The following is a 55,888-nucleotide window of genomic DNA, read 5'->3' as shown; positions in this document are numbered from 1 at the left end:
CACCTGGGCGGCAACGACCGCATCGCGAATGTCCTTCACCCCGCCCAGCACCGCCGAAATGGCCAGGAACTGCGCGTCGAACCCATCGGCCATCAGGCGCGCCAGCGTGGTCTTTCCCACGCCCGGCGGCCCCCAGAAGATCATGGAATGCGGGCGGCCCGAATCGAAAGCCACGCGCAAAGGCTTGCCCGGCCCCAGCAAATGGGCCTGGCCGACCACCTCGTCCAGGGTTCTGGGCCGCAGGCGTTCCGCCAGCGGGGTATGGGCCAGCGTGGCGGCGGAATTGGCGAAGAGATCCTGGGACTTCTGCACAATGGCCTATTTCATCTTGACGACATCCACCCCCTTGGGCGGCACGAACTTGAATTCGCCGGCCGGCAAAGACGGATTGGCCTTGATGCCGTCCAGGTCGATGCGGGTGGTCTGTCCGAAGGAATCGAGCAGCACGAGGCGGGCGGGCAGGTCGTTGCGAAAGCCGATGTCGACATAGGAAAAACCGGCATCGGCGCTGCGCGGCTTGGCGCGCAGCCATTGCAAGCCGTCGTTGTCGGGCAAGGCGCTGACATTGAAGGAGTCTTCCAGCGCCCCCGAGCCGAACAGGACCGCGGCGGGCGAAGAGCCTATGGACTTGTCGACGGGACGCTCCGTGACCTGGGCCAGGTCGGGATCGTATTGATATACCGTAGTGCCGTCCGACACCACGAGCTGCTCGTAGGGCTTCTTGACTGCCCACTTGAACTTGCCCGGACGCTGGAACGAAAACTGCCCCGACTGCGCCGGCTTGCCCCGGCCGTCGCGAACCAGGGTCTGCTGGGTAAAGCTGCCGGTGGCCGATGCGACCTTGGCGATGAACTGGTGCAGTTGCGCCGGCGCATCGGCCGACCACGCAACGACGGGGCTGACCGCCAGCAAGGCGGCGGCCGCATAATGCTTAATCCGCACTGGATGATTCTCCGGCTGGAACGAGGATTTCACGATTGCCGTTGGACTGCATGGCCGACACCAGGCCGGCCTGCTCCATTTGCTCGAGCAGCCGCGCCGCGCGGTTGTAGCCGATGCGCAAATGGCGCTGCACCGACGAAATGGAGGCGCGGCGGTTTTTCAGGATGACTTCGACGGCCTGGTCGTACAAGGGGTCGGACTCGGCATCGGCGAAGCCGGTCACGCTGCCCACGCCATCGCCGGTTTCGCCTTCCAGCGCGCCCTCGAGCAGCCCTTCCACGTAATTGGGTTCACCCTGCTCTTTCAGGCATTCGACCACGCGATGGACTTCGTCGTCGCTGACGAAGGCGCCATGCACCCGCACCGGCAGGCCGGTGCCCGGAGGCATGTACAGCATGTCGCCCTGGCCCAGCAGGGTTTCAGCCCCCATCTGGTCCAGGATGGTGCGCGAATCGATCTTGGACGACACCTGGAAGGCGATGCGGGTGGGAATATTGGCCTTGATCAGCCCGGTGATGACATCGACGCTGGGCCGCTGCGTGGCCAGGATGAGGTGTATGCCCGCGGCCCGCGCCTTTTGAGCAAGACGGGCGATGAGCTCTTCGATTTTCTTGCCCACCACCATCATCAGGTCGGCGAGCTCGTCGATGACCACAACGATGGTGGGCAGCGTGGCGAGGGGCTCGGGCGCGTCGGGCGTCAGCGAGAACGGGTTCGGGATGGGTTCTTCGCGCTTGATGGCTTCGCGTATCTTGGTGTTGTAGCCCGCCAGGTTGCGCACCCCCATCTTGCTCATCAGGCGGTAGCGCTTTTCCATTTCGCCGACGCACCAGTTGAGCGCATTGGCCGCATGCCGCATGTCGGTGACCACCGGGGCCAGCAAATGCGGAATGCCTTCGTAGATGCTCATTTCGAGCATCTTTGGGTCGATGAGGATGAGGCGGGTTTGCGAGGCGTCGGCCTTGTACAGCAAGGACAGGATCATGGCGTTGATGCCGACCGACTTGCCCGAACCCGTGGTGCCGGCCACCAGCAGGTGCGGCATTTTGGCCAGGTCGGCCACCACGGGGTTGCCCGCGATGTCCTTGCCCAGAGCCATGGTGACGGACGAGGCGCTTGCGTAATAGGTTTGCGAACCGATGATTTCGGACAGCTTGACCATTTGGCGCTTGGGATTGGGCAGTTCCAGCCCCATGAGGTTCTTGCCGGGAATGGTCTCGACCACGCGTATGCTGACCAGGCTTAGCGCCCGAGCCAGGTCCTTGGCGAGATTGACGATCTGGCTGCCCTTGACGCCCGTGGCCGGCTCGATTTCGTAGCGCGTGATGACCGGGCCGGCCTGGGCCGCCACCACGGTTACCTTGACGCCGAAATCCGACAGTTTTTTCTCGATGAGCCGGGAGGTGAATTCGATGGTTTCGGGCGTAACGGTTTCCTGCCTCTCGGTGACAGGATCCAGAAGGCTGACCTCGGGCAGGTCGCCGGAGCCGCCCGCCGCCGCGGGCGACGGCGCGAACAGGGTTTGCTGCTTTTCTTTTTCGACGCGCACGGACTTGGGCACCGAAACGACAGAGGGCTCGATGCGCACGGGCTGTTCGTGCACCAGTTGTTCCTGTATGGCCACCACGCTTTCGTCGCGCTCGGCCTTTTTTACCTGCCCCACGCGGCGGTCTTCACGGGCCGCCTTGAGCTCGAACACGCGCTTGACGGATTTTTCGATGAAGAGGCCCACCCGTTCGAACAGATGCAGCCACGAGAACCCCAGGAACAGGCTGGCGCCCACGGCGATGAACACCAGCAGCAACAAGGTGCAGCCGGTAACGCCCACGCCTTGCGACAAGGCCGCCGACAGCAATTTGCCCAGCTCGCCGCCCGCGCCGCTGGGCAGGCTGGCGCCCAGCGCCTGCAATTGCTGGGCCTCGATGCCCATGGCGCCCAGGAACAACAATACGAAGCCTATGCCCACTTCCCAGCGGATGCGCGGCAAGACTTCCAGCTTGAGATTGGGCAGCAAGGAATTGGTAAGGCGGTAAAACCCGACGGCCACGCGCTGCGCCAGCAGCGCCACCCATAGCCACGAGGAGTAGCCGAACAGGAACAGCAGCAGGTCGGACACATAGGCCCCGAGCATGCCGCCGCCGTTCTGGGCGCCCACCGTATGCACGGAATGCGACCAGCCGGGGTCGGACGGCGACCAGGTAGCCAGCACCAGACCCAGCCACGCGGCCAGGGCCGCGAACAGGATCCAGCGCGCTTCGCGGACCAACCCCGACAAGCGGGTTTGCAGCGCCGAAGGGCCATTGCGCACATTGCGCGAGGAGCGGGAGGATGCAGCAGGTAATCTAGCCATGGACTCATTATAATTGCCTAAGTGAATTTTTCGGATTTTCTGTAATGACCACACCCAAACACGCCAAAGTCCTCATTCTGGGCTCGGGCCCAGCCGGCTATACGGCCGCCGTCTACGCCGCCCGCGCCAACCTGAAGCCCGTGCTCATCACAGGGCTGGAACAAGGCGGGCAGCTCATGACCACCACCGATGTCGACAACTGGCCCGCCGACGCCCAAGGCGTCCAGGGCCCCGACCTGATGCAGCGTTTCCAGGCCCATGCCGAGCGCTTCGAAACCGAACTCGTGTTCGACCACATCGCCAGCGTCGACCTCTCCAAACGCCCGTTCACGCTTACCGGCGACACGGGCAGCCTCTATACCTGCGACGCCCTCATCATCGCCACGGGCGCCTCGGCCCAATACCTGGGCCTGCCCTCGGAACAGGCCTTCATGGGCAAGGGGGTCTCGGGCTGCGCCACCTGCGATGGCTTCTTCTATAAAAAACAAGATGTTATCGTTGTCGGCGGCGGCAATACCGCTGTCGAGGAAGCCCTGTACCTTTCCAATATCTGCGCCACGGTCACCCTGGTGCACCGGCGCGACAAATTCCGCGCCGAGCCCATCCTGGTGGACAAGCTCATGGAAAAGGTCGACCACGGCAACATGAGGCTCAAGCTGTTCCGCGAGCTCGACGAAGTCCTGGGCGATGCCTCGGGCGTCACCGGAGTGCGCCTGCGCAACAGCAAAACCGGCGAAACCGAAGAACTCGCCGTCACCGGCGCCTTCATCGCCATCGGCCACAAGCCCAATACGGGGCTTTTCGAAGGCCAGCTCAATATGGAAAACGGCTACATCATCACCCAGGGCGGCCTGAACGGCATGGCCACGCAAACCTCGGTGCCGGGCGTCTTCGCCGCGGGCGATGTGCAGGACCACGTCTATCGCCAAGCCATCACCAGCGCCGGCACGGGCTGCATGGCCGCGCTGGATGCACAGCGATGGTTGGAGAATGCGGCCTGAAAAACCCGGCCTGGCCGACCTGAAGCGGCTGCGCAACGAACAACGGGAAACCGAAGCCCCCAAGGCCGCAGTCCGGACAAAACCGGGGCTGGCCTCGACGCGCCCCGCAACCTCATCTCGCCGTGGTTCCGCCGGCGGCACAGCGCCTGCGGGCCCGGCGGCGGATGTCAAGCGGCAGGCTGCCTCGCGCACCGGGCCCGACGATCACGGCCAAGAGGCCGCCCACCCGCCAGCAACGGCACTCGACGAGGAAGACCGGGCCCTTTTCCGGCAGGCGGTCAAAACCGTCCAGCCGCTCAAGAGCGCCCGGCGGGCCAGCCTCCCAGCGCGCACGCAAGCCGCGGATCTGCTGCGCCAACGCCGCGAGCACGCCATGGGGCACGAAACGGCCAGTCTTTCGGCCGTTTCGGATCACTATGCTCCAGCGCGCCTGAAGCACGACGACACCAGCTTTTTACAGGCGGGCCACGGCCCGGATCTGATCAAAGGCCTGAAGCGCGGCAAATGGCCGATCGAAGCCAGCCTGGATTTGCACGGATCCACCCTGGACGAAGCCCGCGGGCGCCTGGAACAGTTTCTGCAATCGTGCCTGACCCACCGCATAAAATGCGTGCGCATCGTGCACGGCAAAGGCTTCGGCTCGAAAGACGGCGCCTCGGTGCTGAAGCAAACCGTGCGGCGCTGGCTTTCGCAAATGCGGGACGTCAAAGCCTATACAGAGTGTGGAGAGCAGGATGGCGGCGCCGGCGCCATACAGGCGCTATTGAAAGTAGATGCGCCCCAGGCCGACCAGTAGGTGGCGAAAACCATCGGCCTGCCAAATGCATGATGAATACGATGCCGGAACAGTGGCGGCCGGCGATGCATAGACAGCGATGGCAAGGGCTGAATCGGCAATGCCCACAATGACAAAGGCCGGCGAGAGTATCGCCGGCCTTTGTGCCTTTATATTTTTTATGGGATGTGCTGCTTTTTTTGTATGCCGTTTAACCGGCCTGCCCCTATGGAGCTATGTCTCCTCACCTGCATGAACGGCAGTTTGCACCAATTATCGGCAGTTGACACTTAGGGAATGCACCTAGACTGTGCAAATTCTTGTGCAAAGCCCCTGGATACGCCACATTCACGCGCCCCAATCCTGCACAAATCCACGCTGGGAAAATCTCAAAAACTAGATTTTCGCTTGACTGCCCGTCAACCAAGCCCGCCCGGCAACCCACACGCCCGGATCACCCCCGGCCCTCACCCAGCAGATTCGCGCCCTTGACGGCTCCCGGCACCCATGCAAGAAACACCACGACCGCCCAGAAAATCATGGAAGCGCCCGCGCTCCATTGCTCGTCCGGCAAATATACGCTGCAAAGCTGCTGCGGCGCGCCCTGATAGATAAGACCCACGGCAATGGTCATCCAGCACCAGTTGAACAGGAAGAAAGCCTGGATGACCAGCCCCGCCTTGCGCCAGGAAGCCCCCAGGAGCAGGCCGGCCAGAATCAGCGACGCTACCTTGATCGTGCCGACCACCGGATCCAGCACCGCCAGATCCAATGCGGCGGGCACCATCCAGAAGGCGGTGACCAGCGCGGTGAGCACCATGGCGGCCAGGCCCTTGGCGTTCCAGGGCTGCATCCAGGAGCTCAGGCGCGGCCCCGCCGCGCAGGCGCTCAGCCAGCCCACCGCAAACAGCAAGGGAAGCTCAATGCCCATGTGCCGCGCCATATGCGCTTCGAACCAGGGCCGGAACACGGCCAGCACCGCCAGCAACACGCCCGGCAACCATGCCGGGACGCGGCGAACCAGCCTGCCCACGTCAGCGCTCCGCCGAACGCAGGTAATCGACAAGCGCAAGGTCGGGCCTGTCGGTATCGTAGGCGCGGGCCAAGCGCCCCTGCTCGTTGATGACAAACAAGGCCGAATTATGGGAGTACCCGCCCAACCCATCGGGAATCACCACGATGCCGAACAACTTCAGCAAAGCCGGCAGATCCTGGGTGTTGCGCACCGTGGCGGTCCGCCACAAAGCCGTGTCGGCCCCCACCGAGCGCGCATGTTCGGCCATGACCTGCGGCGTGTCGTTCGAAGGGTCGAAGCTGAGCGTCAGCAATCGAACCTTGTCCCGCAACCCCAGGCTGGTGATTTCGTGCTGAAGAAACGCCAGCCCGGAAGCACTGGTGCGGCAGACTGTCTGGCAGCGCATGTACGCCAGGCTGACGAACGTGGTGTATGGCGAAGGCTTGGCGTAGTCAGCCAGCGACATTGGCTGTCCAGATTGATCCACCAGCGCCAGGGAAGGCAGCGCGCGCGGCGAGCGTTCGAGATCGATGCGGCGCACCCCGTCGGACGTCACGGCGGCAAAGCCGCGCGTCACGAAGCTGAACGCGGTGAACCCCAGCAACAGAATCAGCACAACCGCCGCCGACGTGGCCAGGGCGCCGTGCCTCATGATTTCTCGTCCGCCGGCTTGGCCTGCCCGCCAACGGCCGCCTCGATGTCCTTGACGTTGGGCCAGGGCTCGGTGCGCTTGGCGGTCAGCGCGCGCGACTGCTTGACCAGATCGGCATCGACCGCAGGGCTGGCATTGCCCCACTCCTTGCGGATATAGCTGAGCACGGCGGCGATCTCGGCGTCTCCGAACTGCGAACCGAAGGCCGGCATGGAACCGTTATAGGTGGCGCCGGACACCTCGATGGGGCCATGCAGGCCATGAAGCACGATCTGCGTCAGCACGTGCGGGTCGCCCTTCACGAACGACGACCCGGCCAGCGGCGGGAAAACGCCGGGCAGCCCTTGCCCCGTGGCCTGGTGACAGGCCTGGCAGGTGCCGGTGAAGATCTGGCGGCCGTCGACCACCCCACCCTTGCCGCCGGCGCTGCTGACCAGGGCGGACGGGATGCGGTGGTCGCCCATCGAGGCGACACCGCTTGGATTGGACGTGAAAATATAATAGACGGCCCAAATGATGAGGCCGATGATCAGGCCGATAATGACACGCGGGATCGGATTGTAGAGCTCGCTGGGATCGGCGTGTTCCGACTTACGGGTTTGCTTTGGCACCATCTGCTTTGCCCTTTTCATCTGATTCCCCTTGTTTCGTATTGGCGGCCGGTTGTCCGCCCTGTTCAAGTTTCTTGTCCTGTTTCAGCCGTTCGGGCGGCAGGCGGCTTTCGGCATATTTAAGCTGCTCGGGCGTCAAGGCGTCGTAGGTGTGGTTGAGGCTTAGCAGATACGCCACCAGATCCATGGCTTCGGGCCGGGCCACCACGACGCGCCCCTCGGGCGCCGTTCCCGGAGGTAACGACACGACCCTTTCATCCTTGGATACATCGCCGGGCTTCTTGATTTCGAACAGGAAGGGAAAGGCCGGCATGATGCTGCCCGGTACATAGGCGCGCGGCTGGAACAGATGGCCCAGCTGCCAGTCGGCGCTTGGCTGGCGCGCCCCGATGTTGAACAGATCGGGGCCCGTGCGCGACGTGCCCAGCAGCACAGGCTGGTCGTAGTAATAGTCGCCCGCCACCGAAGGCCGGCCCCATCCGCGGGCGGAATCGGCAACACCCGCCCCCGTCGAGCTGGGCTGCTGGGTATGGCAGGCTATGCAGCCGTTCGACATATACACCTGGCGCCCGCGCAATTGCTGGCTGGTGTAGGGCTTCAACCCCTCGGGGGGAGGAACGTTCTTCAATTGCAAGAAGGGCAGGACGACGAGAGCCGCCGTCGCAAGCGACAGGGTGACCATTCCGCCGGCCAATAGCTTGGTTTCGTTTTCCATAATCGTTACGCCGCTTTTTGTTGAGGGGCGGCAATCGCCGAGGACAATGGTGTGGTGCTGACCCGCAGTGTCATGAGAGCCATGTGGTACACGAAGATCAAGTGCCCCAGGGTCATGAGCGCACCGCCGATGGAGCGCCCTTCCAGCCAGGGTATGGTGACCGCCACCGCCTGCATGAACGGAACATTGGGATCCTGCATGTCCAGGCCTTGCAGGATGCCGCCGATGCTAAGCGTCACGGCATAGGTTGCAAACCCTGCCACCACCAGCCAGAAGTGCCAGGAAATAAGCGCAGGCTTGGGCCATGGAATGTTCAGCACCCGGGGCATGGCAAAGTAGATGCCGCCGAAGATCACCATGGACACGAAGCCATACAGGCCGATGTGCGCATGGGCCACGGTGAAGTGGGTAAAGTGGGTTACGGCATTGACCGTGCGTAACGCTTCGAACGAGCCTTGGATCGACGAAACGGTATACATGGTCGCGCCGAAGAAAATGAACCGCAGCACGGGCGAGTACCTGAGCGCGTTGAAATGCCCTTTCAAGGTCAGGTGCTGGTTCACGGAGAACGCAATCACCGGAATGAGCATCATCATGCTTTGCACGATGGATAGCGTGGCCAGCCATTCGGGAATGGGGCCGCCGATGAGGTGGTGGGCGCCGACCTGGCCATAAAAGAAAGCCAGCGTCCAGAAGCCCAGCAGCGAAAGATTGTACGAACGCACCGGACGTCCAATGACCTTGGGGAGGAAGTAATAGATGCAGGCCAGCGAGATGGGGGTATAGAACAGGCCCAGCACGTTGTGCCCGAACCACCAGTTCATGGTGCCCTGCTCGACGCCGAAATGCACGCCCGGAACCTTGGCCACGATGTACAGGGTGGGAAACCAGAACAGCGCCGCCCCCATGTACCAGACCGACACGTATAGATGGTGCACCCTGCGCCGGCCTATCATGAGCGCCATGGGCAGGCCGATGAGCATGCCGCCGACGGCGAACAGCCCGCCGATCTGCCAGGGGATTTCAAGCCATTCCATCCCCGCGTTGATGCCCACGGCCAGGCCGCCAAGCCCGGCTATGAGCCCCGCGTTCCAGATGACCACCCCCAGGATGACCAGGCGCGCCCCGCGCAAAGGCGTTTGCAGCAAGCGCGGCAGCAGCCACACCGCCAGTCCCAAAGTGCCCATGGGCGCCCAGCCGTAGGCCACCGCGTTCAAGTGTATGGTGCGCAAGCGCCCGAAGGTGAGCCAGGCATAGTCGGTCAGGAAATCGGGCCAGTGCAGCTTGAGCGAGCTGATGAGGCCGGCGAACGAGGCGATGACCAGCCACAGCGCCGCACAGGCGAACATGAGGTACACGGGATACGCCGTTGAGCGGTCGGCCTCTTCGCGCGCCGACAGCTCGATGGGGGAAACCCCCTCTTCGGAATCGCTATCGGGCCCATGCTCGTCGGTGACCTTCTGCAATTGCTGTTTCTGCTCGGTGTCCGCCGACGGCTCTTCGATCTGCCCGATCTCGCCGGAGGTGAAAATGGCCCGGGCGCCCGAAGACGTAGCGTCGAACATTCCCTTTCGCAAGGACCAGATAAAAAAGAACAAACCAACTATGGACAATATAAACGTGGCCAGCAATATTGCGGTCGGGTTCATATAAAAACTCCCTTTCTTAGGCGTGGCTTCTTGGAGAGCACAATTGACAGCGATTATAAATTTGGATTGGGGTAAACCCCATAATCACCCCACGCCCGGTACAGATATAGGCGGATTCCGGGCGTTACAAAAGCCCGGAGGAAGCAACTGGCGTAGGCGTGGCTGGTGTTTGACGGCGAAAAAGCCTGGCGGGGAGAAAGTCGATAAGCAACAGAGCGGCCATATACGTCCTCTTTTTGTAACAGCGGCCACTGAATAATAAAAATAATAAGCCGCCTGCAACAAGAGAATAGGCCAAACAGAATCGAGATTCAATCCATGGCGCATGGGCCGGCAATGCTTGCGGGCCGGAGCGTGGACGGCGAAAACGCCACGCTCCCGGGGCTGGCCAACGCCCCAAGGGTCTAGGCCGCGTTGCGGCCGCGCGGCCTGGCCAGCCCGCGTATGCTCAGACCGTTGTCGGCATTGAAAATGGAGCCGGTGATATGGCCGGCCTCGGTGTTCGAGGCAAGAAATGCATAAAGCGCCCCGTACACCCCCGCGTCGGGGATGGCGGGCAAGGGCAGGATCGCAGCCGTGCCATCCAGTATGGACTCCTGGTTGCCCTGGCCCAGCGAGCCGATGCCCTTCAGGGAGGTCGGCGCAACCCCCGGCGCAACGCCATTGACGCGTATATCCGGCGCCAGTTCGTAGGCCAATTGACGCACCAGGCCCGCCACGGCATGCTTGGCCGCCGTATACAGAACCCCGCCCCCCGAAGGGGCGAAGCTGGCATACGACGCCGTCAGGATTACCGAGCCGCGCGATTCCAGCAAGGCATCGAGCGCTGCGCGCACGCCCAGGATGTAGCCTTTGACGTTGATGGACATCAATTCATCGAACGCCCGCGACAGTTCTTCGCCGCCCAGGGACTCGAGCGATGCGCCGTGGTCATAGATACCGGCATTGCCGACGAACACGTCCAGACGGCCGAAGGCATCGATCGCCGCCTTGACCGCACCGCAATTGTCCTGCCACGACGACACGTCGGCCGTCAGCGGCAGCACCGCATCCCCGTGCAATGCCTTGAGCGCGTCGACGCCCTGGCTGGACACATCCAGGGCCGCCACCTTGGCGCCCTCCTCCACGTAGCGGCCGACTATGCCTCTGCCAATGCCGCCGCCCGCGCCGGTTACCAGCGCTACTTTACCTTCGAGTCGTTTCACACTCTTCTCCGTATACCATCAAGAATCAGCACCGACGAGCCACGAAGAATGCATCGTGAAGCGCATCCATGACCCGCCCTCCCTTATGCATGGTGCCCACCGGGTCGATCTTCAGGTCCGGCAGCTCCCGCCCAAGCGTTTCGAGCAGCTCCGTCCGCGGCGAATAGCCGCAGGCCAGAACGACGGTGCTTGCGGGGACGAGTTCGTCGTTTCCTTGCGCATTGCGCACCCGCACACCCTGGCGCTCGACCGACAGGGCTTTTGTTCCGGTTCGCACCGATACCTTGTACTTGTCCAGTTGAGCCGGCATGCCGATGACATCGGTAAAAACATAGCCATTGGCCAGAACGCCTTCCTGCTGTTCGAGCAAGGTCACGTCGCCGCGGCCGGCCGCCCCCAGCAGCAAGGCAGTATCGCATCCCGCCAGCCCCGCGCCAATGATCACGACCGGGCCGGCCAGGCTCGACGGGTCAACCACTTCATGGGCCTTGACAACCTTCGCCTCGCCGTCGATATCGCCGTCAAATTCGACAGGCGCCGTCCCCGTCGCCAGCAATACGCGATCGAACCCCCCGTCACGCAGCAGCGCCGCATCGGCGCGAGCGGCAACGACCCGTATCTTGCGGCTTGTCACCTGGTGCACCAGATAGTCCCTCAGGGCGCGAAGATCCCTTTTCAGCTCGGATCGCACGGCGGCATTCAATTGCCCTCCCAGAGGCTTGTCGTCGAACAAGGTCACGGCATGGCCGCGATCGGCAAGCACGAGGGCCGCATTCATTCCAGCCGGGCCCGCGCCCACCACGGCGATCGACTGTGGATCGTCCGAGGGTTCCACCGCGTAGCGGTACTCTTCCCCCATGGACGGGTTGACCGTGCAGCCCGCGCTTCGGCCATCGTTCAGGCCGCGATGCAAACAGCCGTCGTTGCATCGAATACAGGGAACGATGTCTTGCACGCGCCCTTCGCGCGCCTTGCGAGCCCAATCGGGATCCGCCAGCATAGGCCTTCCCAGCGATACGAAATCCGCGCTGCCCGAGCTGACGATATCGGCCGCGACATCCGGCGCGACGATCGAGCCAGAGCCGATGACCGGGATGGAAAGCGCGGCCTTGATCTGCTCCCAGCCCCATCGATGCAAGGCTCGCGGCATATACCAGGGACTGACCTCATACTCCATTCCGGCATGATGGCCGCCCGAGGCGTGGATGACGTCGACGCCCAGCGTTTCCAGCCTGCGGCATAACTCCACGGTCTCGGCAATGGGAATCCCGTCCGCTTCATAGTCGCTGACGGACAGGCGTACGCTCAGCGGAAAGTCCGCGGGAATCTTCTTGCGGATGTCGGCCACGATTTCCCTCAGCAGCCGGCTGCGGTTATCGAACGATCCACCATACTCATCCGTCCTGCGATTGGTATGCGGCGACAGAAAGTTGGTGATCAAATAGCCATGGCCCGCATGCACTTCCACGATATCGAAGCGCGCCTGGACGGCGCGCACAGCGGCATCGCCGAAAGCCGAGACCACCCCGCGTATTTCCTCGAGCGTCATGGGCTGGGGCCTGACCCCATACTGGCGCTCGATTTCATCCCACGATACGTCGGAAGCGCTTTTGATCGGCGCCGTCGCCAGGAATTTCTGCCTTCCGCAATGCGCCAACTGGATACCCACCTTGGCCCCGGCGGCGTGCACCTCGTCGGCCAGCCAACCGAGGCCGGCAATGTGTTCCTTTCTGCTGATGCCCAATTGATTGTGTATGGATTTCGCGGCGTCGTCGTCCACATAGCTGTATTCCAGCAGCACCAGGCCTATTCCGCCTTCGGCCAGCCGCTTGTAGTGGTTCACCGTGCGCTGTGAAACCGTTCCATCGGGATTGGACAGTGCCGACGATTGCGGCGACTTGACGATACGATTCTTGACGACCAGCTTGCCTATTCTTCCCTCTTGAAACAAAACACCCAGATCGGCCATGGTACTACCCTCCTTCCAGTTGATAACAGCCATCGGCTTGCGTCCCGAAAGCCTGCTTTTTGATGCTGCTTGCTCTTTTTTTACGCGATGTGCTTCTTCCCCGGCGGCCGCTGCCCCTAGGCCTCCGGTCGGCTTTCGGAATTTTCGAGCATTATTTATACAATTTTGCATGCATTTAAAAAGACAAAAAAATAATGGATGCCCCCTGCAACCCTGTTCGTTCCAAATACTCCGAGCCGCCTCGATACGCCGCTCATCCAATCTTGCCAAAGTCCTATCCGCCTACCTCAGCGTTCGTAGTAAACGTTGGAAGTCTTCATGGGCGGCAGGTTGTCAACGGCCCCGCCGACCCAGCTCAGCTTGGCCGGACGATCGGGGACGCCTTTCTCGTTGCACGCAAAATGGATCCCCAGCCCCTGAGCCGCCAGCCGCAGCGCTTTGGGAACATAGTCGGGATCCGCATCCAGCAGCAGCCCCAGGGCGGCATCAAGCAAATGGAACTCCAGGATGTGCTTGGCAAGCTCGCCGTCCTGCTCAACCAGCGCCTCGAGCAGCAGGCGGTCTGTGTCGCAGAACTCGTCGGGCGCGCGCGGCCGGCTGAAATAAGTGCGCTGATGGCGCGTGATCTTGACGTAGATGGTTTCGATCATCTCGCGGATGTATTCCGGATAATGGATCAGGGCCACGTCGTGGAAGGCATGATGGGCATCCTGGAAATCTTTGGTTCGATGCGCCGAGTCCTGCATGCGCCGCAACGCATCGGCCATTTTCTTCAAGTCGCCGCTTGTGAGTTCGCCGGCTATGGCCGCCACGATGGGCGGCTCGATGAGCACACGCATCACGTACCACTGCTCGGTTTCTTCGAACGTAACCGGGGACACTTCCATTCCGCGGTTCGTGGCGGCAACCGCCAGGCCGCTTTCCTGCAAGCGGTTCAGGGCCTCGCGCAAAGGTGTGCGGCTGACATCCAGCTCGTTGGCCAACTCGCTTTGAGACAGCTTGCGCCCCGGAAGATAGACTCCGTTGATGATCCGGTCAGCCAAAACCCGATAGATTTCGTCAACCGAGTGCCCTCGTTTTTCTGCCACACGTTGCTCCAAATATTACGACTCGGGGTCAAACTCCGACTGAAGGACTTGCGCATTGAAGCGCGCCAGCGATGCCGGGCTTTGCCGGGCGATGATTTCGAGCTGCATGGCATCCAGGTAAACGACATTGCCTGTTTTGGGGATGCTGACTTCCAGCCTTTCGCCGTTGCGCGTCCAGACCTTGCGCACCCAAGCGCCGGTGAACTCGTTCGCGATGGAGAATTTCTCGGCCACTTCGACGACTCCGTCGGGCATTTCGCTGTTTTTCATGAGCCTTCCTTGTCAACCCCGCTTCCATTCCTTCAAATGACGACGGGCTCCGTAGTATAAACATCGGGCTGAACCGAGTCTAAGACAGGCAAATTCTGCCTGATTTGCGCGACCTTCGCCATATCCAGCTCCAGTACCTTGACGGCGAAATCCGTCTCACCCAGATCGGCCATGACTTCGCCCCAGGGCGTAACCGCCAGGGCGTGGCCATATGTGGCAAACCCAGCTTCGACGGAATCGGTCGAAGCCATCGTAGCCGACGCCACGACATATGCAGCATTTTCAATGGCTCGGGCGCGAACCAATACGTCCCAGTGGGCCCGGCCCGTCGTCTGGGTAAAAGCAGCCGGGATGAGCAGTATCTGTGCGCCGGCCAGAGCCAATTGGCGATACAGCTCCGGAAAGCGGATATCGAAGCAAATGCTCAGCCCGACCTTGATACCCTTGACCTGGGCGATGACCAGTTGCCGGCCAGGCGCCTCGACATCGGAAGCGCGGAAAGACGTGCCAGCCACCACAGCGTTGAACAAATGCACTTTGTCGTAGGCCCCCTGTATGCTGCCATCGGCATCGATCACCAGCGCCGTGTTCTGCAGCAAGGGACGATTGGACTTTTGCTTGAAGCCTCCCAACACCACCACCGCGCGGGCCCCGCGCGCCGCAGCGCGAATCGCCTGGATCTCGGGGCCATCGATGGCTACCGCGGCCGCACGCATCTCTTGATTGCTGCCGATGCACAAGGCATTTTCAGGAATGACGACAAGCTCGGCGCCCTGGGCACCCGCCTCCTGGATGGCTTTCAGAACCCATTGCAGATTAGCCGCCACATTACGGGTAGGCTGCAACTGCACTAGTCCCACTCGCAAGCTATTGCCGGTATTCATTGAATCAGACATGCGCCACCCTCTGTGCATCGACATTCATGTTCAGTACCGTCCAGCCGCCGCCCGATGCCTGCAAAGGCTCGTAGGCATAGACATCGGCTTTCAGGCCTGGCCCCAGGGCTCCCAGCACAATCAGCCAGTTCAGGAACTCGTACTGGCCGTGATCCAGCAGGGGATAGGGTTCCAGGTTGGCCAGGTCGAGCCCTCGGCCATGCTTGAGCATATCCAGGATATAGCCATCGAACGAGGTATCGACTGCGCCGAACTTGCCTGGATCCAGCCAATGCGACAGCCCTCCGGTTGCCAGCAGTGCCACTCGCTTGCCCGAACCGGCAATGGCCTTGCGCAAGGCCTGGCCGAAAGCCCGCGCGCCGAACGGCGAATACGAGCGGTGCGGCTGCGTCACGATGGGCACGACCGGAATGTCCTTGCTGGGCAGCGCAAGCCTCAGCGGCACGATGAGGCCGTGATCCAGATTGACGACGGGCGCCGCCTCGACCTCGAGATTTTCCGCCCTCGCCCCTGCCACAATCTGTTCAGCGAACTGCGCGTCACCCTTCAATTGGAGATCGAGATCGGCACGCTTGAAGAACTCCATGGATCCCGCATGTTCCGACCCCACGCCGACAACGAAAGCGCCGGTCTGAAAACTCTGGAAATGGCAATCGGTGGTCGCGACGATCACATCCGGCCTGGCGGCTTCGAGCGCGGACTTCAAGCGGGCATACGCCTGTTCAAGCCGCGCTATCGCCTCGGGCGGATCGATTTCGGGCCGCGCCAGAAGATCCGGCACATGCGAACAGCCGCCGGCAAACACGATATTGTCGAGGACATCGGGAACCTCGGTCGACATGCGCCCGTCGAACACGAACTTGTCGCTGCTGGAACTATCCGACAAGTTGTCCTGGAACCAGCGGCTGACCAAAATGGTGATGCCATCGTTCACGCCCGCCGAACGCAGCAAATTGCGTTCGCCACGAAAAATGACATCGGCCCAATGCGCATCGAGCCCCAGGCCGGCGCCGACTCCGGACGGATCGGCCTTGAAGCTTGCGAGCAGGTCGGCGGACTGGCCCAGCTTGAGAATCGCCGATTCGAGTATTTTCTTGTCCATCAGGAATTTCCGTGAAACAAAACCGTTAATTGGCCGCTTCGGCCATCAGCCGCTGCAACTCGCCCTTTCGCACCACGGCCCGGCCATCGACCGAAACGGTGCAGCCACGCATAGGTATGTCGAGGTGGGCGGGAGTCTCGCGCGAAGCAAAGCGGTTCGACCCGGTGGACCACATGAAATTGCCCGATACCGAACGCAACTCCTGCCCATACAGGCTGCGGGGATCGTAGACTTCGAGCGCGGCCCAGCTGGCGGCCGGGTGCAGGCCCCAGCCGGCGTGCGACAAGGCATATACCTCGGGATCGTTCCAGCGTTCGAAATAGTCGCGCAACAGGAACGCGTCGGCGCCATCGCCCTCGATGCTGCGGATATAGCCATCCACCACCTTCAAGGTAATGGGGTCGCGCACGTACTTCTGCAGGGGCACGATGACATCGCCCGCCTGCAGCACGATCGTGCCCTGCCCGCTGCGATCGCGCGGAAAGCAGGCAATGAAGCCGCTTGGCCAGTGATCCCAACGGCCCGGCTCGTCGACAAACCCCCATTGGCGCGTAATGGGCAGGTCGCCGCCGGAAATATCCAGCGTCAGATCGGTGCCCGCATCGCTGCCGACATGCAGGACACTGCCTTGCTTGAGTATCTCGGCCGCCGCATTGACCTGCTCGCGCAAGTCATCGTTGCCCATGAGACGCTGCAGGACATCGGCGGGCTCGGCGACGAACAGCATGCGCTTGCCTTTGCCCGTGATATTGGTTCTGACATTGGAGTGGATCAGTCCGCCCACGGTAACGTCGATGACCAGATCGCAATGGCCGGCTGCCGCCAGCAAGGCGGGCACCTCGCGTCCGTCCGAGGTGTAAGGCGGCAAGGTGGGGTTCGACAAGCTGGATGCGCCCAGCACCAACGACCCGGCGCCCAGGGCGCGTGCCGCGGCGACAGCGGCTTCGACGTACTCGGCCTTCTTGCCGACTTCGGAGATGACCGCAACAGTCTGCGTCGCATCAAGCCCGCAAAGTTTGTACTGTTCGGTAAAAAGTTCCAGCAAAGACATCGTCATAAAAAATACCTCCGAATTTGAATCCATTCACCAAGGCAGCCTGAGCTGCCATGCTGAAACAAAAATTACGCCGGTCCTAGACCGAACGCGTGGCACCGCCGTCTACCTGCAAGGTTGCTCCGGTCACAAAAGCTGCAACCGGCGATACCAGATAAGCCACCGCATTGGCGATTTCCTCTGGCGACCCCCAGCGACCCAGCGGAATCTGCTGGACGATCTCGCTGATTTCTTCCTCCTGGGACGTTCCGTTCTTGCCGGCTTTCATCCGGACAATGTCGTACATACGGTCGGTGCCGGTCGCGCCGGGCTGAACCTGATTCACGCGAATGCCGTGCGACGCCAGCTCCAGGGCCATTTGCTTCGCCAAGGTCGACAACGCCGACCTCATGGAGGCGGACAACGAACCGCCAAACGACGGCTGCTTGACCCAGGTCGAAGTCAGAAAGGCAACACTGCCGCTTTTTTGCTCGACCATTTGCCGGGAAGCGGCCAGAGCCAGTTGCACCACCGGCCGCACCAGAATGTCGTAAGCATCCGCCCAATCCTGCGGCGTGGTGTCGAGAAACGGCTTGATCCGGGGGCCCGGCGTATTCAAGACGGCTATGTCGAGGCGGCCGAATTTCGACACGATGCTTTCAACCAGACGCCCGGTATCCTCGGCATTGCCCAAGTCGAGATCAAATGGCACCAGGCGGCCGGAACCCTGCACAGCAGCCAACTGGCCCACAACCTGCCCGGCATTGCGGGAGCACACCGCCACGGTCGCCCCTTCGGCGGCCAGGCGCTGGCTGACCGCCAGGCCGATTCCCTTGCTTGCCGCCGTTACCACGGCAACCTTCCCATTCAACTGCAAATCCATTTCCAACCTCGTTAAATAAAAACTGAACCGCTCGCGGCCGAATCGTTCCCGCAGCCGATTTACTCCGACAATACGGAAATCGCCTTTTCGGGGCATTCACTCACGGCTTCGCGCGCCTTGGCTTCGTCGCCGGCGGGCACGGTGCCGTCGGTAAGCAGCTCGGCGTAGCCGAACTCGCCCATGCTGAATACCGAAGGACAGACCTCGGCGCAGCGGCCATAGCCCGAGCATTTGGTCGCGTCAAAATGTACTTTCATGGTTTTCTCCAATGCAAAATCAATTGCTCAACTCGCGATCAGGCGTGCTCTTGCTGCGCTTTCTCGCTGGAAATTCCAGCCGCAACCTCGCGCGGGAAATGAGCCACGAGGCTGCGTCCCAATGCGGCGGCGCCATCCAGGAAGGCGCATGCGCCCTTGCCCGGCAAAATCTTTCCCCAACGGATCAAGTTCTCCCTGTCGGCATCATTGGCGCCGTGCTGGTTGAAGGTTTGAATGGTCTTGGCAATCGCGTGGGTGCCCTTGATGCACACACCGCACTGCTGCGCCGACTCGCCCACATACCAGCTGGATACCTTGGCGGCGAAAGCCACCGGATCGTCATGCTCGCCCAACACCGTGATGGCGCCACAGCCCCAACCGCTTTCGGCCTCGCGGCAAGCCCCGAACTCGCACGAAATGGCCGAACCGCCAGGTCCCGTCATTCCGCCGAACCAGCCGCCCAGGGCAAAGCCCCTGGGCTGGGAGACAAAGCCGCCGCCCACCGTTTCAAAAAGATTTCCAACCGACACACCGAACGGTATCTCGTATACGCCCGGCTTGCGGCAGGCGCCGGCCAGCGTCACCAAGGCCGTGCCCGGCGAATCGGCCGTACCCTGTTCGCGATAGCGCTGCCCGCCGTGGCGCGCTATCCAGGCCGCATGCGCCAGGGTTTCCACGTTCGAAACCAGCGTCGGCAAATCGGCGACTCCCCGCTCGAACGGGCGCGGCGGCTTGGACAGCGGCAAAGCCGGCCCGCCGTTGATGGCGCGGCAAACCGAGGTCTCCTCCCCAGCCACGTAGGTGGGCTCCACCATGAAGATTTCGGGCGCGGGCCCGGTGTTCAACATGCCCGCGTCCCGGAGTTCACGCAAGGCGAGTTCAACGGCCGCCTGGGTTTCAGGATGCGATAAATACACAATGGCGCGCTGCGCGCCGCAGACCCTGGCCGCCAACAGCAGGCCGTCCAGAACCAGATGCGGCCTATGCGTCAACAGCCAGCGATCCTTGAACGAGCTGGGCTCGCCTTCCTCTCCGTTCGCCACCACCACTTTGGCGCCCGAAGCCATGGCAACGCCCTGCCATTTGATATGCGCGGAAAAACCCGCCCCCCCGCGGCCGCGCAAGCCCGATATGGCCAACTCGCCCAGAACCTCGACACCTTCCGGATGGCGATACGTACCGGCGTCGATCTCCGCAGCCAGGCTCATGGGGCCGTCAATGGCCTGCGGCAGCACCAGACGGGGCTCCAGCCCCGGATAGACTCCTGCATCGATCATGCTACAGCTCCCGTCTTTCGCGCTGCGACAGCCTGCAAGGCATCGTCCAGCGACAGGACGTCGCCGTATTTGGCGTCGATATCGAACAGGCTGGCCTCGTGAGGCTCGACCGCCCGGTCGCCCACGCAGTCGCGCACGACGAACGCCGGCCAGCCCAGCATGCATGCGTCGACGGCTGTGGCTCGTACGCAGCCGGAAGTGGTCGCGCCACAGATGATGACACTATCGACGCCCTTCGCCGTCAAGAAGGAATTCAGGTCGGTGCCCGTAAACGACGAAGCCGCGCGCTTGACAATGACCACCTCGTCCTCGCGCCGCCCCAATCGCGGGTCGACGTCGACCCAGCGGCTACCGTCAAGCAGCCCCTTCATGGCCGGCATTTTCTTGAGCCAGACGTTATCGGCAAGCATGGCTTCCGAAAATGCAATCGTCGTGAAGACGACAGGGCATCGCGCTTCGCGGGCAGCGGCCAGCAGGCTGGACGTGGCCAGCACCGCATCGTCCAGATTCGATCCGGCGGGAAACGCCTCGTCGGTAAACCCATTGATCAAGTCGACGACGACCACGGCCGGCCGGACGCCGAGTCGCAGCCTGCCCCCCAGCCCCTTCCCGGCGTATTCGGCGGCGATACGCGCCCGCCATCCTTGACCGGCTATTTGCTCGTTCACGTAGACACTCACTTTTCAAGCGCTTCCGCGGCGGACGGGGCTTTCGCATCGGCGTCCTTTCTGAGCGCCGTCGAACGCCCCGCGTCCATTTCGAACGACGGCCATTCGCCCGGAGCCGCTTTCATCATGTCCGCGTAAAAGCGGTACATATTCCGCTGCACGCCTTCTTCGTAACGGGTTCGATAAACCTCGCCGGGGCCCGGCCAGTTCTCGCGCACGGGTTCCGCAATACCGATTCCGGGCGTGCCCATCTTGTAATTGAGCTTGAAACCCAGCTTGTCGATGGCCACGGAATTGCCCGAACGGCTGATCGTCGTCCAGGGCTCCGTGTCGTCCATTTCGAACACGCCGCTTAGGGAGAAGGTGCCAAGGCCCGCCGTGTAGGCACGCTCTTTCTGCTCTGGAGTCATGTTCTTGTAGCCGAAGAACCAGTTCCAGAACTCGACCTTGCCCGGCCCCTTGGGCTGGAAAAGCCGCACGGTGAGCGCAGCAGTTGGAGCATGCTTGGAGCCGTCCTCGGTTACCGGCAGGGCCAGAATGGCGCAATTGGGGAACACATTTCCAACAAAAACCCTGGCGCGCCGCGCCACTTCCAACTGCTCGGCGGAGATTCGCGCGGTATTGAAGCTGGCCGCCAACGCTTCCGGAAACCCCAGGAACTTGGGGCCGGGTTCGTCCACGCTGTTGGCCATGGAAAAGCTCAGGGAATGCCCCGGAGAGGCCTGGATGTGATAGCCCTTCATGTTCTCGGCGAACGAGACCGGGAAAGAGCCGATTTCGAATACCGAACGGTGCAGCGTGCCCAGATGGTAATCATCGCCTGCGAAATTCTCGGAACCCGACTTCCAATCCGCGTCGAATACGAAACGCTGCGGCGGCCCAAGCACCTCGACGCCGTGCTCGTTCAGACCGAACAGCAAATCAAGATACCAGGCCATACCGCCCAGGTACTCGCGCAATGGCGGCGCCGAGGCGTCCAGGCTGGCGTAGATCAGGCCATGCAGCAACTCGACCCGCGGAGCGTGGGCCAGCCCGTTATCCTCCTTGGCCGTGCCTTCCAGCGCGTTCTTCCACAAGGGCGCACCCACCAGAGCGCCTTTGGTGTTGTAGGTCCAGCCATGGTACGGGCAGCGAAAATGCGAGGTATTGCCCGACGTGGAGCGGCACACCTGTACGCCTCGATGCCGACAGGCGTCGAGCATGACATTGATCTTGCCATCTTCGTCGCGCACCACGATGAAATCGTCCTCGCCTATTTTGCGCACGACGTAATCGCCGGGGGCGGGTATCTCGGAGTCATGCGCCAAGAACACCCAGCAACGGCCAAAGACTTTGTTCAGCTCTTCCTTGTACAGATCATCGTTGCCGAAAATTGCCGCCGGCACGCTGCCGTAGCCTACGCCCTTGTCAAGTTCATCGATCAAGCGTTCAGCGTTGCTCTTTGAAGCCTCTGAGTTGGAATTCATGGACATATCGTTTTGCTCCGGAATATTCAAAAAAAGAAGGCCAGGTTGTGCGCGGGAATGGCCGTGTGATCCAGATAGATCACCCGCTTGAGCAGCCTCCAGTCGCCGTTTTCAATGCCCAGCACATCGTGGCGCTCTCCCGAATAAATATTCGGCACGACATTCTCCTGACGGGTGCGGAAAACCAGAACGTTGCTGCGCACGCTGACCCTATCGCCCTGGCGTTCGCCCACCCGGATATTGGAAACGTGATGGCGGACTCGCGAAGGCGGATCCTCCGCCCAGGCCAGGCCCGTTTCGTTGCGCCGGACTTTTGCGTCCAGCGAGCCGTAGCGCTCGTCCAGATGAAACGCCTTGTCGACGAAACCCAGTCCCCTGGCCCGCTCCACGGTAGTGCGCAAGGGCATCTGGTAAACGATGTCCTTGCTGACCATCGTCTCCATCCATTGGCGCTCTTCGAGCAGATCCAGCAGTTCGACTTCGCGGTTCAGCCAATTGACGATCTCCAGGTAAAAACCAGGATCCTTGGTCAAGGCTTCGTTCATAATCGGTTCGTTCATATTCATCTCGTTTCCCCATCCTCACCTGAAAATTCTTTATTTCTTTGAAAATGCCATGGCGAATATCAGCATAGCGCCGACAATCATGGTCTGGGCATAAGCGCCGACCTGCATCAGATTCATGCCGTTCTGCACGAATACAATCAGGAACGTGCCTGCCACCACCGCCAGAGTCCGCCCCACACCGCCGGTCAGCGCGGCGCCCGCTATCACACAGGCGGCGATCGACTCCAGCGGAAACGACACCCCGATGCTCGACTCGCCGGTATTCAGGCGTGCCGTGAGCAGGACGCCCGATAACGCCGACAACATGCCGGACAGCACGAAGGCAATGACCGTGACGCGTGCGGTGCGCACCCCAGAGAGCATGGCGGCACGCATATTGCCGCCAATGGCATAAAGATGGCGCCCGTAGCGGGTCCACTCCAGCAATACATAGACCAGCGCAATCGAACCGATCATGACCACTACCGGCACGGGTATGCCCAGAAGCGTGCCGTAGCCGAAGACTTCGCCGAACTCGGGCGGCAAGCCGTCGATGGGCACGCCGCCGCTCAGGAACAAGGCAATGCCAAACACCACGGAAGACATGCCCAGGGTCATCATGAAAGAAGGAATACGCAAAACAGCGGCACCTATTCCATTGATCAGCCCCACCAGGCCGCCGACCACGACCGCCGCAAAAGCGCCTGCGCAAATCGCCCAGGCCGGCGAACCCGCCCCGTCCTGATACAGGCCGCTCATTGTCATGGCCCCCACAATGGAGGACAGCGCCACGATGGTTCCAACCGAAAGATCGATGCCGCCACCCACCAGAACGATCAATTGCGCCAGGGTAACCAGCAACAAATACACCGCCTGACGCGACACGTTCAATTGATTGTTCAGGCTGAAGAAGTCGGGCGCCATGATGGCGAATACCAGCAAGGCGAACACAAACAATGCCGGCAGCACCAAGGCGTAACGATTCTGGCGCAGCCACCCGACCGGGGAGATGGCAGTCGCCTTTGGGATCACGGAATTTGCGGACATTGTCGTACTTGAAGGTGAAATAGCCATGAGATGGATCACTCGAAAAACTGTTCAAGAATAAGGTGCTGCTCGTAGCCGGCCCGGTCGAACTGCGCCACCAGGCGGCCATTGCGCATGACCAGCAGACGGTTCGACAGGCCCAGCAACTCGGGCAGATCGGACGAAATCAACAAAACGGCCGCTCCGGATGCGCTGAGTTCGGCGATATAGCGATACACAGCAGCCCGGGCGCCGACATCGACGCCCACGGTGGGTTCGTCAAATATGTAAACATCGATCTCCTGCCCCAGGCCTTTGGCCAGCAATACCTTTTGCTGGTTGCCGCCCGAAAAATTCTCCACGGCTTCGCCAAGCCGTCCAGCAGGAAAATCCACCTTTGACGACAGGCGGCGCGAAGTCTCCGCCTCCGCCTTGCGGCGCAACAGCCGGCTTCGGCCGGGCCCAAAGGCCAATGAGGACAACAGCATGTTTTCGCTGGCCGGCCGCATCATCGACAGGCCGTCACGCTTGCGGTCGGGCGGGCTGTACCACACACCCGCCTCGATGGCCTGAGCCGGGTGCCGGAAGCACATGGCCTTGCCATCGACGGCAATACTGCCGCGCGTCGCTTCCAGCAAACCGAAACAGGCCTGGCCGAGTTCGCTCTTTCCGCAGCCCACCAGGCCGCCCACGCCGACAATTTCGCCCGCGCGCACTTCCAGATTGATGTCGTCCAGTTCTTTTCCCACAGTGGACAGGCCGCGGATTTCCAGACGCACCGCCCCCAGTTCCGTCCTGGGCGCCGGGTACAGATCCGCCAGGGTGCGGCCGCTCATCAATTCGATAAGATGCGACTCGTCGGTGCCGGCTGGAACGGTGGCCACCCATGCGCCGTCCCGCAAAACCGTGACCACATCGCCCAGCTCGGCGATTTCCTCCATCCGGTGCGTAATATAGATAATGGCCGTGCCTTGCTCTTTCAGCTTTGCCAGCAAGGCGAACAAAGCCTGGGTATCGTGCGTGGTCAATGACGCGGTCGGCTCATCCAGTATCAACACCTTCGGCACGCAGCGCAGCGCCTTGCAGATTTCAACCATCTGCTGCTTGCCGCGCGACAATCCGCCCACCAGCGCGTTTTCGTCCAGATCGAAGCCCAGCCGCTCGATCAGCGCCCGGGCTTCGCGGCGCATGAGCGCCTTGCCGAGAATGCCGCCCCAGGCCATGGCTTCGTCTCCCAGGGCGATATTGTCGGCAACGGTAAGATTCGGCACCAGGGAGAACTCCTGGAATACGGCGCGCACGCCATGGCTGCGCGCTTCGTTCACCGAACGAAAGCAGCCAGTATGCATGCCAATGGCAAGCGTGCCCGCCGTAGGCTGGTTGGCCCCGGCCAGCAGGGAAATCAACGTCGATTTCCCTGCCCCGTTTTCACCGAAAAACACATGGACGGCGCCGGGCATGATTTCCAGGCTGATGTCTTTCAATGCCCAATGCGTGCCGTAGCGCTTGCCGAGCCCGCGCAGGGACATCGCGCTTCCGGCATGGGTGTCGCGACGTGATTCAAACGGCTCGTCCGGCTGCAAACGCTGCGCGGAAGGCGTAGGACTCGACGATACGGCTTGCATAAGGCCTCCTACTCGACCTTGAACACCGGCTTGAAGCCTCGGGGAGCCATGGAGATTCCCGCATCCAGCGTCTTGATGTTGGATTGGTCGTAGAAGCCGACCACCGGCGTGGCAGGGGAAATGACCTCTTTTTTCTCCAGGGCCCGCACCGCCTGGTCAATGGCTATGCGCCCGATCGTGACGACTGCCTCCACCCCCGAAGCTTCGATGGTCTTGGCCCTGATGCCTTGGTATACGCCAGGCGTCAGGTACAAGGACACCAGCTTGACGTCCTTGCGGCCGTGGGCCCGCAATACCGGCACGCCCGCCTCTGCCGTAACCGCGGTCCCGACGATGTAGTCCAGCTGCTTGTGGACCTGCAAAGCATCTTCGATGAGGCGCGCCTGCACTTCCTTGCCGATATCGCCATACTTGGTCTCGACGATGTCGATGGCGCCGCCCTTCACTCCCGCCAGGAAACCTTTGTTGAACAACTCGACGAAGCCGGCCCCGGCGGGACCGGGAAACCAGGCGACCTTGACGGGCGCCGTACCCGCCGGATGGCGTTTAGCCAGATACTGCCCGGCGTTGTAGCCTTCGCCGTACGGCGAAGCCAAGGTGCGCGCGCTGACATCTTTAAACGAAACACCATTCATGACGTCGATGACGACAATATTCTTTTTTCTGACTTGCTCCAGTGCGTTGTTCAGGCCGTCGTAGGAAACCGCCCCCACCAGAACCGCATTGGCGCCGCCCGCAACACAGTTCTCGATCTGGGAAATTTGATTGGCCAGGTGTTCGTAGCCGCCGGCGTCCATGACTTGCAGCTTCACCCCCAGGCGTTTGGCTTCCTCCACCATGCCATAGTCCGCGCCAAGCCAGAAGGAGTCCTTCAAATGCGGATACGCCGCACAGATTTTCCATGGCTGGGCGGCCTTGGCCACAGGCCGATAGTCCACAATCGACTCCTTGCCATCGGCCGCCACGGATTTCACCTTGACGGGAAACCAGTCGGCCGCGTGGCTGGCGCCGCCGAAGGACAGCGCGCCTACAGCAATCAGCGCATTGCATAATGCACGGCATTTCATCGTTGTTCTCCTCTTCTTTGGTTTAAGGACACAAAATTGCATGCAATTATGTGCGCAATTGGATTATGCCGAATAGCAGTTACTGAAGATACTCGGGACTTTCCCTAGTCCGTGAATCAGCCAGGCAGCAGGCTGCGTTGGGCATGACGCTCGGCCTGCTCCTGCTCGTCCAGCACGCTGACCGACAGATGAACCTCGTCGTGCATGGCAACGCGCACCACGTCCTGCCCCCATGGCACATGCGCCTGGGGACCAAGCTGCCGGGCCCCCGCATCCGTCAGCGCCCGTGCCGATTTTTCCGCGTCGTCAACCTCGACACGCAGGGCGAATCCATGGCCATAGCGCCTCCCGACCTCATGATCGTCAACGAACTCCCATTGCTCGTCGGAAAACAGCTCTATGGCGGCCGGACACACGGCCAGCAGCGCACCTCTCTGCCCTCCCGGATGCTCCCAGACATCCACCGCCTTCAGGCCCAGCCCCTTGTCGTACATGGCCATCGCGGCATCCAGGTCGGAGACGCGAAGGCAGATCCTCAACTCGCGGAACGCCCGCCGCTGCCCGCCTGGATGGTTCTCGGGCCGGCTGACGAGGCAATATAGATTGCCGTCCGGCGCGTAAAAATGCGTCCATGCCGTTCCCCAATTCTCGCCGGCGACACCACGATGAATCTCTCCGACAAACTCTACGCCCTTGTCTTCCATTTCCTTGCGAGCAGCATCGACATCCGCGACCAGAAAACCGGCTACAGGATGGGCGAAGTGGCTGTGCTCTTCGTCGCTGGGTTTGAATACCTCGAACGCATCGCCATTCGGCAAGCCGAATACCACGGCATTCTGCTGCTCCATGGCAACGCCCAGGCCAAGCACATTCGCCGCAAAGTCACGCATGCGCGCGTATTCCCCGGTTCTGGATCCCAGCCAGGCTATTCCCAGTATTTCCATATCACGCTCCTTTAGTTCGTGCGCGCCGGCAAGGCCTTGCACTCCGGTTTATCAATCCATCCATCCATCCATCATTTATTTGCATAAATAATTGCATGCAATAATAGCCACCAGGCCCAAGGCATGCATCGGGGTTAATACGGAAAATAGCGGCGAACCAGCCTTCGCCGCGCACGGACACCACCGCGAAATGAAAAAGGCCGGCAAGGTAAGCCGGCCTTCAACTGGTACTGCTTCTGATCAATGCAAGTCGAAATCCACGCGGGTGGCGGGCCCGCCGTCGTCGCTGCCGGCATCGGTCTTGGGGGCCACGATGAAGATCCGGTCTGTCAGGTTCTCGGCGGCCGCCATGATCTGTTCATACACAGCCTGCGCGCGCGCCTGGGCGAGTTTGTCCAGAGCCTGCTTGCCCAGCGGAGCGGAGGCAAGCAGCAGGGCCTTCATCTGTTCGGGGGGAATCGACTTGGCGAAGCCGATGGCGTTGCGCGGCTTGTCCTTGATCTTGGCATCGCTATAGACATCCTCCAGATACTTGGCGCGGTCGGCGTCGGTCAGCGACATGCCCGCCGCTTCGGACTTCTTCACGCCAGCCGCCTTGGCCTTGAGCTTGCGAATCTGGCCGTCCAGCCATGCCTGGCGCAGCCCTGCCTCGTCGGCTTGCGGATCGGCGCGGCCGGTGATGTCCATTTTCAAAGCGGGACGATCGGAAAGCGCCTTGACCAGGGTGGCGATACTGGACCTGGCCTTGTCGTCGAGCGCGGCGCTGCCCGGCAGGAAGTCGATGTGCGACAGGTCCGCCCCGCTGCCGAAGGCCGAGGCCAGCAGTTTGAAGGGCGCCGTCACCGCCTTGGTCAGCGTGTTCACGATCACTTGTATGATGATGCCGCCGATCGAAAACTCAGGGTCGTCCAGCGAACCGGAGATAGGCAGGTTGATGTCGATGTTGCCGCTGGCGTCCTTCAACAGGGAGACGGCCAGCAGCACCGGCAGCTTGACCGCATCGGCGCTGCCGGACGGCTTGCCGAAGGTGAGCTGGTTGAGCAGCACTTTGTTGCTGGCCTGCAGGGCACGGTCCTTGATCTGGTATTGCAGGTCGACGGACAGCTTGCCGCGCTCGATGGCGTAGCCCACGTATTTGGACGAATACGTCGTGAACCGGGGCAGATCCACGCCCTTGGCGGTGGCCTTGAGGTCCAGCGCCAGGTAGCGCGAGAAAGGCTGCACTGTGCCGGAAACCGAGAAGGGAGCCGTGCGGTAGACGCGGCCGGCGACACTGACCTTGGCCGGCGTGGGCTTGGCCGACGATACCGCGGTCAGCGTGCCGTCGATGGAGGACAACTCGGCGCGGTAGTTGGGCCGCACGAAATGGTCGTTGAACGTCATGCGGCCGCGCTTGAGCTTGACACTGTTGATCGAGATGTCGGGTCCGGCGTCGGCGCGCCGGGCCGTCTGCCTCTTTTCCGTGGCACGGGCGCGGCGGGTTTGCGTGTCCTGGGTGATGGAGCCGGCGGCCTCGCCCTTGCTCACCAGGACGTCCGCCACGTTCAGGTGGGCGTTGCTGTTGAGCAGAATGTTGCCGTAGAAGTCATCCAGCAGGATGTCGCCCAAGCCCAGCTGGAGTTTCGGGCCTTGCATGGCGATATGCATATTGCTCAGGCCAAGGTGCTTCCAGTTGAGGAATGGCGCCTTGTTCACTCGGTCCTGGAGATCGAGGTCATTGACCTGGACAGCTCCGCGCCAGTCCGCCCGCATGGGCTTGCCCTCGCCAGCCAGGGCGAATTCCGCGTTGCCGCGCGCGCCCACGGACAGGCTGCGCACCGTGGCGTTCAAGCTGGAGGCGATGTACGGGGCGAGTGACGCGGTGTCGAATTTGGCGAGGTCAACCGAGGTCTTCAACGACAAGGGTTGCGTCGTAAGGGAGCCCTTGAGCGCCAGCGTGCCTTTTTTCTGGATGCCGTCGGCCTGGAGCGTGAAGGTCGTCGGCTCGGCGTCCAGGGCCAAACGATCGGCTTTCAGCGCCAGTGATCCCACGGATAGGTCCACGCCCGGCTTGACGGATTCGTCGCGAGCGGCGAATTGCGTCAGGCCGAGCGTCACGTTGCGGGCTTGAACCGCCGTGCCCGCGACCTCGACGTTGCCCTCCAGGCTCAATTGCCCTTTTTGTATGGTTATGGGCGCAAAATGATGCACCGCCGCCGCAAGCGGGGCCAACCCGAACTGATGGAGCTGAACCTGCGCCTTGACCGAGAGCGGCTGAAGGACGACAGGCGCCTGTACCCGCAAAGAACTGCCATCCGATGGGTTATCCATGTTCAGTTGCGCAAGCATGGGCTGGCCCGCGCTTTGCGGCAACGCGATATGCTGGATTTCGGCGCTCAGCCCTTTAAGCGGGTAGTCCAGGCCGACGGGATCATCACGCAAGTGCACCTCGCCGGCTTCGAGCCTGACGGTGTCGATGGAAATTTTCCAGGCCGGTGAGGCAGGCTTGGCGGGCGTGGAGCCAGGTGCGGTTTCCGACGTGGGCTTGGATGCGGGCGTCGGCGCGGGTGTTGGTACAGATTCGGATGCAGCCTCGGACGCGGGAACGGATGCCATTGCAGATGCGGATGTCGCTTCTGATTTGACCTCGGATGCGGGTGCCGGTTCGGGTTTGGCCTCGGATGCAGATTTGGCCGGAGCCTGGCCGGCCGCCTCGGCTTCTTTCGCGGCGGGCCGGGATTCAGCGGCCTGCGTCTGCGCTGCGCCGGGGGCCTTGGGTGCCGGGCCGCCCAGTTTGGCGAAGCCGGCGGCCACGCGCTGCCAGTTCAGTTGCTGGGCATCGCGGTGCGCTTCCACCTGCGGTTTTTCCAGGGTAATCGCGCCTATGGAAATCGTGCGTGCGCCCAGATCCGCGGACAGGCCCTGGAACTTCAGGCTGTCCCAGGCCAGCAGCGGCGCTCCGGAGGATTCGGCCACGTCCAGCTGGCGCAAACCCAGGTCGCCTTGCACGCGGATGCGCGGCGCGGCGTCCTGCGGCTGTTCGAACAACACCTTCAGCCTGGAATCGAGCAAGGCGCTCTTGAGGCGGACGGGCAAAGGCACGGGCCAGAAATCCGCCCATTTGTCCAGCGCCAGCCCGTCCAGCGTCACGTCCAGCGTGGACGTGCGCACGGTATCGAAAGGCAAGGCGGTGCCGGTGAGGTCGAACGGGCTGCCGTTGATGCGCATGCGCACCTCGGGCTGCACGTCGATCTTGGTCGCGTAGCCGAGTGTCGAAATAAAGGGGATGCCCAGCTTGAGGTCGGCGATAGTCTGCTTGCGGCCGGTGACGCGGTCGTCGAGGTCGATGCCGCCGCCGGTCAGCAGCAGGTTGTTCAGGGAAAAGCGCGGCAGGCCCTTTGCCTCCGGCTCGGGCTTCGGCTGATCGGCCGACATCTTCGCCAGCCGTTCGACAATGTCGGAAAAGTTGAAATGCGTGGCATCCTTACGCACCAACGAGACCTGGGGCTTATCGATATGGATGCGGTCGAGGATGGGCGCGAACAGAAGGATGGAGCGCCAGGCCACCCGCAGATCGATTTCGCCGATCGCCAGAAGAGGCTTTGCCCCGGGCTCGTCGATGGCAAGGTTCTGGGCGCTCAGCGCCAGCGTAAGGGGGTTGAAGCGGATTTCGCCGACTTCCACCCGGCGGCCCAGCAATTCGGCAACGTTGTGAGTGAACGCGTAGCGCACGGCCTTCGGCACGAGCCAGGCCGACAGGGCCGCCAGGACAAGCAGCGCGGCCGCACAGCCCGCCAGTATCTTGACGGTTCGCCGGCTAAGCTTAAGAACAGGCATCTGCAATGGCATCGTACGCGCTCCCGGCTGTTGTCATGCCCACGGGGCTGGTTTCCCGAGGTCGGCAAATATTTAAGCAGCATAATAGCAAATCCAACCCCATGCCCGATTGGCCGCCGACACCCTCATAAGGACCTGGCCGGACAGCAAAAAGCCCTGTTCTCGCTAGAGAACAGGGCTTTTCTGAGCCTTGAACGGTCAGGCCAACTTTTACATATTGTCAATCATGACCTGGCCGAAGCCCGAGCACGATACCTGCGTCGCGCCTTCGAGCAGGCGGGCGAAGTCGTAGGTGACCTTTTTCGACAGGATGGATTTTTCCATACTGCTGATGATGAGATCGGCCGCTTCGGTCCAGCCCATGTGGCGCAGCATCATTTCGGCGGACAGGATTTCGGAACCGGGGTTCACGTAGTCTTTGCCGGCGTACTTGGGAGCCGTGCCGTGGGTGGCTTCGAACATGGCCACGGAGTCGGACAGGTTGGCGCCCGGAGCGATGCCGATGCCGCCGACTTGCGCCGCCAAGGCGTCGGACACGTAGTCGCCGTTCAGGTTGAGCGTGGCGATGACGGAGTACTCGGCCGGACGCAACAGGATTTGCTGCAGGAAGGCGTCGGCAATGACGTCCTTGACGACGATGTCGCGGCCCGTCTTGGGGTTCTTGAATTTGCACCACGGGCCGCCGTCGATGAGCTGGGCGCCGAATTCCTTCAGGGCCAGTTCGTAGCCCCAGTCGCGGAAGCTGCCTTCGGTGAACTTCATGATGTTGCCCTTGTGCACCAGGGTGACCGAGGGCTTGTCGTTGTCGATGGCGTACTGGATGGCCTTGCGGACCAGGCGCTGCGTGCCTTCGCGCGAAACGGGCTTGACGCCGATGCCCGAGGTGGCCGGGAAGCGGATCTTGTTGACGCCCAGCTTGCTTTGCAGGAAATCGATGAGCAGCTTGGCCTTTTCGGACTCGGCTTCGAATTCGATGCCGGCGTAGATGTCTTCGGAGTTTTCGCGGAAGATGACCATGTCGGTCTTTTCAGGCTCGCGAACGGGCGAAGGAACACCCTTGAAGTAGCGCACCGGGCGCAGGCAGACGTACAGGTCGAGCTGCTGGCGCAGGGCCACGTTCAGCGAACGGATGCCGCCGCCGACGGGGGTCGTGAGGGGGCCCTTGATGGAAACCACGTAGTCCTTGACGGCCTCGAGGGTTTCTTCGGGCAGCCAGACGTCGGGGCCGTAGATTTTGGTGGATTTTTCGCCGGCGTAGACTTCCATCCAGTGGATCTTGCGCTTGCCGCCGTAGGCCTTGGCAACGGCTGCGTCGACAACCTTGAGCATGACCGGGGTAATATCGGCACCTGTGCCATCGCCTTCGATGTACGGCAGGATGGGCTCGTCGGGAACGTTGATCGAAAAATCGGCGTTAACCGTGATTTTTTGGCCCGAGGTCGGGACCTTGATATGCTGATAAGCCATGGATGCTCCAGTTGCTCCATTAATAATAAGAAAAGCGGTACCGTATATGCGAACGACCCGAACGGTTGCAGCGCGTGCAAACCGCTTCGGTCTTTCGGAAAAGACCGTCATTATAAACGTAGTCTTATATAAGACCAGTGTACCGCAGATTTTCCCGCCATTTTAACGGCTAACGATGGGCAATGCGCGGCGCGGGTAAAATGGTTTCTTTACAGGTTTTATGCATGGCCATGTTCAATCCGTCCCGCGAGCAGGTTCGCGCCTTTTTCAGCGAAGCCTGGCGCAAACATCGTTCCCGTGAAGTCCTGACGCCGCTCGAGACCATGGCGGCCGACTGGGTTTTGCAGCACCCCGAATACCACGAAGTCCTGCAGGACCCCGACGCCGCCGGACTCGACTACACCGTCGAACAGGGCCGGACCAACCCCTTCCTGCATTTATCCATGCACCTGGCCATCTCGGAGCAGCTTCAGGTCGACCAGCCGCCCGGCATTCGCGCGCTGCACCAGCAGCTGCTGGCCACGCACGACCCGCATCAGGCCGCGCACGAAATCATGGAATGCCTGGGGGAAGTGGTGTGGGAGGCCCAGCGCCTGGGCACGGCCTTCAGCAACGAAGGCTATCTGGAACTGATCAAGCGGCGCGTTTCCCGCCGCTAATGAAAAAGAAAAAGGAAAAAGGCCCCCACGCCGCGCTGCTACGCAGCTTGCTGCCCCCCAAGGGGGTGCTTTTTGTCTTGGGGCGGCCCGGCGACAAAAAAGGCCTTCGCGTGAAGGCCTTTTTCATTGAGCCGCCATGCTGCGCAAAAGCCGCTATTCCGTGAGGAAGTGCAAACGGCCCAATCGGCGGCTGCGGCTTGCTTGACCGCCGGGGCGGCCAACCATTGGCGCGGCCCGGCAATGCCAAAGCGCGATTACTTGTGGACCGACAAGGGCCCGGGCAAGGACGACAGCCAGCCGGCGATGTTGGCGACGTCGGCTTCGCTTAGCTGCGCGGCCATGGCGCCCATGATGGCGTTCTTGCGCACGTTGGCGGATGCGGGTGCGCCCGACTGGCCGCGCTTGTAGGCCTTGAGGGCGTGGGCGATGTAGTCTTCGTGCTGGCCCGCCAGGACGGGATAAGCCGGCATGATGGGGGTTTTGGCGTCGGCGCCGTGGCAACTGGCACAGGTGTACTTCTGGAAAGCAGCTTGGCCGGCGGCAAGATCGGCAGCGTGCGCGGCGGTACCGGCAACCACGAACAGGGAACCCACGACGGCGAGAGTCAGTTTCTTCATATCGGCTCCCGATTATTTAAGGCTGGAATAGTAAGCGGCGATGTCGGCCATGTCTTGATCGGACAATGACCTGGCAATGGCTTCCATAGTGGGGAAGGTGCGTGCGCCGCTGGCATATTCCTTGAGGGCCGCAACCAGGTAATCGGCGTTCTGCCCGGCGATCATGGGTACGTGGTACACCTCGGGAAAGCTGGCTTTGTAGCCCTGGATGCCGTGGCACCCGATACACATGGAAATCTTGTCGACTGCGGCTTTTGCATTGCCCACCGGGGCTTTGTCGGCCGCCTGGGCCTGGCCGACGAACCCACAGGAAGCAGCCGTGAAGGCCAGCGCAGACAATGCGCGCGTCAGGTTAATTCGCAACTTCATAATAGCTCTTGTTTGGCGGTAAATAAAAGCCGGCCCCTCTCCTGCTGAACCGACGAACCTGACGGATTGTACGATAATTGTCATTGTGTACGCTATGTATCCCTACCAACGTTGTAAATATACGGACTTGACCATGACTTCAGCAGCCCCGGCCCCCTCTTCCGAACGCTTCTCGGGAACCGAGCGCTACGTTGCCACCGACGACCTGAAAATGGCCGTCAATGCGGCGCTTTCCCTGCAACGCCCGCTGCTCATCAAGGGCGAACCCGGCACCGGCAAGACCATGCTGGCCGAGGAAGTGGCCGCCGCCCTGGGGCGCCCATTGCTGCAATGGCATATCAAGTCCACCACCAAGGCGCACCAGGGCCTGTACGAATACGATGCCGTCTCCCGGCTGCGCGACTCGCAACTGGGCGACGAAAAGGTGCGCGACATCGGCAACTACATCGTCAAGGGGGTTCTGTGGCAAGCGTTCGAGGCCGACGAGCCGGTGGTGGTGCTGATCGACGAAATCGACAAGGCCGACATCGAGTTCCCCAACGACCTGCTGCGCGAGCTGGACCGCATGGAGTTCCATGTGTACGAAACCCGGCAGACCATAAAGGCCCGCCACCGCCCTCTTATCATCATCACGTCCAACAACGAAAAAGAGCTGCCCGACGCCTTCCTGCGGCGCTGCTTTTTCCATTACATCAATTTCCCCGACCGGGACACCATGCAGAGCATCGTGGCGGTTCACTACCCTTCCATCCGCCAGGACGTGCTTAGCAGCGCCCTGGACACTTTCTTTGCGCTGCGCGATGCGCCGGGCCTCAAGAAAAAGCCGTCGACCTCGGAGTTCCTGGACTGGCTGCGCCTGCTGCTGAACGAGGCCGTGCCTGCGGCCAGTATCGCCAGCACCGCGGGCGATCTGCCGCTCATGGCCGGCGCCCTGCTCAAGAACGAGCAAGACCTGACGCTGCTGCGCCGCCTCGCCGCCATGACGCGCGCCGGCCGCCGCTAGGGCCAAGCCCCGATCGCCCTCAAGGAAAAGCAATGCTGAAAACCCAAGGATTTCATCGCCCTCCCGCGCCTGTTACCCTGGAAGGCCACGGTGTCAAGCTCGTGCCTCTGGGCCCCGAACACGCGGCGGACCTGGAAGCGGCCGCCGCCGACGGCAAGCTCTGGCAATTGCGCGTCACCTCGGTGCCCGAGCCCGGCGCAGCCGCCGCCTACATCGAAACCGCCCTGAAAGGCCAGCAAGAGGGCAATATGCTGCCCTTCGCCATCGTCGAGCAAGGCAGCGGGCAGGTCATCGGCACCACCCGCTACTACGACTTCGTCCCCGCCATCGCCCGGCTGGAAATCGGCCACACCTGGTATGCCAGGCGCTGGCAGCGCACCCATGTGAACACCGCCAGCAAGCTGCTGTTGCTGCGCCACGCTTTCGAACACCTGGGCGCCCAGGTCGTATGCTGGCGCACCGACAAGTTCAACTTCGCCTCGCAGCGGGCCATCGAACGCCTGGGAGCCCATAAAGACGGTGTCCTGCGCCATCACATGCTGCGCCGCGACGGCACAGTGCGCGACACCGTCATGTACAGCCTGCTCGCGGGCGAATGGCCGGAAGTCGAAAAGCACCTGGAATACCGGCTGAACCTGCACCATGCTGGCTGACTTCTTCTATCACCTGCGCGCCCGCAAGCTGCCTGTTTCGGTGCAGGAATACCTGACGCTGCTCGAGGCGCTGCAAGCCCGCATCATGCCGCCGACGGTCCATGACTTCTACTACCTGGCGCGCATGACGCTGGTCAAGGACGAAACCCTGTTCGACCGCTACGACCAGGCCTTCGGCGAGTTCTACCGCACGCTCGAAGCCGCCCTGCCGGCCGACGAGGAAATCCCGCTGGACTGGCTGCTCAAGGATTTTCAGAAACAACTCAGCCCCGAGGAAAAGGCCGCGATCGAAAAACACGGCTGGGACAAGCTGATGGAATTGTTCAAGAAAACCCTGGAGGAGCAGGACGAGCGCCACGCCGGAGGCAATAAGTGGATAGGCACCGGCGGCAGCTCGGCCTTCGGCCACGGCGGCTATCACCCGGAAGGCATACGGGTGGGCGGGCCTTCGGCGGGCAACCGCACGGCCGTCAAGGTCTGGGAAAACCGCGAATACCGCGATTACGACGACCAGCAGGAGCTGGGCACGCGCAACTTCAAGATGGCGCTGCGCCGGCTGCGCCACTTCGCGCGCGAAGGCGCCGACCTCGAGCTGGACCTGGACCACACCATCCGCAGCACAGCCCGCAACGCGGGGTTCCTGGACCTGAAAATGGTTCCCGAGCGCCACAATACCGTCAAGGTGCTGATGCTGCTGGACGTGGGCGGCAGCATGGACGACCATGTGCAGCGCATCCAGGAGCTGTTTTCGGCGGCGCGCAGCGAATTCAAGAACCTGGAGGTCTATTACTTCCACAACTGCCCCTACGAATCGCTGTGGCAGAACAATCGGCGCCGCTCGACCGAGCGCATCGAAACCTGGGACATACTGCGCAAGTACAACGAGGACTGGCGCCTGATCATCGTGGGCGACGCCACCATGAGCCCTTACGAAATACTCCAGCCGGGAGGCTCGGTCGAACACAACAACCGTGAAACCGGGGCGGCATGGCTGCAGCGCCTGCTCGACAACTGGCCCAGATCGGTCTGGCTGAACCCCGAGCCCGAGGGCTATTGGGAATATCGCCAGTCCATTGCCCTTATCAAGAACATCATGCACGATCGCATGTACGGCATGACCGTGGCCGGCCTGAAGCTGGCCATGGAAAAGCTCTCCAAATAACCTTTGCCCCACCACCCGCCAGGAACAACCCTATGCCTTTGCCCTTAGCACGAATCCTGAACGCCGCCGCCATCCTGCTCCTGGGCGCCTTCATGGCGGCCGCCAACGCGCTGGAGCTGCCCGCCGGCGTCACACAAGGCCCGTCCATCGAGGGCACGACGCAATACACGCTGAAGAACGGGCTGGTCGTGCTGCTTACGCCCGACGACTCCAAGCCCACCACCATCGTCAACATGACCTATCTGGTGGGATCCAGGCAGGAAGGCCGGGGCGAAACCGGCATGGCCCACCTGCTGGAACACATGCTGTTCCGCGGCTCGCCCACATTGCGCGACCCCTGGGCCGAATTTTCCAAGCGCGGACTGAGGGCCAACGGCTCCACTAACGAAGACCGCACCAACTATTTCGCCAGCTTCGCCGCCGATTCCGGGACGCTCAAGTGGTACATCGACTGGCAGGCCGATGCCATGGTCAATTCCCTGATCAGCCGCAAGGACCTGGACTCGGAAATGACGGTGGTGCGCAACGAGATGGAGTCCGGCGAAAACAACCCGTTCGAAGTGCTGATGCAAAAAATGCAGGCCGCCGCCTACATGTGGCACGGCTACGGCAAGGACACCATCGGCGCGCGTTCGGACGTGGAAAACGTGGATATCGAGCAACTGCGCAAGTTCTATCACTTGTATTACCAGCCCGACAACGCCGTGCTCATCGTATCCGGCAAATTCGATCCGGCCGCCACGCTGGGCGTCATCGCCCAGGCTTTCGGCAAGATTCCCAAGCCGCAGCGGGTACTGCCGCCCGAATACACGGTCGAGCCCGTCCAGGACGGCGAACGCAAGGTCGTCGTCCGCCGCCACGGCGGCAATCCCCTGGTCGCCGCGCTGTTCCACATACCCCAGGCGGGCAGCCCCGACTACGTGCCTTTCGACCTGGGCGTCGACATGATCAGCGACACGCCCTCGGGGCGGCTGTACCATGCCCTGGTGGAAAAAAAGCTGGCCACCAGCGTGTTCGGATTCGCCCGAGCCATGAAGCAGCCGGGCTACGCCTTGTTCGGGGCGAAGCTGGATTCCGGCATGGATCCCGAAAAAGCGCTGCAGGCGCTCGACGCCGCGCTGGCCGGCATTGCCCGGCAGCCGTTTACCCAGGCCGAGCTGGATCGGGCAAAAAGCAAGTGGAACACGGCCTGGTCCCAAACCTACGCCGACCCCGCCAGTCTGACCGGCGTGCTTTCGGCCGCCGTGGCGGCCGGCGACTGGCGCCTGTTCTTCGCGCAGCACGACCAAGTGGAAAAAACCACGCTGGCCCAAGTGCAAAAAGTCATCCAGGACTACCTGGTTGCCAGCAACCGCAACGACGGCCTGTATATTCCCACCGACAAGCCCGTGCGGGCTCCCCTGCCCGAGCCGGTCGACCTGGCCGCCGAGCTGGCGAACTTCCAGGGCAAGGCCGCGCCCGACGCCGTGGCCGCCTTCGACCCCACTCCGGCCAACATCGACGCGCACACGCTGCGTACCCCGCTATCCCTGCCCAACGGGCAGGTGCAACTGGCCCTGCTGCCCAAGCCCACCCGCGGCAACCGGGTGGAAGCCAGCCTGGTCATCCAGTTCAGCAACCTCGAGGGGCTCAAGGGGCAGCGCACCAACGCCGCCGCAACCGCCGAACTGCTGGATCGCGGCACCCCCGACCTGTCGCGCCAGGACATTCAGGACAAGCTCGATGCGCTGCAGGCCCAGTTGGACTTCAGCGGGCAGGCCGGCGTGGTGGTGGCCGACATGTCCACGACCCGCGACAACCTGCCGCAACTGGTCGAGCTGACGCTGCACATTCTGCGCAATGCTGATTTCCCCGAAAAAGAGGTGGCGGAATTCAAGAGGCAGGTCAGCGCCTCGATCGAAAGCTCGATGACCAATCCACAGGCCTTGGCCGCGCGTGCCCTGGATCGCCACGACAACCCCTGGGCACGCGACGACGTGCGGTATACGCCCAGCTTCGACGAGTCCCTGAAAAACATCGCGGCGCTTACCCGCGACGACCTGGTCAAGTTCCACAACGACTTCTACGGCGCCGGCACCATACGCTTCTCGGCGGTGGGCGCCTTCGAACCCGATGCCGTCAAGAAAGCATTGAGTACAGGACTCGCGGGCTGGAAAAAGGCCGCCCCCTACACGCGCATACCCGACCCCTACCGCGCCGTGCCGGCGAAAACGTTCGACATCAATACGCCGGATAAGGCCAATGCGGTCTATATGGCGCAACTGCCCGTGAAAATACAGGACACCGACCCGCGCTACGCGGCCTTGTCCGTCGCCAACTACCTGCTGGGCGGGTCGCAAACCTCGCGCCTGTGGAATCGGGTGCGGGTGCAGGACGGGCTGTCGTATACCGTCAGCAGCGGCTTCGATGCGTCTTCCTTCGAGCCTTCCGGCAGCTGGTCTTTATACGCGATTTACGCGCCGGAAAACCGCGCGCGCCTGCTCAAGGCCATGAAGGAAGAACTGGCTGGCGCGCTGCGCGACGGCTTCACCGACGCCGAGGTAAAGGCCGGGGTCGAGGCCATGCTGAAGCTGCGCCGGCTGGCGCGCACCCGCGACGGCGTGCTGGCCGCGGCATGGATCAACTACCTGCAACTGGGCCGCGACTTTACCTGGTCGCAGCGAATCGACGACGAACTGGAAAAGCTGACCGCGAAGGACGTGAACGCCGCACTGCGCGAAACCTTGAAGCCCGAACTGTTCAGTGTGGCGATCGCCGGAGACCAAAGCAAGGAAAAGACCAAAGCCGCAAAACCAGCGCCAAAGGCCGACACCAAGAACATGGACTAAACGTTAAAACAGATCATGGATCTTCATGAGGGGCTCAAAATGCGACAAGAATTTGCCATTGGCTCGGCGTTGCATTTCGCCCCACTCCCGCCGCTGTAGCAACTGCCCAGGCTTGAAACCATCGAAGACAAGGCCACAAGCCGGCGGCTAGACTTGGGCCTTGCAGGCCTCCAGCCTCTGGAACTGGATCTGGCTGTCGCCCAGCAGGCGCTGGGCCAGTCGCGTAATGGCTTCGGGCGCCGTCGAGGTATAAAAAGAGACGCCCGGCCCGAGATCACTGCGGAATTCGGGATGGCGGGCCAGGTAGGCGACCAGGCTTTGCGCGGTTATTTTCGGCTGCGAAAAAATTTCCACGCCATCGGGCAAGGCCTCGGCAAAAAGAGCTTCGATCAAGGGGTAATGCGTGCAGCCCAGCAGGGCTGCGCTCAGGTGAGCCCCTTCGAGACGATGCCGCAACAGCGCCACATAGCGCCGGACGGCGCGACGCAGCGCGGGCAAAGGGGCGCCCGCCTCGATCAGCTTTACAAGGCTCGGGCAGGCTTGCTGAACGACGTTTATCTCGGGCGCGCGCTTGGCCGTTTCGTCGACGAATATCCGGCTGTTCACCGTGTAGCGCGTAGCGAAGACCGCCACCGTCTTGCCCGCAACGCCGCGCCTACCGGTATCGCAAGCAGCCATCCAGGGAACGCCCGTCAGCGCCTCGACCATGGGAACCACGACGCCGATCACCCGCTTGTCGGGATAGTGCACCGGCAGCCAGGTCTGCTGGAGCCGGCGCAGCCCCGTTGCCGCCGCCGTATTGCAGGCCAGCACGACCAGCGAACAGCCCATGGCAAAAAGCTGGGTCAGCGACGACAAGGTAAGCGCGTAGATCGAATCGGCGTCCCGGTCGCCGTAGGGCGCGTTGCCATGGTCGCCGTAATAAATGAAGCGCTGATCGGGCAGCGACGCGCGAAGTTCCTTCAGCACCGCAAGGCCGCCACTGCCAGAATCGAAAACCCCTATCACCGCATCCTCGTCGGTAAAAATCACTCAAGTCGCGGTATTTCACTCGATCTGCGCGGATGAATCAAGCTCAGGATCGAGGCCCGGGCTGCCGGAGCCAGCCCGGGCGGCAAGCCGGCAATCAGCTAAAAAAACTTTTCACCCGGTCGGTCCAGGACTCGCTTTTGGGCGAGTGTTTTTCGCCGCCCTGGCTGAGCGAGGTTTCGAACTGGCGCAGAATCTTCTTTTGCTCGTCGGTGAGGCGCACCGGCGTTTCCACGGAAACGTGGCAGTAGAGGTCACCGGGATAGCTGGAGCGCACGCCGCGTATGCCCTTGCCGCGCAGGCGGAAGGTCTTGCCGGTTTGCGTGCCCTCGGGAATGGTGATTTCGCCCTTGCCGCTAAGCGTGGGTACTTCCAGCTCGCCGCCCAGGGCCGCGGTGGTGAAGGGAATGGTCAGCTCGCAATGCAGGTCTTCGCCGTCGCGCTGGAAAATGCCATGCGGTTTCAGGTGGATTTCCACATACAGGTCGCCCGAAGGGCCGCCGTTGACACCCGGTTCGCCGTTGCCGGTGGAGCGGATGCGCATGCCGTCGTCGATGCCTGCGGGAATCTTGACCTGCAGGGTCTTGTTCTTGCGGATGCGGCCCACGCCGTCGCAGGCGGTGCAGGGGTCGGTGATTTCCTTGCCCGAACCATGGCAAGTGGGGCAGGTCTGCTGAACGCTGAAGAATCCCTGCTGCATGCGCACGGCGCCGCTGCCGCCGCAGGTATGGCAGGTCTTGGGCTGGGTTCCGGGCTTGGCGCCCGAACCGTGGCAGGTATCGCAGTTCTCCCAGCTGGGCACGCGGATTTCGGTGTCGAAGCCGCTGGCGGCCTGCTCCAGGCTGATTTCCAGCGTGTACTTGAGGTCGGCGCCCCGGTATACCTGGGGCCCTCCCCCGCCGCGGCGGCCGCCGCCGAAGATCTCGCCGAAGATATCGCCGAAGGCATCGGAGAAACCGGCGCCGCCCATGCCGCCGCCGGCGGCATTGGGATCGACCCCGGCATGGCCGAACCGGTCATAGGCGGCGCGTTTATCTTCGTCGCACAGTATTTCGTAGGCCTCTTTGACCTCTTTGAATTTTTCTTCCGCTTCCTTGCTGTCCGGATTGCGATCCGGATGGTATTTCATGGCCAGCTTGCGGTAGGCCTTTTTGATCTCTGCTTCGGTGGCGTTCTTGCCAACGCCCAGAACTTCATAAAAATCGCGTTTTGCCATGATTTCGATAGCGCCGCGGGCGCCTTCTTGCTCTTCACATCAAAAAAATGCGCCCGATTTCCAGCCAAACACCGGAAATCGGGCTCTGAACCATCAGGGCATAGCCTTACTGGTCGCGCTTTACTTCTTTAAAGTCGGCATCGACGACGTTGTCGTCGGCTGGCTCGGATGCCGCCTGGCCGCCCTGCTGCGCCGCGGCCTGAGCCTGCATGTCGGCGTACATTTTCTCGCCGAGCTTTTGCGACGCGGTGGACAGCGCCTCGATCTTGGCGTCGATGGCAGCCTTGTCGCCGTCCTTGAGGGTGTCCTCGAGGTCTTTGATGGCCGCTTCGATGGACTCTTTCTCGGAGGCCTCGAGCTTGTCGCCGTACTCTTCCAGCGACTTGCGCGTGGAATGAACCAGTCCGTCGGCCTGGTTGCGGGTTTGCGCCAGCTCGGCCACGCGATGATCGTCCTCGGCGTTGGCCTCGGCGTCCTTGACCATGCGTTCGATCTCTTCATCGGTCAGACCGGAATTGGCCTTGATGGTGATCTTGTTTTCCTTGCCCGTGCCTTTGTCCTTGGCCGACACATGCAAAATGCCGTTGGCGTCGATATCGAAAGTGACTTCGATTTGCGGCGTCCCGCGCACTGCCGGAGGAATGCCTTCCAGGTTGAACTCGCCCAGCGCCTTGTTGCCCGCGGCGATTTCGCGTTCGCCCTGGAACACCTTGATGGTCACGGCAGGCTGGTTGTCGTCGGCCGTGGAGAACACCTGCGAGAACCGGGTGGGAATCGTGGTGTTCTTCTGGATCATCTTGGTCATGACGCCGCCCAGGGTTTCGATACCCAGGGACAAGGGGGTCACGTCCAGCAGCAGCACGTCCTTGCGGTCGCCCGCCAGCACGGAACCCTGGATGGCGGCGCCCGCGGCGACAGCCTCGTCGGGGTTGACGTCTTTGCGGGGCTCGCGGCCGAACAGTTCCTTGACCTGCTCCTGCACCTTGGGCATGCGGGTCATGCCGCCGACCAGGATGACGTCGTCGACCTCGGAAACCTTGATGCCGGCGTCCTTGATGGCGATGCGGCAAGGCTCGATGGTGCGCTCGATGAGTTCTTCGACCAGCGCTTCCAGCTTGGCGCGCGTGATCTTCAGGTTCAGGTGCTTGGGGCCCGAGGCATCGGCCGTGATGTACGGCAGGTTGATCTCGGTTTGCTGGGCAGAGGACAGCTCGATCTTGGCCTTTTCAGCGGATTCCTTCAGGCGCTGCAGGGCCAGCACGTCTTTCGACAGATCGACGCCGCTTTCCTTCTTGAACTCGGTGATGATGTAGTCGATGATGCGCTGGTCGAAGTCTTCGCCGCCCAGGAAGGTGTCGCCGTTGGTCGACAGAACCTCGAACTGCTTTTCGCCATCGACGTCGGCGATTTCGATGATGGAAATATCGAAGGTGCCGCCGCCCAGGTCATACACGGCGATCTTGCGGTCGCCCTTTTCGGCCTTGTCCATGCCAAAGGCCAGCGCCGCCGCGGTGGGCTCGTTGATGATGCGCTTGACGTCCAGCCCGGCGATGCGCCCTGCGTCCTTGGTGGCCTGGCGCTGGCTGTCGTTGAAGTAGGCCGGAACCGTGATGACGGCCTCGGTGACTTCTTCGCCCAGGTAATCCTCGGCGGTTTTCTTCATTTTGCGCAGCACGTCGGCCGACACTTGGGGAGGCGCCAGCTTCTTGCCTTGCGCTTCGACCCAGGCGTCGCCGTTGTCGGCCTTGAAGATTTTGTAAGGCATCAAATGGATGTCTTTTTGCACGGCCTTTTCGTCGAACTTGCGGCCGATGAGGCGCTTGACCGCGTACAGCGTGTTCGCGGGGTTGGTGACGGCCTGGCGCTTGGCGGGAGCCCCGACCAGCACTTCGCCGTCCCCCATGTAGGCGACGATGGAAGGCGTCGTGCGCGCGCCTTCGGAGTTTTCAATAATCTTGACCTTGCCGCCTTCCAGGACGGAAACACAGCTGTTCGTGGTGCCAAGGTCAATACCGATAATTTTGCTCATGATCTGCAACCCTGAAAAATATTCTTGAATGATGAAATACGAGATGTTCTACAAGTGGGGGCTGGCACAGCCTTTTCAAGCCCGTTTTTCCCCGTGTTTTATGTTTTATGGTGCACTGCACTCTACTGGGCAGGCTGGCCGGACGAAACCGTGACCAGGGCCGGCCGCAGCACGCGCTCGGCGATGGTGTAGCCTTTCTGCAAGGTCTGGACCACCGCGCCCTCGGCCTGTTCGGACGGAATGGACGAAATGGCCTGATGCACGTGGGGGTCGAATTTGTCGCCGGGTTCGGGCGCGACCTCCTTGAGCAGATTGCGCTCGAAAGCCCCGACCAGTTGCTTGAGGGTGGCTTCCACGCCCGCGCGCCAGGCCTCGGCGGTCTGGTCGGCCTGGGCCAGGGCGGCTTCGAGGCTGTCCTTGACGGGCACCAGGCTTTCGGCGAACGACTCCGTGCCGAACTTGCGGGCCTTGGCCACGTCTTCCTGGGCGCGCCGGCGAACGTTTTCGACCTCGGCCTTGGCGCGCAGCAGTTCCTCGTAGTATTGGGCAACCTGGGCTTCGGCGTTCTTCAGCAAGACAGCCAGATCCTCCGGCTGCTCGATATCGGACTCCACGATTTCGGGCTCGTTGATCTCGAGCTTCTCGGACGTGTCCGTTGCTGGGTTTTCTTTTTTGGAATCAAAGGGTTGATCCGTTGACGACATGGGGGAACTCCGCTACGAAATAAACTTGATTGTATGAAAGTGGGGACGTTTTCCCCAACTTCAAGCCCTGAACCGGCCCTGATCGCCCCGTCTGCAAGCAGGGCCTGCCCATCCGGACTATCCTCGGCCCGCCAGCCAGCCTTCAATATGGCGCCGGATGAGCCGGGCAAGACCCTCGGCCCACTGCGCATCGCCGTTCAGGCAGGGAATGTAGCGGAACTGCTTGCCGCCACTGCCCAGGAAGGCGTCTCGGCACTGCATCTGGATTTCCTCCAGAGTTTCGAGGCAGTCGGCCAGGAAGCCGGGGCACAGTACGTCGACCTGGGCAATGCCCTGCCTGGCCCACTGCTGCAGGGTCGGCATGGTGTAGGGTTCGAGCCAGCGCTGGGCGCCAAAACGGCTTTGAAACGCCACGTGCACGAGCTGCCCGTCTTCGCCAAGATGCTGGCGCAAGGCCTGGGCGGTCTCCATGCAATCGCGGTGATAGGGATCGCCCTGCTCCACGGTAACACGGGGAAGGCCATGGAAACTGAGCAGCAGGCGCTGCGGCTTGCCGCGCTCCTGCCAGAATTGCCGCAGCTGGCGGGCCAGCGCCTCGATATAGGCCGGCTCGGTGTTGTAGCGCTTGACGAAACGCAGTTCCGGCTGGTTGCGCACGCGCGCCAGGCAGGCCATGACCGCGTCCACGGCGGTGGCCGTCGTGCTGGCCGCGTATTGTGGATACATGGGCAGGACAAGAATGCGCTCGCACCCCCGGCCGCGCAAGCGCGCCAGCGCATCGGCGATGGAAGGGTTGCCGTAGCGCATGCCGGCTTCGACCACGGCATCGATCCCCGTCCCGACCAGCGCCGCCTGCACCGCCCGGGCCTGGGCAAGGCTGTACACCAGCAGGGGCGACCCCTGCTCCAGCCAGATTTCCCTATAGCGCGGCGCCAGCTTGCGCGGCCGCAAGGGCAGCACCGCCCCGCGCAATATGGGCTGCCAAAGCCACTGCGGCATTTCGATGACGCGGGGATCGGACAGGAATTCGCCCAGGTATTTGCGGATCGAGCCCGCCGTCGCCTCGTCGGGCGTGCCCAGATTGATCATGAGAACGCCAATCGGCCCGGCCAGGCGGATGGGAGGGGTAGCCTCGAGGGCATGCGGATCGGACGGCTCGGGGAGAAATCGGGACACGGAAATTCCTGGCAAAAGCAAAGCCGCGGCAATGCCGGCGGCGAAAACGGGCTGGCAATGAAGCGGGATCAGGTTTGATTATGGCTTAACGCATTGGACAGCAGGCGGGAGGTGATGTCGACGATGGGGATGACGCGCTCGTAGGACATGCGGGTCGGACCGATGACGCCCAAGGTGCCCACCACCTTGCCATTGACGCCATAAGGCGCGGTGATGACCGAGACATCCTCCATGGGCACCAATTGCGAATCGCCGCCAATGTAGATTTGCACCCCCTGGGCCCGGCTGGATACGTCCAGCAGCTGCAGCAGGTCGGTTTTTTTCTCGAACAGCGAGAACATGCGGCGCAGGCGATCCATGTCGGAGGCGATTTCGGAGATGTCGAGCAGCTTGCTTTCGCCCGAGATGACCACGGATTCGTCGGTGTCGACCTTGGCCGTGCCGGCCTCGACCGCCGCCTGCATCAGGCGGGAAATATCGGCCTGCAGGGAAGACAGTTCGTCGGCGATGGCCACCCGCACTTCTTCGAAGGACATGCCGGCGAAATGGTGGTTGAAGAAATTGCTGGCTTCCAGCAGTTCCTGCTCGAGGTAGTCGCGCTGCACGAACAGGATGCGGTTCTGCACGTCGCCGTCGGGCGTGACGATGATGAGCAGCACCCGTTTTTCGGACAAGCGGATGAACTCGATCTGGCGGAACACCTGGGCGCGCTTGGGCGCCAGCACGACGCCGGCGAACTGGCTCAGGTTGGACAAAAGCGTCGCGGCGGCGCTGACCGCCCGGCTGGGCTCGGCGGCCGGCAGCATTTCGCGGATCTCGCTGGGCTGAAGGACTTCGAAGCGCTGGACCGCCAGCAGCCTGTCGACGAACATGCGATAGCCGCGCGGCGTGGGAACACGCCCGGCCGAGGCATGGGGACTATGGATAAGCCCGAGCTCTTCGAGGTCGGCCATGACGTTGCGTATGGTGGCCGGCGAAAGGTCGAATACTTTCGACAGCGTGCGCGAACCCACGGGCTGCCCGTCGGCGATATAACGTTCTATCAGGGCTTTTAAAAGCGCTTTGGCTCGATCATCCATATTCGTATATTACGCAATTCGGCGGCAAACAGGGTGTTTTACGTACAGCCACAACCCCCCGGGGGAACATATAATCAATTTATCCTAAATATCCTAAAAAAAACTCGACAAGGTATTCCCACATGCATTTTAAAACTGTCGCACTTATCGGCAGGCACCAGGATACGGGTCTGGATGCCCCCTTGCGCAGTCTGGCCGAAACCATACGGGCGGCGGGATGCAAGGTACTGATCGAAGCCGAAACGGCGCAGAACACCGGCCTTGCCGAATACCCCGTCGCCAGCTACGAAGAAATCGGCCGGCAGGCCGACCTGGCCGTCATCATGGGGGGCGACGGCACCATGCTGGGCGCCAGCCGCATGCTCGCGCCCAGCAAAGTACCGCTTATCGGCATCAACCATGGCCGGCTGGGCTTCATCACCGACATCCCCCTGCACGACGCCACCAACGTGCTGGCCAGCGTCATTCACGGCAATTTCGAGGTCGAAGAACGCATCCTGCTCGAAGGACGGATCGTACGCGGCGACCAGACCCTGTTCTCGGGCATCGCCCTGAACGACGTCGTCATCAACCGTGCGGGACGGGGCGGCATGATCGAACTGCGCGTCGAGCTCGACGGCTCGTTCATGTACAGCCAGCGCGCCGACGGCCTCATCATCGCCACCCCCACCGGATCCACCGCCTATGCCCTTTCGGCCAACGGCCCCATCCTACACCCCCGGCTCAACGGCATACTGCTGGTACCCGTCGCGCCGCAAGCGCTGTCGAACCGGCCCATCGCCATTCCCGACAGCGGGCTGCTAAGCATGACCATCACCGCGCTGGGCCGCGTCGAATCCGGCGCCAGCGTGCACTTCGACATGCAAACCTGGTCCGACTGCCAGCCCGGCGACCGCATCGACGTGCGCCGGGCCCAGCATACCGTCCAGTTCATCCACCCCATCGGCTACAGCTTCTTTTCCACCCTGCGGCGCAAGCTGCAATGGAATCGCATGCCGCAACTGTCGGACGAAACCGAATAAGCCATGCTGCGCACCCTGCACATCCGTGACTTCGTCATTGTCGACCAGGCGGAAATCCCCTTCGAGGCGGGCTTTACCGTCTTCTCGGGCGAGACCGGCGCCGGCAAGTCCATACTCATCGATGCGCTGTCGCTGGCGCTGGGCGCGCGCGGCGATGCCGGATCCATACGCGAAGGCGCCAGCCGGGCCGACATCAGCGCCGTTTTCCAGGCCCCCGAAAGCCTGAGCGGCTGGCTTGCCGAACAAGAGCTGGACTCCGACGACGTCCTGGTGCTTCGGCGCGTCATCGACCAGCAGGGACGCAGCAAGGCCTTCATCAACGGCCTGCCGGTCACGCTGGGCCAACTGCGCGAACTGGGAGAACACCTGGTCGACATCCACGGCCAGCACGCCCACCAAAGCCTGCTCAAGGCATCGAGCCAGCGCGAACTGCTCGACGCCCAGGGCGGCCACACCGCGCTTGCCCGGCAGGTGCAACAAGCCTGGCAGCACTGGCAGCAGGCCGACAAGGCGCTGGCATTGGCCCAGCGCAACGAAGCCACGCTCCAGGAAGAACGCGAGCAGCTCGAACGCCAGGCCTCCGAGCTCGACAGCCTGGGCCTGCAGGAAGGCGAATGGGAAAAGCTCAGCAACGACCATAGCCGCCTGGCCCACGCCCAATCCCTGCTCGAAGGCGCAACGCAGGCGCTGGCCGCGCTCGACAACGACGAGGGTTCGGCGCAATCGTATCTGAACGCCGCCGCGCACCAAATCTCGCAACTGCTGCGCCACGATACCCGGCTGGACAGCATCGGCCAGGCCATCGAATCGGCCCGCATCGCGGCCGCCGAGGCCGCCTCCGACCTCAACAGCTACCTCGACAAGCTCGACCTCGACCCCGAACGCCTGGCGCAAGCCGAGCAGCGCCTGTCCAGCATCTTCGATGCCGCGCGCAAATTCCGTGTCGAGCCGGGCGAGCTTCCCGAACTGCACCAGAAACTGCTGCGGCAGCTTGGCGAAAACAGCGCCGCCGCAAACATCGACGCGCTGCGGGAAACCGCCGCGCAAGCCCAGGCAGACTACCGCAAGCTTGCCCAGCAGCTTGGCAAGGCCCGCCAGAAAACCGCGGCAAAGCTGTCGGGGCTGGTCACCGAAGCCATGCAAACCCTGGCCATGCAGGGCGGCAGCTTCAAGATCGAGCTAACCCCCTCGCCCGCCTCGGCCCAGGGCGACGAAAGCGTCGAGTTCCTGGTGGCCGGCCATGGCGGAACACGCCCAAGGCCCTTGGCCAAGGTGGCCTCGGGCGGCGAGCTGGCGCGGATTTCACTGGCGCTGTCGGTCATTGCCAGCCAGGCGGCGCGCGTGCCCACGCTGATTTTCGACGAAGTGGACACCGGGGTGGGAGGCGCCGTGGCGGAAGTCGTCGGCCGTCTGCTCAAAGAGCTGGGCCAGCGCCACCAAGTGCTATGCGTTACGCACCTGCCTCAGGTTGCCGCGCGCGGGACGCATCATTACGAAGTGCGCAAGACAACCGCCAAGGGCATTACGTTGTCGCAAATCGAAGCCCTGGACGAACAGGGCCGCATCGACGAGGTGGCCCGCATGCTTGGCGGGCTGACCATAACCGACACCACCCGCAGGCACGCCAGGGAAATGCTGGCCGCTTAGAAGCACGAACGGCGGGCGGCGGAAACCGCCCGGGCCGGCAGGCGCCTTAGCGCATTTTGGTGTGGCAGTCGCCGCAAATGCCGTACAGCATCATGGTGTGGCTTTCAAGCACGAAGCCTTGATCCTTGGCGATTTTATGTTGGCGCTTTTCGATGTCGTGGTCGGTAAATTCGACCACCTTGCCGCAATTGGTGCAGATCAGGTGGTCGTGGTGGTCGCCGTCGTTGAGTTCGAACACGGCCTTGCCGCCATCGAACTGGCTGCGCACTAGGATACCCGCCTGTTCGAACTGAGTGAGCACCCTGTAGACGGTGGCCAGGCCAATGTCTACGTCTTCGTTGATGAGCGCGCGGTAGACATCTTCGGCGCTTTGATGGCGATGATCGGCTTTACGAAAAATGTCCAGGATTTTCAGGCGCGGAAACGTTGCCTTCAAACCCATGTTCTTCAGTTCATTTTGTTCGTTCATGGATAAAATAGTCTCTGGCGGAAGGTGGACAGCTGAGGCGCCGGGCAACAACCCCGGCGCCCGGTTCATTCTAACGCTATTATGCGTTTATTCTTAAACCATTATGATAACGGTTTTATCCTACCTCATATAACAGGGGCGCTTCGTGCTGACTACCGCAACATCACTCTTATTCAAGCTGCGCACCGGCGCGGCAGTTGGCGCATTGGCCATCGTCCTGTCGGCCTGCGGGGGCACGAAATGGGGCTTTCCGTACAAAACAGACATGCAGCAGGGCAACTGGATCACCTCCGAACAAGTCGCCCGGCTCGAAAAAGGCATGACGCGCGAGCAAGTGCGCTTCGTGCTCGGCACCCCTGTGCTGCAAGACATTTTCCGTACCAACCGCTGGGACTACACCTACTACAACAAGCCGGGCTACGGCAAAGCCGAAGAGCGCAAGTTCACAGTATGGTTCAAAGGCGACGTCCTGGATCACTGGGAAGGCGACCAGCAACCCGACCGCCAGCCTTTCCAGAAAACCGATAACGGCGCCAAGCCCGCGCCCTCTTCCGATACGGACAGCGCCAAGGAGCAGGCCGCCTCGGCCACGAAAAGCGCCGCTGCGGCAAGCGCGCCGGCAGCCGATGCGGCCGCGCCCAATGCCGCCGGCACCACCACGGAAACCCACGCCGTCCCAAGCTCGGAAACAAGCAATGATGCAAGCCGCGACAAGGCCGCAAGCACGTCGACGCTGTCCGGCGAAGGCACGGGCCTTAGAATCAACGCCCCCGGCAGCGACACGCTGACGCTGCCGAACGAATCCTCCCCCCAACCCTTGCGCTAGAGGAAACAATGCGTATTGCCATAGCTGGAGCCGACGGCCGCATGGGCCGCATGCTGATCGAAGCCGTTCTCAACGCCGCCGACCTGAGCCTTACTGTCGCGCTCGATCGCGCCGGGTCCCCCTGCCTTGGTCAAGATGCGGGCGCCTTCCTGGGCCAGGACACCGGCGTCCTCATTACCGACAATCTCGACGAGCTCGCCAAGGCCGACTGCCTTATCGATTTCACCCGCCCCGAAGGCACGCTGGCTCATCTGGAAGCCTGCATCAAGCATGGCGTCAAATGCGTCATCGGCACAACCGGTTTCAACGAGCAAGGCAAGCAGGCCATCCAGGCGGCCAGCCATAAAGTTGCCATCGTCTTCGCCCCCAACATGAGCGTGGGCGTCAACGCCACCCTGAAGCTGCTCGACCTCGCGGCCAAGCTGCTCAACAACGGCTACGACGTCGAAGTCTTCGAAGCCCACCATCGCAACAAGGTGGATGCCCCCTCCGGCACCGCCCTGATCATGGGCGAAACCGTGGCCAACGCCTGGGGCGAAAAGCTGGACGACATTGCCGACTGGGCCCGCCACGGCGAAACCGGCGCCCGCGAAACCGGCCATATCGGCTTTTCGGTGGTGCGCGGCGGCGACATCGTGGGCGACCATACCGTTTATTTCTGCGGCACCGGCGAACGCATCGAAATCACCCACCGCTCGACCAGCCGAGCCACCTACGCCCAGGGCAGCCTGCGCGCCGCCCGCTACCTGGCCCGCAAAGAATTCGGCCTGTTCGACATGCAGGACGTGCTGTCCGCCCAACTGTAAATCCTGGCCCGGCACATGGGCGGCTTCCGCCGCCCGCACCCCTGAAATCCTAGGAAACGTTCACCGGCTCTTGCTCCAGCAAGACGCCGAAACGCTTCTGCACGTCGGCGCGAATGGCCTCGGCCAGCGCGGCAATGTCCCGCGAGCTGGCGCCGCCGTGATTCACCAGCACCAGCGCCTGCCGGTCGTGGACACCCATCGGCCCCATGCGGCGGCCTTTCCAGCCTGCCTGGTCGATCAGCCAGCCCGCGGCCAGCTTGTAGCTGCCGTCATCCTGGGGGTAGGCCACCAGTTGTTCGTACTGCCTGCGCAATGCCTCGTAGCGCTCGGCGCCGACAATGGGGTTCTTGAAAAAACTGCCCGCATTGCCCAACACCGCAGGATCGGGCAGCTTGCGCCGGCGCACTTCGCAGACCGCCTCGAAGATCTGCCGGGCCTCGACGGCCTTGCCTGCCGCCAGCAGAACCGGATGCCGGGCAAGGTCGGGATAGCCCAGAACCGGCCGCCATGGCCGGGGCAAGCGAAAACGCACCGCCACGATCAGCCAGCGCCCGGCGGGTTCATGCTTGAAAAAGCTGTCGCGATATGAAAAACGGCATTCGTCGCGGGACAGCTCCCGCAAACGGCCTTCCTGCAGGTTCCAGGCCACCACGCTGTGCAGCCGCTGATCCAGCTCGACCCCGTACGCGCCAATGTTCTGCACCGGCGCCGCGCCCACCGTGCCCGGAATCAAGGCCAGGTTTTCAAGGCCCGGCCAACCGTTCTCCATGCACAGCGCGACAAAGTCGTGCCAGCACTCCCCTGCCTGCGCCTCGACGACGAGCTCGGTGCTGGATTCCTCCACCACCCGGATACCGCGCGACTCCACCTTGAGGACCAGCGACTCCAGCCGAGGTGCCAGCACCACATTGCTGCCGCCGCCCAGCACGAACACAGCGCCATGCTCCGCCGCCAGCCGCGACAACTCCGGCAATTCGTCGGCATGCCGATAGCGCACCAGCGCCGACGCGCCCGAACGCAGGCCCAGCGTATTGCAGGAAGTCAGATCTTGAGAGATTACGTGCAGCAAAACGTTGCCCAAAAGGAAAATGAAATTATGCTATACTTTTCGTCTTTGCTGAATGCAGCTTTATTTTTTGGCGCGGGTTAGGTGATAAACCCGGGTAATACACCCGGCAAGCAATCAAAACCTGATTTGCACGGCCAAAAAATTTACTATATACTGCGAAGCTTCTTCGGAATACGGCACTTAAAACAGCGCCAAATATCCCAAGAAAAAATGCAGCAAAATGCGGGAGTAGCTCAGTTGGTAGAGCGCAACCTTGCCAAGGTTGAGGTCGCGAGTTCGAGACTCGTCTCCCGCTCCAAATTCTAAAAAAAGCCCAAACTTCGGTTTGGGCTTTTTTGCGTTCAGGCGTTCTTCAATGCCGTGCTCAAGCCTGTCCGACTCGACAAGAGGCTGGCCGCCACCCTCAAGGAACATAAACAACGCATGACCAACATCTACTGGCAACATTGGCATTCGCTACATCGATCGCAAAAACGAGTCTAATAGAATACCAGTGCCCCCGTTAATGATGAGGAGCCGCCGAGCTGTCTGCCGTAGATAGCGTTTTCCAGCCTGCGTTGTAGACGAGTATTCCCAGGGTGGTTCAGGATCCAGCTGGGGAGGCGGCAACAGGATTCATTCGAAATTGGATGATTAGAGGAGAAACCGTGAAAGTCTACGAAGCCATTGCCCGGGGATTGTCGGACCTGGGTTGTACGGAACTGTTTGGAGTGCTCGGGGACGGTTGTGTATACGTCATCGACAGTTTTCGCCGTGATTGCAACGGGCACTATGTGGCGGCGGTGCATGAAGGCAGCGCCGTGTTGATGGCTCAGGGTTGGGCGCGCGTGGCAGGCAAGGTTGGCGTGGCTGCGGTCACCCACGGCCCCGGGTTGGCGAACACCGTCACGGCCCTGGTCGAAGGCGTCAAGGCAGGCACTTCCATGGTGCTGCTCGCCGGCGATACCCCGGTGATCGACCGTGAGCACGCCCAGAACATAAACCAGCGGGAGCTGGTTGCCGCGACCGGCGCAGGTTTCGAGCAGCTGCGCAGCCCGGAGACCGTGGCCGAGGATCTGGCGCGCGCGTTTTACCGCGCCCACAGCGAGCATCGGCCGATCGTGTTCAACATGCCGGTGGAGTTCCAGTGGCAGGAAGTCGAATACCAGAAACCCTACCTGCGCCTGCCCGAGACGCGCAGCGCCATTGCCAGCAGCCAGGACATGGATGACGCCATCGGCATCATCGCCTCGTCGCACCTGCCGGTCGTTATCGCCGGGCGCGGGGTGAGCGGCCCGGAAGCCGAGGCTGCAGTATTGCGTTTTGCGCGCCGCATCGAGGCGCCAGTGGCAACCTCGTTGCGCGGGAAAGGCCTGTTTGCCGATGATCCCTTCCACCTCGGCATCTCCGGAACCGTGAGCCACGACGTAGCACTCGACGTCATTGGCCGCAGCGACTGCCTGATCGTGTTTGGCGCCAGCCTGAACAAATACACGTCGGGCGAGCGCGGCTTGACCCGCAACAAACGCATTATCCAGATCAACCCGGTAGCGGGTGAAATCGGACGCTGCACGCCAGTGACCGTCGGTATGGTCGGCGATCCTGGCTTGACGGCCGACGCCATGGTCAAGTGGCTGGATGAAGCCGAGATTCCCGGCTCCGGCGCGCGCAGCGACCATCTGCTCGAGGAACTCCAGGCTTATCACGGTCAGGCGCAAAAGAAACTCGTGCGTCCGACGCCTGCCGGAACCGTCGACCTTTACGAGGTGGCCTTTGCACTGGAAGAGGCACTGCCCAAGGATCGTGTGTTCCTCACCGGATCCGGGCGTTTCATGTTCGCGTTCTGGAACGTGATTTCAGTGCCGAATCCGCGCTCTTATGTCGACGGCAACGGCTTCTCGTCCATCGGCCTCGGCGCGGCCACCTCCATGGGCGCCGCCAAGGCGGCCGGAGACCGGCCTACCCTGCTCGTTACCGGTGACGGCGGCTTCATGCTCAGCGGCGTGAGCGAACTGGCCACCGCCGTGGCCGAGCAGCTGGATCTAGTGGTCGTCATCGCCAACGATGGCAGCTACGGCGCCGAGCACATTGCCCTGACCATGCACGACATGGATCCGAACATTTCGCTGCTGCCGTCGCGCGACTTCGCGCGCATCGCAGAGGCTTTCGGCTGCCAGGCGCAGACCGTGACCAGCAGCGCCGAACTGCAGGCCGCAATGGGCGCCCTGGCCAAGCGCGACCGCAAGCGCCCATTGCTGATCGACGTCAAGATCGACCCCGCGTCCGTATATGGCGGAACCGCCATTGCGCGCCCCTGACTTGACGACCAACAGCACGGAGCAAAGAAGGCAGCCGGAGTACGCTACTATTAACGCCCGACTTCACTGAAGAGAGGCGCGCATGATCGGAGCCATCGCCGGGCTGCTGTTGATGCAGCTCATCGGCACCTTGCTGGTGCAGTTTCTGCATATCCCTCTACCGGGGCCGGTGATCGGAATGCTGCTGCTCTTCGCCTATCTGCTCTGGCGCGGCAGTGCGCCGACGGCGCTGGTACGCACGACGAAACCGATTCTGGAAAATCTCTCGCTGCTCTTCGTACCCGCAGGGGTGGGAATCATTGCCCACTGGCGCGAGGCAGCGGATCAGGTATGGCAGATCGGGCTGGTGCTCGTGGCAGCCGCGGCGATCACCCTGTTGACTACAGCCTGGACACTGCACTTGCTGCTCAGGCGTCACGGCGCGCGGACGCTGGAGGAATAGACCATGCAGCTCGCGGCGATCTGGGTCTATCTGGCCAGCCAGCCCCTTCTCTGGCTGGCGCTGACGGTCGGCGTGTACTGGCTCGCCAAGCGGCTCTACGACACGGCACACGGATTCGCGCTGCTCAATCCCGTACTGGTATCGATCGTGGTCATCGTGGGGCTGCTTCTGGTCACGCATACCGGATACGACCAGTATTTCAACGGCGCGCAGTTCATCCACTTCCTGCTCGGGCCCGCAACGGTGGCGCTGGCGGTGCCGCTGATCGGCCAGTTGCCCGCACTCAAGCGCAATTTCATACCGATTTCCATCGCCCTGCTGGTGGGCGCGCTCACGGGCATTCTTTCCACGGTGGTGCTGTGCCGGCTCCTGGGCATGGACGGACAAACGATGCTATCGCTGTTGCCACGCTCCATCACCACACCGATCGCCATGGGTGTTTCAGACCAGATCGGCGGCAGCGCGGAGTTGA

General features: G+C 62.1%; 50 protein-coding genes, 1 tRNA gene and 1 pseudogene. 15 read left to right on the top strand and 37 right to left on the bottom strand.

The window, feature by feature from the left end; genetic code table 11:
* From VNT00_RS04470 to VNT00_RS04460, 3 genes are all read right to left on the bottom strand, one after another.
* A partial coding sequence (locus VNT00_RS04470; RefSeq protein WP_325584933.1) for an AAA family ATPase occupies positions 1–312 on the bottom strand: 312 nt, incomplete at its 3' end.
* Between the two features lie 6 nt (positions 313–318).
* Positions 319–942: an outer membrane lipoprotein chaperone LolA gene (gene lolA, locus VNT00_RS04465; protein ID WP_325584931.1), complete on the bottom strand. Its 624-nt coding sequence runs from the start codon at positions 940–942 to the stop codon at positions 319–321.
* Positions 932–3,292 (bottom strand): DNA translocase FtsK, encoded by a 2,361-nt coding sequence (locus VNT00_RS04460; protein WP_325584929.1) that lies wholly within the window; start codon positions 3,290–3,292, stop codon positions 932–934. Before VNT00_RS04460 ends, lolA begins: the two co-directional genes overlap by 11 nt.
* Positions 3,293–3,336: 44 nt before the next feature.
* Between VNT00_RS04460 and trxB the strand changes: the two genes are divergently transcribed.
* On the top strand, positions 3,337–4,293 hold the full coding sequence (gene trxB / locus VNT00_RS04455) for a thioredoxin-disulfide reductase (RefSeq protein WP_325584927.1): 957 nt from the start codon (positions 3,337–3,339) through the stop codon (positions 4,291–4,293).
* Complete coding sequence (locus VNT00_RS04450) at positions 4,283–5,089, top strand: Smr/MutS family protein (RefSeq protein WP_325584925.1); 807 nt, start codon at positions 4,283–4,285, stop codon at positions 5,087–5,089. The genes trxB and VNT00_RS04450 overlap by 11 nt, the downstream gene beginning before the upstream one ends.
* Positions 5,090–5,522: 433 nt before the next feature.
* Here VNT00_RS04450 and VNT00_RS04445 read toward each other — a convergent pair whose 3' ends face one another.
* The 24 genes from VNT00_RS04445 to icd all read right to left on the bottom strand — a co-directional run bounded on the left by VNT00_RS04445 (position 5,523) and on the right by icd (position 32,314).
* Positions 5,523–6,101, bottom strand: a complete 579-nt coding sequence (locus tag VNT00_RS04445; protein WP_325584923.1) for a DUF1404 family protein — start codon at positions 6,099–6,101, stop codon at positions 5,523–5,525.
* Between the two features lies 1 nt (position 6,102).
* Positions 6,103–6,735: an SCO family protein gene (locus VNT00_RS04440; RefSeq protein ID WP_325584921.1), complete on the bottom strand. Its 633-nt coding sequence runs from the start codon at positions 6,733–6,735 to the stop codon at positions 6,103–6,105.
* A complete protein-coding gene (locus VNT00_RS04435; RefSeq protein ID WP_325584919.1) occupies positions 6,732–7,349 on the bottom strand; it encodes a c-type cytochrome in 618 nt (205 codons plus the stop codon). The genes VNT00_RS04440 and VNT00_RS04435 overlap by 4 nt, the downstream gene beginning before the upstream one ends.
* Positions 7,327–8,061 carry a cbb3-type cytochrome c oxidase subunit II gene (locus VNT00_RS04430; RefSeq protein ID WP_325584917.1) on the bottom strand — a complete coding sequence of 245 codons (735 nt, stop codon included), beginning with the start codon at positions 8,059–8,061 and terminating at the stop codon, positions 7,327–7,329. Before VNT00_RS04430 ends, VNT00_RS04435 begins: the two co-directional genes overlap by 23 nt.
* A gap of 5 nt (positions 8,062–8,066) precedes the next feature.
* Complete coding sequence (locus tag VNT00_RS04425; protein WP_325584915.1) at positions 8,067–9,710, bottom strand: cbb3-type cytochrome c oxidase subunit I; 1,644 nt, start codon at positions 9,708–9,710, stop codon at positions 8,067–8,069.
* Between the two features lie 404 nt (positions 9,711–10,114).
* A complete protein-coding gene (locus VNT00_RS04420) occupies positions 10,115–10,915 on the bottom strand; it encodes an SDR family NAD(P)-dependent oxidoreductase (protein ID WP_325584914.1) in 801 nt (266 codons plus the stop codon).
* Positions 10,916–10,940: 25 nt separating this feature from the next.
* Positions 10,941–12,884 carry an oxidoreductase gene (locus VNT00_RS04415; protein WP_325584912.1) on the bottom strand — a complete coding sequence of 648 codons (1,944 nt, stop codon included), beginning with the start codon at positions 12,882–12,884 and terminating at the stop codon, positions 10,941–10,943.
* A gap of 287 nt (positions 12,885–13,171) precedes the next feature.
* Positions 13,172–13,972: a GntR family transcriptional regulator gene (locus tag VNT00_RS04410; protein WP_325584910.1), complete on the bottom strand. Its 801-nt coding sequence runs from the start codon at positions 13,970–13,972 to the stop codon at positions 13,172–13,174.
* A gap of 15 nt (positions 13,973–13,987) precedes the next feature.
* Entirely contained in the window at positions 13,988–14,242 is a 255-nt protein-coding gene (locus tag VNT00_RS04405; protein WP_325584908.1) for a hypothetical protein, read from the bottom strand.
* Positions 14,243–14,274: 32 nt separating this feature from the next.
* Positions 14,275–15,138 carry a nitrilase-related carbon-nitrogen hydrolase gene (locus tag VNT00_RS04400; protein ID WP_325584906.1) on the bottom strand — a complete coding sequence of 288 codons (864 nt, stop codon included), beginning with the start codon at positions 15,136–15,138 and terminating at the stop codon, positions 14,275–14,277.
* Positions 15,131–16,240, bottom strand: a complete 1,110-nt coding sequence (locus VNT00_RS04395; protein WP_325584904.1) for a DODA-type extradiol aromatic ring-opening family dioxygenase — start codon at positions 16,238–16,240, stop codon at positions 15,131–15,133. The genes VNT00_RS04400 and VNT00_RS04395 overlap by 8 nt, the downstream gene beginning before the upstream one ends.
* Positions 16,241–16,265: 25 nt before the next feature.
* Positions 16,266–17,297 carry a 2,5-dihydroxypyridine 5,6-dioxygenase NicX family protein gene (locus VNT00_RS04390; RefSeq protein ID WP_325584903.1) on the bottom strand — a complete coding sequence of 344 codons (1,032 nt, stop codon included), beginning with the start codon at positions 17,295–17,297 and terminating at the stop codon, positions 16,266–16,268.
* Between the two features lie 76 nt (positions 17,298–17,373).
* Complete coding sequence (locus VNT00_RS04385) at positions 17,374–18,156, bottom strand: SDR family oxidoreductase (RefSeq protein WP_325584902.1); 783 nt, start codon at positions 18,154–18,156, stop codon at positions 17,374–17,376.
* Between the two features lie 59 nt (positions 18,157–18,215).
* Positions 18,216–18,413, bottom strand: a complete 198-nt coding sequence (locus tag VNT00_RS04380) for a ferredoxin (protein WP_325584900.1) — start codon at positions 18,411–18,413, stop codon at positions 18,216–18,218.
* A 38-nt stretch (positions 18,414–18,451) separates the two neighbouring features.
* Positions 18,452–19,690 (bottom strand): NADH-ubiquinone oxidoreductase-F iron-sulfur binding region domain-containing protein, encoded by a 1,239-nt coding sequence (locus tag VNT00_RS04375; protein ID WP_325584898.1) that lies wholly within the window; start codon positions 19,688–19,690, stop codon positions 18,452–18,454.
* Positions 19,687–20,370, bottom strand: a complete 684-nt coding sequence (locus tag VNT00_RS04370; protein WP_325584896.1) for an isochorismatase family protein — start codon at positions 20,368–20,370, stop codon at positions 19,687–19,689. Before VNT00_RS04370 ends, VNT00_RS04375 begins: the two co-directional genes overlap by 4 nt.
* The gene (locus tag VNT00_RS04365) at positions 20,367–21,824 is read right to left on the bottom strand and encodes an aromatic ring-hydroxylating oxygenase subunit alpha (protein ID WP_325584894.1); all 1,458 of its coding nucleotides are present in this window, start codon (positions 21,822–21,824) and stop codon (positions 20,367–20,369) included. Before VNT00_RS04365 ends, VNT00_RS04370 begins: the two co-directional genes overlap by 4 nt.
* A 26-nt stretch (positions 21,825–21,850) precedes the next feature.
* Positions 21,851–22,384 carry an aromatic-ring-hydroxylating dioxygenase subunit beta gene (locus VNT00_RS04360; protein ID WP_325584892.1) on the bottom strand — a complete coding sequence of 178 codons (534 nt, stop codon included), beginning with the start codon at positions 22,382–22,384 and terminating at the stop codon, positions 21,851–21,853.
* 36 nt (positions 22,385–22,420) lie between these two features.
* Positions 22,421–23,416 (bottom strand): ABC transporter permease, encoded by a 996-nt coding sequence (locus VNT00_RS04355; RefSeq protein WP_325584890.1) that lies wholly within the window; start codon positions 23,414–23,416, stop codon positions 22,421–22,423.
* 35 nt (positions 23,417–23,451) lie between these two features.
* Positions 23,452–25,020 (bottom strand): sugar ABC transporter ATP-binding protein, encoded by a 1,569-nt coding sequence (locus tag VNT00_RS04350; RefSeq protein ID WP_325584888.1) that lies wholly within the window; start codon positions 25,018–25,020, stop codon positions 23,452–23,454.
* Positions 25,021–25,028: 8 nt separating this feature from the next.
* Positions 25,029–26,087, bottom strand: a complete 1,059-nt coding sequence (torT, locus tag VNT00_RS04345; protein ID WP_325584886.1) for a TMAO reductase system periplasmic protein TorT — start codon at positions 26,085–26,087, stop codon at positions 25,029–25,031.
* Positions 26,088–26,203: 116 nt separating this feature from the next.
* On the bottom strand, positions 26,204–27,031 hold the full coding sequence (locus VNT00_RS04340) for a VOC family protein (protein WP_325584884.1): 828 nt from the start codon (positions 27,029–27,031) through the stop codon (positions 26,204–26,206).
* Between the two features lie 240 nt (positions 27,032–27,271).
* Entirely contained in the window at positions 27,272–30,859 is a 3,588-nt protein-coding gene (locus VNT00_RS04335; RefSeq protein ID WP_325584882.1) for a DUF748 domain-containing protein, read from the bottom strand.
* Between the two features lie 198 nt (positions 30,860–31,057).
* Positions 31,058–32,314 carry an NADP-dependent isocitrate dehydrogenase gene (icd, locus tag VNT00_RS04330; RefSeq protein WP_325584880.1) on the bottom strand — a complete coding sequence of 419 codons (1,257 nt, stop codon included), beginning with the start codon at positions 32,312–32,314 and terminating at the stop codon, positions 31,058–31,060.
* Positions 32,315–32,544: 230 nt separating this feature from the next.
* On the opposite strand from icd, the gene VNT00_RS04325 reads away from it, so the two are divergent.
* Positions 32,545–32,973, top strand: a complete 429-nt coding sequence (locus tag VNT00_RS04325) for a DUF1841 family protein (RefSeq protein ID WP_325584939.1) — start codon at positions 32,545–32,547, stop codon at positions 32,971–32,973.
* Between the two features lie 254 nt (positions 32,974–33,227).
* Here VNT00_RS04325 and VNT00_RS04320 read toward each other — a convergent pair whose 3' ends face one another.
* Positions 33,228–33,590, bottom strand: a complete 363-nt coding sequence (locus tag VNT00_RS04320) for a c-type cytochrome (RefSeq protein WP_325584878.1) — start codon at positions 33,588–33,590, stop codon at positions 33,228–33,230.
* Positions 33,591–33,602: 12 nt separating this feature from the next.
* The gene (locus tag VNT00_RS04315; RefSeq protein WP_325584876.1) at positions 33,603–33,959 is read right to left on the bottom strand and encodes a c-type cytochrome; all 357 of its coding nucleotides are present in this window, start codon (positions 33,957–33,959) and stop codon (positions 33,603–33,605) included.
* Positions 33,960–34,092: 133 nt separating this feature from the next.
* On the opposite strand from VNT00_RS04315, the gene VNT00_RS04310 reads away from it, so the two are divergent.
* The 4 genes from VNT00_RS04310 to VNT00_RS04295 are packed head-to-tail and all read left to right on the top strand — an operon-like array spanning position 34,093 to position 39,605.
* Complete coding sequence (locus VNT00_RS04310) at positions 34,093–34,962, top strand: AAA family ATPase (RefSeq protein ID WP_325584874.1); 870 nt, start codon at positions 34,093–34,095, stop codon at positions 34,960–34,962.
* A gap of 32 nt (positions 34,963–34,994) precedes the next feature.
* Positions 34,995–35,615 carry a GNAT family N-acetyltransferase gene (locus tag VNT00_RS04305; RefSeq protein ID WP_325584872.1) on the top strand — a complete coding sequence of 207 codons (621 nt, stop codon included), beginning with the start codon at positions 34,995–34,997 and terminating at the stop codon, positions 35,613–35,615.
* Positions 35,605–36,777: a vWA domain-containing protein gene (locus VNT00_RS04300; RefSeq protein WP_325584870.1), complete on the top strand. Its 1,173-nt coding sequence runs from the start codon at positions 35,605–35,607 to the stop codon at positions 36,775–36,777. The genes VNT00_RS04305 and VNT00_RS04300 overlap by 11 nt, the downstream gene beginning before the upstream one ends.
* 32 nt (positions 36,778–36,809) lie before the next feature.
* On the top strand, positions 36,810–39,605 hold the full coding sequence (locus VNT00_RS04295; protein WP_325584868.1) for a M16 family metallopeptidase: 2,796 nt from the start codon (positions 36,810–36,812) through the stop codon (positions 39,603–39,605).
* A 147-nt stretch (positions 39,606–39,752) separates the two neighbouring features.
* On the opposite strand, the gene VNT00_RS04290 is transcribed toward VNT00_RS04295, so the two are convergent.
* From VNT00_RS04290 to hrcA, 6 genes are all read right to left on the bottom strand, one after another.
* Complete coding sequence (locus tag VNT00_RS04290) at positions 39,753–40,637, bottom strand: glutamate racemase (protein ID WP_325584866.1); 885 nt, start codon at positions 40,635–40,637, stop codon at positions 39,753–39,755.
* Positions 40,638–40,731: 94 nt separating this feature from the next.
* A complete protein-coding gene (gene dnaJ / locus VNT00_RS04285; RefSeq protein WP_325584864.1) occupies positions 40,732–41,850 on the bottom strand; it encodes a molecular chaperone DnaJ in 1,119 nt (372 codons plus the stop codon).
* 106 nt (positions 41,851–41,956) lie between these two features.
* Positions 41,957–43,879: a molecular chaperone DnaK gene (gene dnaK / locus VNT00_RS04280; RefSeq protein ID WP_325584862.1), complete on the bottom strand. Its 1,923-nt coding sequence runs from the start codon at positions 43,877–43,879 to the stop codon at positions 41,957–41,959.
* Between the two features lie 122 nt (positions 43,880–44,001).
* Positions 44,002–44,583: a nucleotide exchange factor GrpE gene (grpE, locus tag VNT00_RS04275; RefSeq protein WP_325584860.1), complete on the bottom strand. Its 582-nt coding sequence runs from the start codon at positions 44,581–44,583 to the stop codon at positions 44,002–44,004.
* Positions 44,584–44,700: 117 nt separating this feature from the next.
* A complete protein-coding gene (hemH, locus tag VNT00_RS04270) occupies positions 44,701–45,759 on the bottom strand; it encodes a ferrochelatase (protein WP_414650883.1) in 1,059 nt (352 codons plus the stop codon).
* A gap of 68 nt (positions 45,760–45,827) precedes the next feature.
* Entirely contained in the window at positions 45,828–46,838 is a 1,011-nt protein-coding gene (gene hrcA, locus VNT00_RS04265; protein WP_325584858.1) for a heat-inducible transcriptional repressor HrcA, read from the bottom strand.
* Between the two features lie 122 nt (positions 46,839–46,960).
* On the opposite strand from hrcA, the gene VNT00_RS04260 reads away from it, so the two are divergent.
* Positions 46,961–47,860, top strand: coding sequence for an NAD kinase (locus VNT00_RS04260; RefSeq protein ID WP_325584856.1), 900 nt, complete (start codon positions 46,961–46,963; stop codon positions 47,858–47,860).
* Between the two features lie 3 nt (positions 47,861–47,863).
* Positions 47,864–49,507, top strand: coding sequence for a DNA repair protein RecN (gene recN, locus VNT00_RS04255; protein WP_325584854.1), 1,644 nt, complete (start codon positions 47,864–47,866; stop codon positions 49,505–49,507).
* Between the two features lie 46 nt (positions 49,508–49,553).
* Here the strand turns inward: recN and fur are convergent, their stop codons facing one another.
* Positions 49,554–49,976, bottom strand: coding sequence for a ferric iron uptake transcriptional regulator (gene fur, locus VNT00_RS04250; protein ID WP_325584852.1), 423 nt, complete (start codon positions 49,974–49,976; stop codon positions 49,554–49,556).
* A gap of 178 nt (positions 49,977–50,154) precedes the next feature.
* Here fur and VNT00_RS04245 point away from each other — a divergent pair.
* Both VNT00_RS04245 and dapB read left to right on the top strand, forming a co-directional pair.
* Positions 50,155–50,619 (top strand): annotated as a pseudogene (locus VNT00_RS04245) (outer membrane protein assembly factor BamE); the annotation flags it as partial.
* 191 nt (positions 50,620–50,810) lie between these two features.
* Positions 50,811–51,608 carry a 4-hydroxy-tetrahydrodipicolinate reductase gene (gene dapB, locus VNT00_RS04240; protein ID WP_325584850.1) on the top strand — a complete coding sequence of 266 codons (798 nt, stop codon included), beginning with the start codon at positions 50,811–50,813 and terminating at the stop codon, positions 51,606–51,608.
* 49 nt (positions 51,609–51,657) lie between these two features.
* Here the strand turns inward: dapB and murB are convergent, their stop codons facing one another.
* On the bottom strand, positions 51,658–52,677 hold the full coding sequence (murB, locus tag VNT00_RS04235; RefSeq protein WP_414650882.1) for a UDP-N-acetylmuramate dehydrogenase: 1,020 nt from the start codon (positions 52,675–52,677) through the stop codon (positions 51,658–51,660).
* A gap of 222 nt (positions 52,678–52,899) precedes the next feature.
* Between murB and VNT00_RS04230 the strand changes: the two genes are divergently transcribed.
* From VNT00_RS04230 to VNT00_RS04215, 4 genes are all read left to right on the top strand, one after another.
* Positions 52,900–52,975 (top strand) — tRNA-Gly (locus VNT00_RS04230).
* Between the two features lie 349 nt (positions 52,976–53,324).
* The gene (locus VNT00_RS04225) at positions 53,325–54,974 is read left to right on the top strand and encodes a thiamine pyrophosphate-binding protein (protein ID WP_325584849.1); all 1,650 of its coding nucleotides are present in this window, start codon (positions 53,325–53,327) and stop codon (positions 54,972–54,974) included.
* Positions 54,975–55,056: 82 nt separating this feature from the next.
* Complete coding sequence (locus tag VNT00_RS04220; RefSeq protein WP_325584847.1) at positions 55,057–55,416, top strand: CidA/LrgA family protein; 360 nt, start codon at positions 55,057–55,059, stop codon at positions 55,414–55,416.
* Between the two features lie 3 nt (positions 55,417–55,419).
* The coding region (locus tag VNT00_RS04215) for an LrgB family protein (protein WP_325584845.1) at positions 55,420–55,888 on the top strand (469 nt) is incomplete at its 3' end.

This window comes from Eoetvoesiella sp., assembly GCF_035555955.1.
GTDB lineage: Bacteria > Pseudomonadota > Gammaproteobacteria > Burkholderiales > Burkholderiaceae_B > Eoetvoesia.
This window is presented reverse-complemented; position numbering and strand designations above follow the sequence as displayed.

Excerpts from the sequence above, each read along its gene's own strand:
- VNT00_RS04450 (WP_325584925.1), top strand. The coding sequence starts at position 4,283 with ATGCGGCCTGAAAAACCCGGCCTGGCCGACCTGAAGCGGCTGCGCAAC.
- VNT00_RS04375 (WP_325584898.1), bottom strand. The coding sequence starts at position 19,690 with ATGATCGATGCAGGAGTCTATCCGGGGCTGGAGCCCCGTCTGGTGCTG.
- VNT00_RS04315 (WP_325584876.1), bottom strand. The coding sequence starts at position 33,959 with ATGAAGTTGCGAATTAACCTGACGCGCGCATTGTCTGCGCTGGCCTTC.
- dnaK (WP_325584862.1), bottom strand. The coding sequence starts at position 43,879 with ATGAGCAAAATTATCGGTATTGACCTTGGCACCACGAACAGCTGTGTT.
- VNT00_RS04340 (WP_325584884.1), bottom strand. The coding sequence starts at position 27,031 with ATGGAAATACTGGGAATAGCCTGGCTGGGATCCAGAACCGGGGAATAC.
- VNT00_RS04295 (WP_325584868.1), top strand. The coding sequence starts at position 36,810 with ATGCCTTTGCCCTTAGCACGAATCCTGAACGCCGCCGCCATCCTGCTC.
- VNT00_RS04365 (WP_325584894.1), bottom strand. The coding sequence starts at position 21,824 with ATGAATTCCAACTCAGAGGCTTCAAAGAGCAACGCTGAACGCTTGATC.
- VNT00_RS04335 (WP_325584882.1), bottom strand. The coding sequence starts at position 30,859 with ATGCCATTGCAGATGCCTGTTCTTAAGCTTAGCCGGCGAACCGTCAAG.
- VNT00_RS04400 (WP_325584906.1), bottom strand. The coding sequence starts at position 15,138 with ATGTCTGATTCAATGAATACCGGCAATAGCTTGCGAGTGGGACTAGTG.
- VNT00_RS04425 (WP_325584915.1), bottom strand. The coding sequence starts at position 9,710 with ATGAACCCGACCGCAATATTGCTGGCCACGTTTATATTGTCCATAGTT.
- dnaJ (WP_325584864.1), bottom strand. The coding sequence starts at position 41,850 with ATGGCAAAACGCGATTTTTATGAAGTTCTGGGCGTTGGCAAGAACGCC.
- torT (WP_325584886.1), bottom strand. The coding sequence starts at position 26,087 with ATGAAATGCCGTGCATTATGCAATGCGCTGATTGCTGTAGGCGCGCTG.
- recN (WP_325584854.1), top strand. The coding sequence starts at position 47,864 with ATGCTGCGCACCCTGCACATCCGTGACTTCGTCATTGTCGACCAGGCG.
- dapB (WP_325584850.1), top strand. The coding sequence starts at position 50,811 with ATGCGTATTGCCATAGCTGGAGCCGACGGCCGCATGGGCCGCATGCTG.
- VNT00_RS04435 (WP_325584919.1), bottom strand. The coding sequence starts at position 7,349 with ATGGTGCCAAAGCAAACCCGTAAGTCGGAACACGCCGATCCCAGCGAG.
- fur (WP_325584852.1), bottom strand. The coding sequence starts at position 49,976 with ATGAACGAACAAAATGAACTGAAGAACATGGGTTTGAAGGCAACGTTT.
- VNT00_RS04405 (WP_325584908.1), bottom strand. The coding sequence starts at position 14,242 with ATGAAAAACAGCGAAATGCCCGACGGAGTCGTCGAAGTGGCCGAGAAA.
- VNT00_RS04415 (WP_325584912.1), bottom strand. The coding sequence starts at position 12,884 with ATGGCCGATCTGGGTGTTTTGTTTCAAGAGGGAAGAATAGGCAAGCTG.
- VNT00_RS04320 (WP_325584878.1), bottom strand. The coding sequence starts at position 33,590 with ATGAAGAAACTGACTCTCGCCGTCGTGGGTTCCCTGTTCGTGGTTGCC.
- VNT00_RS04260 (WP_325584856.1), top strand. The coding sequence starts at position 46,961 with ATGCATTTTAAAACTGTCGCACTTATCGGCAGGCACCAGGATACGGGT.
- VNT00_RS04430 (WP_325584917.1), bottom strand. The coding sequence starts at position 8,061 with ATGGAAAACGAAACCAAGCTATTGGCCGGCGGAATGGTCACCCTGTCG.
- hrcA (WP_325584858.1), bottom strand. The coding sequence starts at position 46,838 with ATGGATGATCGAGCCAAAGCGCTTTTAAAAGCCCTGATAGAACGTTAT.
- VNT00_RS04305 (WP_325584872.1), top strand. The coding sequence starts at position 34,995 with ATGCTGAAAACCCAAGGATTTCATCGCCCTCCCGCGCCTGTTACCCTG.
- VNT00_RS04440 (WP_325584921.1), bottom strand. The coding sequence starts at position 6,735 with ATGAGGCACGGCGCCCTGGCCACGTCGGCGGCGGTTGTGCTGATTCTG.
- VNT00_RS04325 (WP_325584939.1), top strand. The coding sequence starts at position 32,545 with ATGTTCAATCCGTCCCGCGAGCAGGTTCGCGCCTTTTTCAGCGAAGCC.
- VNT00_RS04350 (WP_325584888.1), bottom strand. The coding sequence starts at position 25,020 with ATGCAAGCCGTATCGTCGAGTCCTACGCCTTCCGCGCAGCGTTTGCAG.
- VNT00_RS04385 (WP_325584902.1), bottom strand. The coding sequence starts at position 18,156 with ATGGATTTGCAGTTGAATGGGAAGGTTGCCGTGGTAACGGCGGCAAGC.
- icd (WP_325584880.1), bottom strand. The coding sequence starts at position 32,314 with ATGGCTTATCAGCATATCAAGGTCCCGACCTCGGGCCAAAAAATCACG.
- VNT00_RS04220 (WP_325584847.1), top strand. The coding sequence starts at position 55,057 with ATGATCGGAGCCATCGCCGGGCTGCTGTTGATGCAGCTCATCGGCACC.
- VNT00_RS04390 (WP_325584903.1), bottom strand. The coding sequence starts at position 17,297 with ATGACGATGTCTTTGCTGGAACTTTTTACCGAACAGTACAAACTTTGC.
- VNT00_RS04300 (WP_325584870.1), top strand. The coding sequence starts at position 35,605 with ATGCTGGCTGACTTCTTCTATCACCTGCGCGCCCGCAAGCTGCCTGTT.
- VNT00_RS04395 (WP_325584904.1), bottom strand. The coding sequence starts at position 16,240 with ATGGACAAGAAAATACTCGAATCGGCGATTCTCAAGCTGGGCCAGTCC.
- VNT00_RS04355 (WP_325584890.1), bottom strand. The coding sequence starts at position 23,416 with ATGTCCGCAAATTCCGTGATCCCAAAGGCGACTGCCATCTCCCCGGTC.
- VNT00_RS04360 (WP_325584892.1), bottom strand. The coding sequence starts at position 22,384 with ATGAACGAACCGATTATGAACGAAGCCTTGACCAAGGATCCTGGTTTT.
- VNT00_RS04310 (WP_325584874.1), top strand. The coding sequence starts at position 34,093 with ATGACTTCAGCAGCCCCGGCCCCCTCTTCCGAACGCTTCTCGGGAACC.
- trxB (WP_325584927.1), top strand. The coding sequence starts at position 3,337 with ATGACCACACCCAAACACGCCAAAGTCCTCATTCTGGGCTCGGGCCCA.
- grpE (WP_325584860.1), bottom strand. The coding sequence starts at position 44,583 with ATGTCGTCAACGGATCAACCCTTTGATTCCAAAAAAGAAAACCCAGCA.
- VNT00_RS04380 (WP_325584900.1), bottom strand. The coding sequence starts at position 18,413 with ATGAAAGTACATTTTGACGCGACCAAATGCTCGGGCTATGGCCGCTGC.
- VNT00_RS04460 (WP_325584929.1), bottom strand. The coding sequence starts at position 3,292 with ATGGCTAGATTACCTGCTGCATCCTCCCGCTCCTCGCGCAATGTGCGC.